65 protein-coding genes (1 of these 65 cut by a window edge) are annotated in these 53,560 nt (G+C 72.4%); 32 read left to right on the forward strand and 33 right to left on the reverse strand.

The genetic code is table 11. The annotated features are described in order from the left end of the window. The 4 genes from AB0946_RS36580 to AB0946_RS36595 form a co-directional block, all read left to right on the forward strand. The coding region (locus AB0946_RS36580) for an SDR family oxidoreductase (protein WP_366765030.1) at positions 1–199 on the forward strand (199 nt) is incomplete at its 5' end. Positions 200–246: 47 nt separating this feature from the next. Then, positions 247–1,107, forward strand: a complete 861-nt coding sequence (locus AB0946_RS36585; RefSeq protein ID WP_366765031.1) for a TIGR03620 family F420-dependent LLM class oxidoreductase — start codon at positions 247–249, stop codon at positions 1,105–1,107. A 126-nt stretch (positions 1,108–1,233) separates the two neighbouring features. Next, on the forward strand, positions 1,234–1,632 hold the full coding sequence (locus AB0946_RS36590) for a helix-turn-helix domain-containing protein (RefSeq protein WP_366765125.1): 399 nt from the start codon (positions 1,234–1,236) through the stop codon (positions 1,630–1,632). A gap of 98 nt (positions 1,633–1,730) precedes the next feature. Next, entirely contained in the window at positions 1,731–2,753 is a 1,023-nt protein-coding gene (locus tag AB0946_RS36595) for an LLM class flavin-dependent oxidoreductase (RefSeq protein ID WP_366765032.1), read from the forward strand. Positions 2,754–2,922: 169 nt separating this feature from the next. Here AB0946_RS36595 and AB0946_RS36600 read toward each other — a convergent pair whose 3' ends face one another. From AB0946_RS36600 to AB0946_RS36610, 3 genes are all read right to left on the reverse strand, one after another. Then, complete coding sequence (locus AB0946_RS36600; RefSeq protein WP_366765033.1) at positions 2,923–3,075, reverse strand: hypothetical protein; 153 nt, start codon at positions 3,073–3,075, stop codon at positions 2,923–2,925. Positions 3,076–3,103: 28 nt separating this feature from the next. Next, positions 3,104–3,937 (reverse strand): PIG-L family deacetylase, encoded by an 834-nt coding sequence (locus tag AB0946_RS36605; protein ID WP_366765034.1) that lies wholly within the window; start codon positions 3,935–3,937, stop codon positions 3,104–3,106. A 258-nt stretch (positions 3,938–4,195) separates the two neighbouring features. After that, positions 4,196–4,411, reverse strand: coding sequence for a hypothetical protein (locus AB0946_RS36610; protein WP_366765036.1), 216 nt, complete (start codon positions 4,409–4,411; stop codon positions 4,196–4,198). A gap of 181 nt (positions 4,412–4,592) precedes the next feature. Here AB0946_RS36610 and AB0946_RS36615 point away from each other — a divergent pair, with 181 nt between their 5' ends. From AB0946_RS36615 to AB0946_RS36630, 4 genes are all read left to right on the forward strand, one after another. After that, a complete protein-coding gene (locus AB0946_RS36615) occupies positions 4,593–4,886 on the forward strand; it encodes a DUF1778 domain-containing protein (protein ID WP_366765037.1) in 294 nt (97 codons plus the stop codon). Beyond that, a complete protein-coding gene (locus tag AB0946_RS36620) occupies positions 4,883–5,266 on the forward strand; it encodes a fic family toxin-antitoxin system, toxin component (RefSeq protein WP_366765038.1) in 384 nt (127 codons plus the stop codon). Before AB0946_RS36615 ends, AB0946_RS36620 begins: the two co-directional genes overlap by 4 nt. Before the next feature lie 559 nt (positions 5,267–5,825). Further along, positions 5,826–7,187, forward strand: coding sequence for a bifunctional o-acetylhomoserine/o-acetylserine sulfhydrylase (locus tag AB0946_RS36625; protein WP_366765039.1), 1,362 nt, complete (start codon positions 5,826–5,828; stop codon positions 7,185–7,187). Further along, on the forward strand, positions 7,184–8,332 hold the full coding sequence (locus tag AB0946_RS36630) for a homoserine O-acetyltransferase (RefSeq protein WP_366765126.1): 1,149 nt from the start codon (positions 7,184–7,186) through the stop codon (positions 8,330–8,332). Before AB0946_RS36625 ends, AB0946_RS36630 begins: the two co-directional genes overlap by 4 nt. A 31-nt stretch (positions 8,333–8,363) precedes the next feature. On the opposite strand, the gene AB0946_RS36635 is transcribed toward AB0946_RS36630, so the two are convergent. Continuing rightward, complete coding sequence (locus AB0946_RS36635; RefSeq protein WP_366765040.1) at positions 8,364–9,086, reverse strand: alpha/beta fold hydrolase; 723 nt, start codon at positions 9,084–9,086, stop codon at positions 8,364–8,366. Positions 9,087–9,237: 151 nt separating this feature from the next. Between AB0946_RS36635 and AB0946_RS36640 the strand changes: the two genes are divergently transcribed. Beyond that, entirely contained in the window at positions 9,238–9,630 is a 393-nt protein-coding gene (locus AB0946_RS36640; RefSeq protein WP_366765041.1) for a helix-turn-helix domain-containing protein, read from the forward strand. 104 nt (positions 9,631–9,734) lie between these two features. Here the strand turns inward: AB0946_RS36640 and egtA are convergent, their stop codons facing one another. Then, positions 9,735–11,018, reverse strand: coding sequence for an ergothioneine biosynthesis glutamate--cysteine ligase EgtA (gene egtA, locus AB0946_RS36645; protein ID WP_366765042.1), 1,284 nt, complete (start codon positions 11,016–11,018; stop codon positions 9,735–9,737). A 188-nt stretch (positions 11,019–11,206) separates the two neighbouring features. After that, positions 11,207–11,749 carry a hypothetical protein gene (locus tag AB0946_RS36650; RefSeq protein WP_366765043.1) on the reverse strand — a complete coding sequence of 181 codons (543 nt, stop codon included), beginning with the start codon at positions 11,747–11,749 and terminating at the stop codon, positions 11,207–11,209. Between the two features lie 419 nt (positions 11,750–12,168). Between AB0946_RS36650 and AB0946_RS36655 the strand changes: the two genes are divergently transcribed. Beyond that, positions 12,169–12,999, forward strand: a complete 831-nt coding sequence (locus AB0946_RS36655) for an alpha/beta hydrolase (protein WP_366765044.1) — start codon at positions 12,169–12,171, stop codon at positions 12,997–12,999. 85 nt (positions 13,000–13,084) lie between these two features. Here AB0946_RS36655 and AB0946_RS36660 read toward each other — a convergent pair whose 3' ends face one another. Continuing rightward, positions 13,085–13,486 (reverse strand): hypothetical protein, encoded by a 402-nt coding sequence (locus AB0946_RS36660; RefSeq protein WP_366765045.1) that lies wholly within the window; start codon positions 13,484–13,486, stop codon positions 13,085–13,087. A 412-nt stretch (positions 13,487–13,898) separates the two neighbouring features. Here AB0946_RS36660 and AB0946_RS36665 point away from each other — a divergent pair, with 412 nt between their 5' ends. The 3 genes from AB0946_RS36665 (at position 13,899) to AB0946_RS36675 (ending at position 16,988) form a co-directional block, all read left to right on the forward strand. Next, positions 13,899–14,618, forward strand: coding sequence for a sigma-70 family RNA polymerase sigma factor (locus AB0946_RS36665; RefSeq protein WP_366765127.1), 720 nt, complete (start codon positions 13,899–13,901; stop codon positions 14,616–14,618). After that, positions 14,615–15,715 (forward strand): CU044_5270 family protein, encoded by a 1,101-nt coding sequence (locus AB0946_RS36670; protein WP_366765046.1) that lies wholly within the window; start codon positions 14,615–14,617, stop codon positions 15,713–15,715. Before AB0946_RS36665 ends, AB0946_RS36670 begins: the two co-directional genes overlap by 4 nt. A gap of 166 nt (positions 15,716–15,881) precedes the next feature. Continuing rightward, entirely contained in the window at positions 15,882–16,988 is a 1,107-nt protein-coding gene (locus AB0946_RS36675) for a YdcF family protein (RefSeq protein WP_366765047.1), read from the forward strand. Between the two features lie 120 nt (positions 16,989–17,108). On the opposite strand, the gene AB0946_RS36680 is transcribed toward AB0946_RS36675, so the two are convergent. After that, positions 17,109–18,071, reverse strand: a complete 963-nt coding sequence (locus tag AB0946_RS36680) for a zinc-dependent alcohol dehydrogenase family protein (protein ID WP_366765049.1) — start codon at positions 18,069–18,071, stop codon at positions 17,109–17,111. A 165-nt stretch (positions 18,072–18,236) separates the two neighbouring features. Between AB0946_RS36680 and AB0946_RS36685 the strand changes: the two genes are divergently transcribed. Further along, positions 18,237–18,881, forward strand: coding sequence for a helix-turn-helix domain-containing protein (locus AB0946_RS36685; protein WP_366765050.1), 645 nt, complete (start codon positions 18,237–18,239; stop codon positions 18,879–18,881). Positions 18,882–19,156: 275 nt separating this feature from the next. On the opposite strand, the gene AB0946_RS36690 is transcribed toward AB0946_RS36685, so the two are convergent. The 6 genes from AB0946_RS36690 to AB0946_RS36715 all read right to left on the reverse strand — a co-directional run bounded on the left by AB0946_RS36690 (position 19,157) and on the right by AB0946_RS36715 (position 24,588). Then, on the reverse strand, positions 19,157–19,570 hold the full coding sequence (locus AB0946_RS36690; RefSeq protein ID WP_366765051.1) for a hypothetical protein: 414 nt from the start codon (positions 19,568–19,570) through the stop codon (positions 19,157–19,159). A 119-nt stretch (positions 19,571–19,689) separates the two neighbouring features. Beyond that, positions 19,690–20,577: a GNAT family N-acetyltransferase gene (locus AB0946_RS36695; RefSeq protein WP_366765052.1), complete on the reverse strand. Its 888-nt coding sequence runs from the start codon at positions 20,575–20,577 to the stop codon at positions 19,690–19,692. A 140-nt stretch (positions 20,578–20,717) separates the two neighbouring features. Next, complete coding sequence (locus AB0946_RS36700; RefSeq protein ID WP_366765053.1) at positions 20,718–21,995, reverse strand: MFS transporter; 1,278 nt, start codon at positions 21,993–21,995, stop codon at positions 20,718–20,720. 144 nt (positions 21,996–22,139) lie between these two features. Further along, positions 22,140–22,349, reverse strand: a complete 210-nt coding sequence (locus tag AB0946_RS36705; RefSeq protein WP_366765054.1) for a hypothetical protein — start codon at positions 22,347–22,349, stop codon at positions 22,140–22,142. Positions 22,350–22,954: 605 nt separating this feature from the next. Further along, positions 22,955–23,218 carry a hypothetical protein gene (locus tag AB0946_RS36710; RefSeq protein ID WP_366765055.1) on the reverse strand — a complete coding sequence of 88 codons (264 nt, stop codon included), beginning with the start codon at positions 23,216–23,218 and terminating at the stop codon, positions 22,955–22,957. Positions 23,219–23,364: 146 nt separating this feature from the next. Continuing rightward, positions 23,365–24,588: a PP2C family protein-serine/threonine phosphatase gene (locus AB0946_RS36715; protein WP_366765057.1), complete on the reverse strand. Its 1,224-nt coding sequence runs from the start codon at positions 24,586–24,588 to the stop codon at positions 23,365–23,367. Positions 24,589–24,972: 384 nt separating this feature from the next. Here AB0946_RS36715 and AB0946_RS36720 point away from each other — a divergent pair, with 384 nt between their 5' ends. From AB0946_RS36720 to fmdA, 4 genes are all read left to right on the forward strand, one after another. Further along, the gene (locus AB0946_RS36720) at positions 24,973–25,302 is read left to right on the forward strand and encodes a hypothetical protein (RefSeq protein WP_366765058.1); all 330 of its coding nucleotides are present in this window, start codon (positions 24,973–24,975) and stop codon (positions 25,300–25,302) included. 454 nt (positions 25,303–25,756) lie between these two features. Beyond that, positions 25,757–26,032 carry an FmdB family zinc ribbon protein gene (locus tag AB0946_RS36725; RefSeq protein ID WP_366765059.1) on the forward strand — a complete coding sequence of 92 codons (276 nt, stop codon included), beginning with the start codon at positions 25,757–25,759 and terminating at the stop codon, positions 26,030–26,032. A 148-nt stretch (positions 26,033–26,180) separates the two neighbouring features. Further along, positions 26,181–26,834, forward strand: coding sequence for an AmiS/UreI family transporter (locus AB0946_RS36730; RefSeq protein WP_366765060.1), 654 nt, complete (start codon positions 26,181–26,183; stop codon positions 26,832–26,834). Between the two features lie 54 nt (positions 26,835–26,888). Continuing rightward, a complete protein-coding gene (gene fmdA, locus AB0946_RS36735) occupies positions 26,889–28,136 on the forward strand; it encodes a formamidase (RefSeq protein WP_366765062.1) in 1,248 nt (415 codons plus the stop codon). A gap of 64 nt (positions 28,137–28,200) precedes the next feature. On the opposite strand, the gene AB0946_RS36740 is transcribed toward fmdA, so the two are convergent. The 8 genes from AB0946_RS36740 to AB0946_RS36775 form a co-directional block, all read right to left on the reverse strand. Continuing rightward, positions 28,201–28,674: a hypothetical protein gene (locus tag AB0946_RS36740; protein WP_366765064.1), complete on the reverse strand. Its 474-nt coding sequence runs from the start codon at positions 28,672–28,674 to the stop codon at positions 28,201–28,203. Between the two features lie 41 nt (positions 28,675–28,715). Continuing rightward, positions 28,716–29,168: a hypothetical protein gene (locus tag AB0946_RS36745; protein ID WP_366765128.1), complete on the reverse strand. Its 453-nt coding sequence runs from the start codon at positions 29,166–29,168 to the stop codon at positions 28,716–28,718. A gap of 86 nt (positions 29,169–29,254) precedes the next feature. Beyond that, positions 29,255–29,638, reverse strand: coding sequence for a hypothetical protein (locus AB0946_RS36750; RefSeq protein ID WP_366765065.1), 384 nt, complete (start codon positions 29,636–29,638; stop codon positions 29,255–29,257). Positions 29,639–29,761: 123 nt separating this feature from the next. Continuing rightward, positions 29,762–30,499 (reverse strand): NIPSNAP family protein, encoded by a 738-nt coding sequence (locus AB0946_RS36755; RefSeq protein WP_366765066.1) that lies wholly within the window; start codon positions 30,497–30,499, stop codon positions 29,762–29,764. 116 nt (positions 30,500–30,615) lie between these two features. Next, positions 30,616–31,044: an Rrf2 family transcriptional regulator gene (locus tag AB0946_RS36760; RefSeq protein WP_366765067.1), complete on the reverse strand. Its 429-nt coding sequence runs from the start codon at positions 31,042–31,044 to the stop codon at positions 30,616–30,618. A 97-nt stretch (positions 31,045–31,141) separates the two neighbouring features. After that, positions 31,142–31,702 (reverse strand): nitroreductase family protein, encoded by a 561-nt coding sequence (locus AB0946_RS36765; RefSeq protein ID WP_366765068.1) that lies wholly within the window; start codon positions 31,700–31,702, stop codon positions 31,142–31,144. Positions 31,703–31,907: 205 nt separating this feature from the next. Further along, positions 31,908–32,366 carry an Rrf2 family transcriptional regulator gene (locus AB0946_RS36770; RefSeq protein ID WP_225812590.1) on the reverse strand — a complete coding sequence of 153 codons (459 nt, stop codon included), beginning with the start codon at positions 32,364–32,366 and terminating at the stop codon, positions 31,908–31,910. 47 nt (positions 32,367–32,413) lie between these two features. After that, the gene (locus AB0946_RS36775; protein ID WP_366765069.1) at positions 32,414–33,634 is read right to left on the reverse strand and encodes an acyl-CoA dehydrogenase family protein; all 1,221 of its coding nucleotides are present in this window, start codon (positions 33,632–33,634) and stop codon (positions 32,414–32,416) included. A gap of 655 nt (positions 33,635–34,289) precedes the next feature. On the opposite strand from AB0946_RS36775, the gene AB0946_RS36780 reads away from it, so the two are divergent. The 4 genes from AB0946_RS36780 (at position 34,290) to AB0946_RS36795 (ending at position 38,737) form a co-directional block, all read left to right on the forward strand. Beyond that, positions 34,290–35,396, forward strand: a complete 1,107-nt coding sequence (locus AB0946_RS36780; RefSeq protein ID WP_366765070.1) for an LLM class flavin-dependent oxidoreductase — start codon at positions 34,290–34,292, stop codon at positions 35,394–35,396. Next, positions 35,393–36,793 (forward strand): NtaA/DmoA family FMN-dependent monooxygenase, encoded by a 1,401-nt coding sequence (locus AB0946_RS36785; protein WP_366765071.1) that lies wholly within the window; start codon positions 35,393–35,395, stop codon positions 36,791–36,793. Before AB0946_RS36780 ends, AB0946_RS36785 begins: the two co-directional genes overlap by 4 nt. Positions 36,794–36,884: 91 nt before the next feature. Then, the gene (locus tag AB0946_RS36790) at positions 36,885–37,808 is read left to right on the forward strand and encodes an LLM class F420-dependent oxidoreductase (protein ID WP_366765072.1); all 924 of its coding nucleotides are present in this window, start codon (positions 36,885–36,887) and stop codon (positions 37,806–37,808) included. Positions 37,809–37,912: 104 nt separating this feature from the next. After that, positions 37,913–38,737 carry a DUF1684 domain-containing protein gene (locus AB0946_RS36795; protein ID WP_366765073.1) on the forward strand — a complete coding sequence of 275 codons (825 nt, stop codon included), beginning with the start codon at positions 37,913–37,915 and terminating at the stop codon, positions 38,735–38,737. 61 nt (positions 38,738–38,798) lie between these two features. Here the strand turns inward: AB0946_RS36795 and tatC are convergent, their stop codons facing one another. The 6 genes from tatC to AB0946_RS36825 form a co-directional block, all read right to left on the reverse strand. Beyond that, positions 38,799–39,614, reverse strand: coding sequence for a twin-arginine translocase subunit TatC (gene tatC / locus AB0946_RS36800; protein ID WP_366765074.1), 816 nt, complete (start codon positions 39,612–39,614; stop codon positions 38,799–38,801). Positions 39,615–39,623: 9 nt separating this feature from the next. Next, positions 39,624–39,818 carry a Sec-independent protein translocase subunit TatA gene (gene tatA, locus AB0946_RS36805; protein WP_366765075.1) on the reverse strand — a complete coding sequence of 65 codons (195 nt, stop codon included), beginning with the start codon at positions 39,816–39,818 and terminating at the stop codon, positions 39,624–39,626. A 215-nt stretch (positions 39,819–40,033) separates the two neighbouring features. After that, a complete protein-coding gene (locus tag AB0946_RS36810; RefSeq protein WP_366765076.1) occupies positions 40,034–40,450 on the reverse strand; it encodes a hypothetical protein in 417 nt (138 codons plus the stop codon). Between the two features lie 2 nt (positions 40,451–40,452). Further along, the gene (locus AB0946_RS36815; RefSeq protein WP_366765077.1) at positions 40,453–40,983 is read right to left on the reverse strand and encodes an ATP-binding protein; all 531 of its coding nucleotides are present in this window, start codon (positions 40,981–40,983) and stop codon (positions 40,453–40,455) included. 617 nt (positions 40,984–41,600) lie between these two features. Then, entirely contained in the window at positions 41,601–42,401 is an 801-nt protein-coding gene (locus tag AB0946_RS36820) for a zf-HC2 domain-containing protein (protein WP_366765078.1), read from the reverse strand. A gap of 25 nt (positions 42,402–42,426) precedes the next feature. After that, complete coding sequence (locus AB0946_RS36825; RefSeq protein ID WP_225812570.1) at positions 42,427–43,026, reverse strand: sigma-70 family RNA polymerase sigma factor; 600 nt, start codon at positions 43,024–43,026, stop codon at positions 42,427–42,429. Positions 43,027–43,840: 814 nt separating this feature from the next. Between AB0946_RS36825 and AB0946_RS36830 the strand changes: the two genes are divergently transcribed. Genes AB0946_RS36830 through AB0946_RS36845 form a run of 4 tightly spaced genes read left to right on the forward strand, consistent with a single transcriptional unit; the run spans position 43,841 to position 45,885 of the window. Further along, complete coding sequence (locus AB0946_RS36830; RefSeq protein WP_366765079.1) at positions 43,841–44,149, forward strand: plastocyanin/azurin family copper-binding protein; 309 nt, start codon at positions 43,841–43,843, stop codon at positions 44,147–44,149. Further along, positions 44,146–45,147, forward strand: coding sequence for a metallophosphoesterase (locus AB0946_RS36835; protein ID WP_366765080.1), 1,002 nt, complete (start codon positions 44,146–44,148; stop codon positions 45,145–45,147). The genes AB0946_RS36830 and AB0946_RS36835 overlap by 4 nt, the downstream gene beginning before the upstream one ends. Next, positions 45,144–45,593, forward strand: a complete 450-nt coding sequence (locus AB0946_RS36840) for a hypothetical protein (RefSeq protein ID WP_366765081.1) — start codon at positions 45,144–45,146, stop codon at positions 45,591–45,593. The genes AB0946_RS36835 and AB0946_RS36840 overlap by 4 nt, the downstream gene beginning before the upstream one ends. A 19-nt stretch (positions 45,594–45,612) precedes the next feature. Further along, on the forward strand, positions 45,613–45,885 hold the full coding sequence (locus AB0946_RS36845) for a hypothetical protein (RefSeq protein WP_366765082.1): 273 nt from the start codon (positions 45,613–45,615) through the stop codon (positions 45,883–45,885). Positions 45,886–46,001: 116 nt separating this feature from the next. Here AB0946_RS36845 and AB0946_RS36850 read toward each other — a convergent pair whose 3' ends face one another. Continuing rightward, a complete protein-coding gene (locus AB0946_RS36850; RefSeq protein ID WP_366765083.1) occupies positions 46,002–46,586 on the reverse strand; it encodes an XRE family transcriptional regulator in 585 nt (194 codons plus the stop codon). Positions 46,587–46,702: 116 nt separating this feature from the next. On the opposite strand from AB0946_RS36850, the gene AB0946_RS36855 reads away from it, so the two are divergent. From AB0946_RS36855 to AB0946_RS36875, 5 genes are all read left to right on the forward strand, one after another. Continuing rightward, positions 46,703–47,539 carry a DMT family transporter gene (locus AB0946_RS36855; protein ID WP_366765084.1) on the forward strand — a complete coding sequence of 279 codons (837 nt, stop codon included), beginning with the start codon at positions 46,703–46,705 and terminating at the stop codon, positions 47,537–47,539. A gap of 31 nt (positions 47,540–47,570) precedes the next feature. Next, the gene (locus AB0946_RS36860; RefSeq protein ID WP_366765085.1) at positions 47,571–48,218 is read left to right on the forward strand and encodes an FMN-binding negative transcriptional regulator; all 648 of its coding nucleotides are present in this window, start codon (positions 47,571–47,573) and stop codon (positions 48,216–48,218) included. 65 nt (positions 48,219–48,283) lie between these two features. Then, complete coding sequence (locus AB0946_RS36865; RefSeq protein ID WP_366765086.1) at positions 48,284–48,991, forward strand: phenylalanine--tRNA ligase beta subunit-related protein; 708 nt, start codon at positions 48,284–48,286, stop codon at positions 48,989–48,991. A gap of 136 nt (positions 48,992–49,127) precedes the next feature. Continuing rightward, positions 49,128–49,316, forward strand: coding sequence for a hypothetical protein (locus AB0946_RS36870; RefSeq protein WP_366765087.1), 189 nt, complete (start codon positions 49,128–49,130; stop codon positions 49,314–49,316). A 95-nt stretch (positions 49,317–49,411) separates the two neighbouring features. Continuing rightward, positions 49,412–49,741: a MazG-like family protein gene (locus AB0946_RS36875; protein ID WP_366765088.1), complete on the forward strand. Its 330-nt coding sequence runs from the start codon at positions 49,412–49,414 to the stop codon at positions 49,739–49,741. A gap of 61 nt (positions 49,742–49,802) precedes the next feature. Here the strand turns inward: AB0946_RS36875 and AB0946_RS36880 are convergent, their stop codons facing one another. Continuing rightward, positions 49,803–50,684, reverse strand: a complete 882-nt coding sequence (locus AB0946_RS36880; RefSeq protein WP_366765089.1) for a LysR family transcriptional regulator — start codon at positions 50,682–50,684, stop codon at positions 49,803–49,805. Between the two features lie 136 nt (positions 50,685–50,820). Between AB0946_RS36880 and AB0946_RS36885 the strand changes: the two genes are divergently transcribed. After that, a complete protein-coding gene (locus tag AB0946_RS36885; protein WP_366765090.1) occupies positions 50,821–52,188 on the forward strand; it encodes an MFS transporter in 1,368 nt (455 codons plus the stop codon). A gap of 135 nt (positions 52,189–52,323) precedes the next feature. Here AB0946_RS36885 and AB0946_RS36890 read toward each other — a convergent pair whose 3' ends face one another. From AB0946_RS36890 to AB0946_RS36900, 3 genes are all read right to left on the reverse strand, one after another. Beyond that, entirely contained in the window at positions 52,324–52,596 is a 273-nt protein-coding gene (locus AB0946_RS36890; RefSeq protein WP_366765091.1) for a hypothetical protein, read from the reverse strand. Positions 52,597–52,731: 135 nt separating this feature from the next. Then, positions 52,732–53,157 carry a MerR family transcriptional regulator gene (locus AB0946_RS36895; RefSeq protein ID WP_366765092.1) on the reverse strand — a complete coding sequence of 142 codons (426 nt, stop codon included), beginning with the start codon at positions 53,155–53,157 and terminating at the stop codon, positions 52,732–52,734. Positions 53,158–53,185: 28 nt separating this feature from the next. Next, a protein-coding gene (locus AB0946_RS36900; RefSeq protein ID WP_366765093.1) for an NADP-dependent oxidoreductase crosses the window boundary here: on the reverse strand, positions 53,186–53,560 show its end. The gene runs 627 nt beyond the window's last position; the window shows 375 of its 1,002 coding nt (coding positions 628–1,002); its start codon lies off the right edge, out of view — the gene reads right to left on this strand; the stop codon is at positions 53,186–53,188.

Below are 53,560 nucleotides of genomic sequence, written 5' to 3' on the forward strand. Positions count from 1 at the left end.
CACCCCCGGCCTCAACGGACTCGCCCCCGACGACGAACAAGCCGCACACCTGCGCGACACCCTCGCCGCCGGCGTCCCCCTCGGCCGCATGGGCCGACCCGAAGAAGTCGCCCACCTCGCCCTCTTCCTCGCCACCGACCAGTCCAGCTTCATCACCGGCACCGAAATCTTCGTCGACGGCGGCGCCAACCAGGTCTGACCACACCACCGCGGACGCACTCACCCCCGTACGGGAGGAACACCGTCATGCACATCGGCACCACAGGCATCTGGAGTCCGGAACTTCGCCTGCACGGCGACGGCGGAGAGATCGCCGACGCCGCGGCCGAGCTCGATTCCCAGGGCTGGGGGGCCCTGTGGATCCCCGGTCTCGGCGGGGGTGACATCCTCGGTGACACCGAGCGGCTTCTGGCCGCCACCGAGAACACCACGGTCGCGACCGGCGTGCTGAGCATCTGGCGCCACCCTGCCGAGGACATGGCCGCCGGGCACGCCCGGCTCCGCAAGGAGTACGGCCACCGCGTCCTCCTCGGCCTCGGCGTCAGCGACGCCGCCGCCGCTCGGCACGCCGGCGGGACGTACCGTCCCCTGACCGCCCTCGGCACCTACCTCGACCGTCTCGACCAGGCTCCCGAGCCGGTACCCGCCGGCGAACGGATCGTGGCCGCCATGGGCCCCAAGCTCACCGCGCTCGCCGCCCTCCGCAGCGCCGGCACACATCCCTTCCTGGTCACCCCCGACTTCACCGCCGGCGCACGCGACGTCCTCGGGTCCGGCCCCCTCCTCGCGCCCTACCAGGCCGTCGTGGTCGATCCCCGTCCGGACAGCGCCAGGGCCACCGCGCGGGGGTTCCTCGCCCCCTTCATCGGTATGGGGCACTACGCGAGGAGTCTGCTGCGCCAGGGGTTCTCGGAGGACGACCTCGCGGGCGGCGGCAGCGACCGCCTCATCGACTCCGTCGTCGCCTGGGGCAGCGTCGAGACCGTCGACGAGCGCATCAAGGCCCACCTCGACGCGGGCGCCACCCACGTCGCCCTCCACGCCATCAGCGCCGGCCCGGGACTGCCGCGGACACAGTGGCGGGAGCTCGCACCTCTGGCCCGCTGACGGACGCCGGAGCAGGGCGCCGAAAAGGTGACTGAAGCGTCAACCTTTTCCTATGCTGGACACATGACTGAAGAACCCCGTTGGCTCTCCCCTGACGAGGGACGGGCATGGCGCGGACTCCTGCGCATGCACGATCTTCTGGTCAACCAGGCCGGCCGGTCCCTGCAGAGCGAGTTCGGGCTGTCCGCGACGGACTACACCGTACTGGCCGAACTCACCCGCACCCCGGGCGACCACCTGCGCGTGATGGAGCTCGCCAAGGTGCTCGGGTGGGAGAAGAGCAGGGTGTCGCACCATCTGTCGCGCATGGTGAAGCGCGGTCTCCTCACGCGTGAGGACTGCGCCGACGACGGGCGGGGAGCCTACGTCACGGTCACCGCGGCCGGCCGCGCGGCCATGGAGGCGGCCGCGCCGCGGCACGTCGAAGACGTCCGCCGCCTGTTCCTCGACCACCTCACGCCCGGCCAGGTCGTCCTGCTGGCGGAGATCACCGACACGGTCATCGAGAAGATCAGCCCGCGATAACGCCGGTGCACGGGGCGTACGAGGCACCGCGCGTGACCTCTTACCCGGTGCTCCGCGCACCCGCGGAATGAACCGGGCCCCTCACCGTTGAAGGAAACATGAAAAAGATCGGGTTCCTGTCCTTCGGGCACTGGACGCCGTCACCGCACTCCCAGACCCGCTCCGCGTCGGACTCCCTGCTCCAGGCGATCGACCTGGCGGTAGCGGCGGAGGAGCTGGGAGCCGACGGCGCCTACTTCCGGGTCCACCACTTCGCGCGGCAGCACGCGTCCCCCTTCCCGCTGCTCGCGGCCATCGGTGCACGCACCACCCGGATCGAGATCGGCACCGGTGTGATCGACATGCGCTACGAGAACCCGTTGTACATGGCCGAGGACGCCGGGGCCGCGGACCTCATCTCCGGAGGCCGCCTGCAACTGGGCATCAGCCGTGGCTCCCCGGAGCAGGCGGTCGACGGCTGGCGGCACTTCGGTTACCGCCCGCCGAAGGACGGCACCGACGCCGACATGGCGCGCGCGCACGCCGAGACCCTGCTCGACGTACTCAAGGGCGAGGGCATAGCGCAGCCCCATCCGAATCCCATGTTCGCCAACCCGCCGGGGCTGCTCCGCGTCGAACCGCACTCGGAGGGCCTGCGGGACCGCATCTGGTGGGGGTCCGGCTCCGACGCGACCGCGGTGTGGGCCGCCAAGCTGGGGATGAACCTGCAGAGCTCGACGCTCAAGGACGACGAGAGCGGCGAACCGCTGCACGTCCAGCAGCGCAAGCAGATCGAGGCGTACCGGGAGGCGTGGCGGGCGGCGGGCCACACCCGCGAGCCGCGGGTGTCGGTCAGCCGCAGCGTCTTCCCGCTCGTCGACGACCGGGACCGCGCCTACTTCGGCCAGGAGCGCGCCTCCAAGGACCAGATCGGCTACATCGACCCCAGCACCCGCAGCGTCTTCGGCCGGTCCTACGCCGCCGAACCCGACGTGCTCGTCGAACAGCTCGCGCGGGACGAGGCCGTCGCGGCCGCCGACACCCTGCTGCTCACCGTGCCCAACCAGCTCGGTGTCGACTACAACGCGCACGTCATCGACAGCGTTCTGACCCATGTGGCGCCGGAACTGGGCTGGCGGTGACGGTCGGGAGACGGGACGGTCGAGAGGGGCGACGGTCGACACCGCGCTCCGTCGGTGGCCGCACACTACTTCTCCGCCGCTGACGACCAGGCTGCCGTCGCGGTCCTCGAGACTCCTGGAGGGCCGCGGCAGGCGGAACTCGACGTGGTCTTCCTCAGGGCAGCTGTTGTCAGAGCCGGAGGACGGCCCGCCGTTCGTGGTCGGCTTGCCGGACACCCTGACCGATGCCCTCGCCACCGCGTCGCAGGACGACCTCGTCCGGTGTGCCACCGGGCTGCCAGTACGGGTCCGTCGGGATCACCGCCAGGTAGTCGTCGCTCATCGCCCGCCCCTTCCGGTCCCCCGCCAGATCAGCGCAGTCCGGCGAAGAGATCGTTCTCGGGTATGGCCGCGCCAGTGGTGTCCTGGACCCGTACGAACGTCTCCATGCCCATCAGCTCACCGAACCTCTCCTTTCCCATCTTGAGGAAGAAGATGTTCTCGCCCTGACTGGCATGCGCGGCCAGCGCGTCGAACTTCTGACCGCTGAACCCGGTCGTGTCCACCCACGTGGTGATCTCGTCGTCGGGCAGGCCGATCTCGGCCGCCGCGGCGGCCTCGGCGGGATCCGGCTCCGGCATGTCCTCGTTGAACTCGCGCATGACCTCGCCGAACCGCCGCATCACCGAGCGAGGCATCGTGGTCCAGTACACCTTCGATGCCGACGAGGTCATCTCCAGCGCCGCCATCGTGATGCGGTGGGCCTGGATGTGGTCGGGGTGGCCGTAGAAGCCGTTCTCGTCGTACGTGACGACCACATCAGGCCGGTAGTGCCGCATGAGTTCCGCGAGCCGGGCCGCGCCTTCCCGCACGGGCGTCTGCCAGAAGGATCCGGGGGCGTCGTTGCTCGGCCAGCCCATCATCCCGGAGTCGGCGTAGTCCAGCGTCTCCAGATCGCTCACCTTCAGAACGGCACAGCTCGCCGCCAGTTCCTGACGGCGCATCAGGGCGACCGCCGCCGGATCGTGCCCGGGCTCGCCCGGCTTCACACCTCCGGGTCCGTCACCGCAACGGCCGTCGGTACAGGTCACGAGAACCGTGCGGATGCCCTCCGCCGCGTACCGCGCGAGGATCCCTCCGGTTCCGCTGGCCTCGTCGTCGGGGTGGGCGTGCACTGCCATGAGCGTCAAGGGCCGGTCAGTCATGAAGCGATCCTCCTGCGGAAGTACGTCTTGGTCCGAGTGTGCGGCGGCTGTACCGCAGTCCTGGGACCCGGATCGTGGTGCCCGGCCAGTCTCTCAGCCGGTACGACCGTGCCGGCCGGAACGGCTGTTCCCGTGCGGCCGTTCCGGCCTTTCCGGCGCCGGTGGGGCCGTCCCCCGGTTGAGCGGACGGCGCGCCGGCGACATCAGCGGTTCTTCACGGCACCGTCAGGCGAACGCGTGTGGAGGCTCCTGCCGTGGTCACGACGCCGTGGCCGTCCTTCCGTGTCCCTGACCGTGTCCCTGAGCGTGCGGGACGGCGTGTGGCAGCCCGGGGCCGAGGGCGTGGTGCGGTACGGGCAGGCGCATCACGCGCGCCAGGTCGTGGTGTATGCGGTCGGCCTCGCCGCGCACCAGGGCGGGGACGTCACCGCGTTCGGCGACGAGGCGGCTGTAGATGGGGGTCTCGTGGAACACGGCGGTGTCTGCTCTTTTCGGCTGGGGGGCAGAGGGCGGGGTGCTTACAGGCGCTTGTCGATCAGTCGCGTCCGGGAACGGGCCCTGTCCGACACCCTAAGGTCAGGCATGCCGGGCGCCGGACCGCGGCCCCGGACCCGGGGGCTGTCCCGACCGTGGTACCGGCGGTACCATCGGTACCATGACCAAGGCCATGAACCTGCGCTTCCCCGATCCGGCCCAGCGCGCCGCGATCGAGGCCGCCGCGAAGCAGGAAGGCGTCAGCCTGCAGGAATACATCCTCTCGGCCGCGTACGCCCGGGCCACCGCGGTGGAGGACCGCTTCCTGGAGGCGTTCAGGGCGTCGATGTCGCACAGCGGTGACGCGTTCGCCGAGGAGGCCGGTACGGCCGGTTCCGATGCGCAGCAGCGCGAGGCGGAGCTTCAGGCGCGGCGTGAACTGGAGGAGCAGCAGGAGCGGGGTCACGCCGCGTGACGCAGAACGAACCGCTCCAGCCGCTGGACGTCGCCTTCCTGCTGCACGCCGCCGAGCTGCTGCCCGGTGATCCCCAGGTGGACGACTACGGGCCGCTGTACGCGGCGGCCGGCCGGGTCAACGCCAGGGCGATGGAACGCGACGTCTACGGCTCGGTGTACCTCAAGGCAGCCGCACTGCTCCAGACACTGGCGAAGCTGCCCTGTCTGGAGCACTCCAACGAGGCGTTCGCGTGGCACTCGACCGAGGCCTACCTGGCCCTGAACGGGCATCGGCTCGACTACCCGCCCAAAGAGGCCGTCGCCCTGGTGCGGGACGCCGCGTCCGGCGCGGCGGGCGTCGGCCTGATCGGCCGCCGACTGCGGTCCTGGAGCGTCTGACCGCTGCGGCCGGGGCGGCGGCGCCGCGGCGCTTCCGCGGGCTTCTCCAGCGGACCGGGGGTGTGCCGGAGAGTTCCGTTCAGAGGACGAGGAGCCCGTAGCCGCCCAAGCGCATCGCGGCTCGTACCCGGCGACGTTCACCCCCGGGGGCGGGCAGCACGGCGTAGCGGTAACCGTCGACCGGAAGCCCCCCGTCTCCAACCGCCGTGCAGGCCATGCCTGTTCGCCATGAGCCGGAACCTCTCCCCAACGGACGCACCCCTACGTGCGCCGCGGTCCGCGCTGCCACGGCGGCGCGCGGCGCAACGCTCTCCTACTGGCGCGCCGTCACCAACTGTGGTTACCTGAGCCCATGACCGGGTTTGTGACTCGCCGCCACGTTGACTACGTGCGTGTCACCACCATGTGTTGTCGCGCCGTGAGCTGACGCCGCGCTCCGGCATCTGAATCCCTCTCTTCACCTCCGCACCGCACTGTCCTCCGCCCTGCCCTCTTCCGGCCCGGGCAGCGGCCGCGCGGTCTCTTCACGCACCCCGAACGCCCCGCACAAGGGAGAACCATGAGCCAGCCGCTCGATTCCGTCACCGCCGGCCACACCCCCGAGGACGCACCAGCGGGTCCCGACACCTCGGCCTGGTCGTTCGAGACCAAGCAGATCCACGCCGGTGCCGCGCCGGATCCGACGACCGGGGCGCGGGCGGTGCCGATCTACCAGACCACCTCGTTCGTCTTCCGCGACACCCAGCACGCCGCCGACCTGTTCTCGCTCGCCGAGCCGGGCAACATCTACACCCGTATCCACAACCCGACCCAGGACGTCTTCGAGCAGCGGATCGCCGCGCTCGAAGGCGGCGTCGCCGCGGTGGCCGTGGCCTCCGGGCAGGCCGCGGAGACCCTCGCCGTCCTGACTCTGGCGAGCGCGGGCGACCACGTCGTCTCCAGCACGTCGCTGTACGGCGGCACGTACAACCTGTTCCGGCACACCCTGCCCAAGTTCGGCATCGAGGTGTCCTTCGTCGACGACCCGGACGACCTCGAGGCCTGGCGCGCGGCGATCCGGCCGAACACGAAGGCCCTGTTCGCCGAGACGCTCGGCAATCCGCGCGGCAACGTCCTCGACGTACGGGCGGTGGCCGACGCCGCCCACGCCGCGGGCGTCCCGCTGATCGTGGACAACACCGTGCCGACCCCGTACCTGCTGCGGCCGATCGAGCACGGCGCCGACATCGTCGTCCACTCCGCGACCAAGTTCCTCGGCGGGCACGGCACCACCATCGCCGGCGTCGTCGTCGACGGCGGTACGTTCGACTTCGGGGCGCACACCGAGCGGTTCCCCGACTTCAGCGAACCGGACCCCAGTTACCACGGCCTGCGGTACTGGCCCGCGCTCGGCCCGGGCGCCTTCGCCGTCAAACTGCGCGTGCAGCTGCTCCGCGACATCGGCCCCGCGCTCTCCCCGCACTCGGCCTTCCTGCTGCTGCAAGGCGTGGAGACGCTCAGCCTGCGTGTCGAACGGCACTCCGCCAACGCGCAGGCCCTGGCCGAATGGCTGGAACAGCGCGACGAGGTCGCCGCCGTCCACTACCCGGGGCTGGAGTCCAACCGCTGGTACGAGGCGGCGCAGCGCTACCTGCCGCGCGGCGCCGGCGCGGTGCTGGCCTTCGAACTGCGGGACGGGGTCGAGGCCGGCAAGCGGTTCGTCGACGCCGTCGAGCTGTTCAGCCACCTCGCCAACATCGGCGACGTGCGCAGTCTCATCATCCATCCGGCGTCCACCACCCACAGCCAGCTGGACGAGGAGCAGCTGGCCGCGACCGGCGCCTCCCCCGGCCTGGTGCGGCTGTCGGTCGGCATCGAGAACCTCGCCGACCTCAAGGCGGACCTGGAGGCGGGCTTCCGCGCGGCGAAGGGCGCGTCCTGAGCACCGTACTGGCGACCTCCGAGGTCCCCCTCCCGCCGCCCTCCGGGGCCTGGCGGGAGGGGGACCCTCCGGGTCGCCGCCAATGGCACGTGCGGGAGAAGCCGCTGCCGCTGGAGGCAGGGGGCGAACTGCCCGGTGTGCGGCTGGCGTTCGAGACCTGGGGGCGCCTGGCACCGGACCGCTCCAACGCCGTCCTGGTGCTCCACGCGCTCACCGGCGACAGTCATGTCGCCGGACCCGCCGGGCCCGGTCACCCCACCCCCGGCTGGTGGGACGGGCTCGTCGGGTCCGGTCTGGCCCTGGACACCGACCGGTGGTTCGTCGTCGCTCCCAATGTGCTGGGCGGCTGCCAGGGCAGTACCGGGCCGTCCTCGACGCGTCCCGGCGGACGGCGCTGGGGCGGCGCCTTCCCCGCGCTGACACAGCGGGACCAGGTCGCAGCGGAAGCCGGCCTGGCCGACGCGCTGGGCATCGACCGCTGGGCCCTGGTGGTCGGCGGCTCCATGGGCGGCATGCGGGCCCTGGAGTGGGCGGTGTCGTATCCGGAGCGCACGAGCGCACTGCTCCTGCTCGCCACCACGGCGGCGGCGAGCGCGGAGCAGATCGCCTGGGCCGGCATCCAGCTCCACGCCATCCGCAGCGACCCGCACTGGCACGGCGGCGACTATCACGACACGGGCCGGGGTCCGCACGCCGGGCTCGGCCTGGCCCGCCGGATCGCCCACGTCACGTACCGCAGCGAGCCGGAGCTGCAGATGCGCTTCGGACGCGCCCCCCAGGGCATGGAGGATCCGTGGTACGGCGGCCGGTACCAGGTCGAGTCGTATCTCGACCACCATGCCGCCAAACTGGTGCGCCGTTTCGACGCCGGCAGTTACGTCGTGCTGGCGGAGGCCATGAACACGCACGACATCGGCCGCGGTCGCGGTGGTACGCGCGCCGCTCTGCGCCGTGTCACGGCGAGGACGCTGGTCGCCGGGGTGCGCTCGGACCGCCTGTATCCCCTCGCCCAGCAGGCGGAGCTGGCCGCCGGCATCCCCACGGCAGACCGCCTCCGGGTGATCGAGTCCCCTTACGGTCACGACGGTTTCCTGATCGAGGTGGACCAGGTCGCCGCGCTCGTACGCGAACTCGTCCCCCGGTAAGGGCCTTCGGTGGCCGGCCGCGGAGGTCTGGTCAGAGCCGGAGCAGCAGTTCGCTCAGCTCCACCGGCATGGTGACCATGCAGTCGTGCCCGGTCGGCAGTTCCCACACCCGTGCCGGAGAACCATTGGGCTGCGTCGCGGGGACGGGCCTGCGGGTTATGCCTTCCGGTTGCACACCGACGCAGTGGATGTGCGCGCGCGGAACGGACCTCATCGCCGGATTGTCCATCCGGACCGGTTGCCGCAGGCAGCGCACCGGATGGTCGGACAGCATCGCGCGCAGCCACGCGACGTCCACCGGGTCGGTGACCCCGAACAGACCGTAGGGCGCGGGCATCTCGGGCAGCGGCGGAACGCGCCAGCCGCCGCCGGACCGCTCGGCCCGGTCGATCAGGTGCCGGGTGATGGGCTGGACGTCGACGGCGGTCTCGCCGTGCTCGGGGACCATCGCGTCCAGATACACCAACTGTGCGATCCGCTCCGGGATTTCGTTGGCCGCGGACGAAATGACGAGCCCCGCGTAGCTGTGGCCCACGAGGACCACGTCGGTCAGGTCCTCCTCGTGGACCAGCTTGACGACGTCCTCCACGTGTGTGTCGAGCCCCACCGCGGGACCGAGCAGGTGTGCCTTGTCGCCGTAGCCGGTCAGCGAGGGTGTGTACACGCGATGTCCGGCCGACTCCAGCAGCGGGACCACCCGTTCCCAGCACCGGCCGCTGTGCCAAGCACCGTGTACCAGCAGGAATGTCGACATGCCAGTCTTCCTCTCCGGGGCGCGGAGGCGCGGGAACGAGCGGTTCCTTTTCGTGCCTCGGTACTCTTTGAGAACCGACATCATCGTGGTGCACCCGCGATGCCCCGAGCAATAAGGCACATTCCCGTGCCCCGGTTCCCTGGAGGTGCCCATGAGCACAGCAGACGGCGCGTCACGGCCGGGCCGGCAGGAGGAACCGTGCCGGACCCGCGAAGTGCTCAACATCGTCGGCGACAAATGGTCGTTGCTGGTCGTGCGCAACCTCAGCCAGGGACCGCGCCGCTTCACCGAACTCAAGCGAGCCATCGACGGAATCAGCCAGCGCATGCTCACCGTCACCCTGCGCGGCCTGGAACGCGACGGAATCCTCACGCGCACCGTCCGCAACGTCATGCCGCCGCACGTCAGCTACGAACTCACCCCGATGGGCAGGACCCTCCGGCAAGCCACCGCCCCTCTGCTGGAGTGGAGCATCGCGCACCTGGCGGACATCGACGCAGCCCGCGCCGCATACGACGCCCGCCCCGGCACACCGCCCGCCTAGGGCCTCTCGTTTGGATCATGCCGGGCTCGCGGGCCCCGGCACCGGAACGGCCGCGGAGCGGACCCGGCATCACGCGCCGGGCGTCGGCGCGTCCGCGCGTTCGGTCATCGGCACAGCGGGCGCGCCACGGCCGCGCTGCCGGTCAGCAGGTCGTCTGCCGGGCTGCGGCCGCGCCGGACGTAGCGGTCGGCGTAGGCCGCGACGGCGTCCATGATCCTGGTGCCCGCCCCCAGCCGGGGCAGGGCGTCCAGGGCCGCGGCGAAACAGGTCACGGCGGCACGCCTCAGGTCCGGGTCGGCAAGCCCGTGGCGCGCCGCGTCCCGCCACAGGGGATTGTGCGGTGCGGGGGCGCCGGCGGCCCGCTCGGCCAGCGGCTCCACGGCCCTGTTCGCGATCGTGGCGGCGCCCGGGTCGTCGAACAGGGCCGTGACCACGGCAAGGGGCACGATCCATCCGTCGTCGCCGGGTTGCGCGTCGATCATGCGCAGTTCCAGGTGTCCCCGTGGCCTGACGGGCGGAAACAGCGTGGTGATGTGGTAGTCGAGGTCCGCCGGGGTCGGGGGGCGCCTGGTGCGCGAGCGGGTCCATTCCCGGAAGCTCAGTCCCTCCGGCACCTCCCAGGGGCCGTCGTCGCGCCGTACGCACATCACGGGGGCGTCGAGGACCCGCCGGACCCAGGCGCGGCGCGGGTCGTGGGCCGGGGAGGGGCCTCCGGCCCGGCCCGGGTCGAGTTCCGTCCACATCAGCTGCCGCGTCGACAGCCAGCCCGTGGACCGGCCCTCGGCCATGGGCGAGTTCGCGAACGCCGCGACCAGGACCGCGCCCAGGTGGTGTGCCAGCCACCAGCGGCGCGCGAATCCCATGACGCCGGGTTCCTCGCGTCCGGCGTCGAGGCACACCTGCACGGAGGCCGAGGTGCACATCAGGGCTCGCCCGGCGGAGCCCGTGCGGTCGAGGCAGGCCTCCATGGCGTCGTAGCGGGGCTCGCGCAGGAACCGGCGCGGCGGGTTCCAGGGGTCCACGCCCATGCCGGCCAGGGTCAGGCCCTGCCCCTGCAGCACGGCGCGCACGGCCTCCAGGTCGGCCGAGACGTCCGAGACGCACTCGGCCAGCGACGGGGCGGGGCGGGAGCTCAGCTCCACCTGACCGCCGGGCTCGACGCTCAGACCGGACGCCAGCGGCAGAGTCCGCAGTACGGCGTGGACCGCTTCCAGCCGTTCCCGGCCCACCAGGCCGTGCGGCGCGCGCTCCTGGTGGACCAGCCATTCCACCTCGACCCCGACGCTGCGCGGCGGGCCGGTCCTGAAACAGACGCCCTCTATCAGCGCCTCCGCCTCGTGTTCGGTGAGGGCGGGGCCATCGACGCCGCACTCCGGTGGAACGAACATCCGGGAGCCTCCTGAGCCGCCTCAGGGCCGTCGGGGATCCGACGTCCGGCACGCGTACCGCCGCGCCTGCTGCAAGAGTCCGCTTCCACACCACGTCCTGACAAGCGCGCTTCCCGGACGAGTGGGGATCCGGTGCCCCGCGGCTAACGCCCCGCACGGTGTCTCGTCCGCCGGCACCTGCCCGGCCGTCACCGGACGGCAGCGGCTCCCGGATCGACCTCACAGTGATCGATCATGTCCACACGCCCCGTGCCGGCGACGGGCACCCGGAAGGTCGTCCTGTCCTTCGCCGGCACCGGCACCTGGTCGCCGGTGTCGATCAGGGTGTGGCCGTACGCGTCCTTGAACGTGACCTTCACGGTGAAGACGCCGTCGCGTCCGTTCGGATTCCTGATCTCGACGGTCGCGTACGGGTCCTCCACGGTCGCGCAGTGCACGAGCACGGCGGTGCCGTCCTTCAGGGGGCCGATGGCACCGCGGGAGGGGGACGCCGTGGGGGCGGGCTGTGAACTGGCGCCGCTGCCACCGGCACTCGTCCCGGAGCCGTGCGCGTCACCGGACGTGTCGTCGGACGAGCCGCCGTGCGGGGCGCTGCCGTGCGAGGCGTCGCCGCCCGGCGTCGAACCGTCGTGGTCCTGGCCGGAGCTGCTGCAACCGCCCCCGGCACCGCTGTCTCCCTGGCCACGGCCCGAAGAGAACCCGGTCAGGGCCAGCACCACCAACGCCGACACCGCTGTGCATCTGAGCCCACGCCCCCGTATGTGCATACCTCCACCCTAGTCAGCAGGCCGTCGGGCGCCGGCGGCGCCCCACGTACGGCCGGGCGGCGACGGCACGGCCTGAGGCCGAGCCGGGCGACGGAGGCAAGGAGGCCGCCGTCCGACTGCTGCCGGCCGGCTCCCGGCGGCGCCTCGTCCGGGCCGTGCGCGCCCGGCCCGGCCGTCCCCGACGAGGTCGTGGACATCATCGTCCAAGCGGTCGAAGCAACCAGATGAAACCGGGCGCGGCGCGGGTGGCGTGACGGGCGGAAGCGGTCCGATCCGAGAAGATTCTCGCGCGCGTGCAGGGTCGGCCGGTGCACCGCGTTCACCCGGACGCGCCTCGACCCGCACGACGCACAACTGAACATCCGACACAGCAGGGGACAGCGATGAGTACAGTCACCACGCCGGACGGCACCGTCATCTTCTACAAGGACTGGGGCCCGCGGGACGCCCAGCCGATCGTCTTCCACCACGGCTGGCCGCTCGCCTCCGAAGACTGGGACGCCCAGTTGCTGTTCTTCCTCTCCAAGGGGTACCGGGTCATCGCCCACGACCGCCGCGGGCACGGGCGGTCCGGCCAGCCCTCGACCGGCCACGACATGGACACCTACGTCGCCGACGTCAACGTGCTGGCCGACGCCCTGGACCTGCGGGGGGCCGTGCACGTCGGGCACTCCACCGGCGGTGGCGAGGTCACGCGCTACGTGGCACAGGCCAAGCCCGGCCGCGTCTCCAAGGCGGTGCTCGTCGCGGCCGTCCCGCCGGTCATGGTGAAGAAGGACAGCAACCCCGAGGGCACCCCGATCGAGGTCTTCGACGGATTCCGCGCGGCCCTCGCCGCCAACCGGGCCCAGTTCTTCATCGATGTCCCCGCCGGGCCTTTCTACGGCTTCAACCGCCCCGGGGCCGAGGTGTCCCAGGGACTGATCGACCGGTGGTGGTGGCAGGGCATGATGGGCGCGGCGAACGCGCACTACGAGTGCATCAAGGCGTTCTCGGAGACCGACTTCACCGAGGACCTCAAGAAGATCGACGTCCCCGTCCTCGTGATGCACGGGACGGACGACCAGATCGTGCCGTACGCCGACTCGGGCCCGAAGTCCGCCGAGCTGCTCAGGAACGGCACGCTCAAGAGCTACGAGGGATACCCCCACGGGATGCTGTCGACGCACCCCGAGGTCCTCAACGCCGACATCCTCGCCTTCGTGGAGAGCTGAGGCCGGACGGGCCCGCGCCAGGGATCGAGCGCCGGCCTCGCGTCCTCCAGGGGTGCGAGGCTGCCGGGTGCCTCTGGTGCGGAGCTCACTTCACCTTGACCGCCACGGTGGGCGAGTAGACCTTCCGGGACCCGCTGACGCCGGCGATCCGCAGATGCTCGGCGCCCTTGGTGTTGAGCTTGGCGATCAGGGCGTACGAGCTGCCCTTCTTGACCTTGGCGGTCGCCCTGAGCGGGATCCACTTGCCGGACTTCTCGTGCTGGAGGACGAGCGGCGAACCGACCTTCAGGCCCTTCGTGCGGCCGGTGAACGTCACCTTGTCCCCGGCCTTCACCTCGGTCTTGTCGGCCTTCACGGTGATCGAGGCCGTCTTGCCGGGGCTCGGGCTCGCGGCCAGGGCTCCGGTCGTCCCGCCGCAGAGCAGCGCCACGGAGAGGGCACCGGCGCCGAGCGTACGAAGGCAGTGGTGACGCAGTACGGAGGTCATGTGTGTCTCCCGTCCTGTCGCTCAGTGGACCCTCCCAGGCTGGCGCCGGGACGTGCCGCTCGCCACTCCGAGCCGCCACGGCCCAGGCACCCACGTCTGTCACTTCAGTCACCTGACCTGCTCTTTCGCCGGGCCGGCCACGCCCCGAAACCCGGCGGCCAGGCCCTGGCGGTCCCAGAACGACGACGAAGTCGAACGGTCGAACGACGACACGGACCGGGCCGGCGGGCGGGCGCGCCGGCGGGTCTGTGCACGGGGTCGGCGCGGCAGCGGTCTTCGGTCCCCTCCTCGGCGGATAGAGTCCTTCGGCCCGTACCAAGGCATCGGCCCCTTCCCCATTCCGTCCCCGATGTGACGCACGTCACGGGAAGCGGAGCCGGGAATCCGACAGGTCCCAGAGGTGAGCATTGACATGCGTGCCCGGCTACGGGCGGGGGAACCAGCCGCGTTCGCCGAGTTGTTCGACAGTTACGCCCGCGGCGTGTACAACCACGCCTTCCGTCTGACCGCCGACTGGTCGACGGCCGAGGACGTCATGGCCACCACCTTCATGGAGGCCTGGCGGCTTCGCCACAGGATCGACTCCGAAGGCGGCTCGCTGCGGCCCTGGTTGCTCGGCATCGCCACCAACACGGCGCGCAACCAGTACCGCAGCAACCGGAGTTACCGGCGAGCGGCCCTGGCCACCGCGGCCGCGGAACTGAACGTGCCGGATCACGCGGAGGAGGTGACCGCGCAGATCGACGACCAGCGTGAGCTGGCCGTCGCCCTCCGGGCGCTCGCCTCCTTGCGCAGACCGGAGCGGGAGGTCATCGCGCTGTGCGTGGGAGAAGGGCTCGACTACGAGGCGGCGGCGAAGGCGCTCGGCATTCCCGTGGGCACGGTCGCCTCCCGGCTGTCCCGGGCCCGCCGGAAGCTGCGCTCCCTCGCGGACGCCGAACTGGCACGACCCTCCGGTGCGCCGGCGGCCGTCACCGGTGACGGGAAGAATCCCGCTCCACGCCCGGCGCGCACCGGACCGGTGGAACGGCGGGAAAAAAGCCGCGGCAGACGGGAAGCCGGGGTGACCGGCCGACAGATACCTGGTGATCGGATCGACACCGTCCGGCCCGCACAGGAAGGAAACCGATGAGCGCGAACACGTCCCGGCCCGGCCCGGGTGAGTGGGAGGAAGCCGCAGGGCTGCTGTCCCGGACCGCGCGCGACCTGCCTACGGGCCGCCACGAGCACCACAAGGAGCGCCTGATGGCACACATCGAGCAGGCACAGCGCACACAGGAGACTTCCCCGCGCCCCGATAAGGCGCGCCGGTCCCGGCTCGCCCGCCCGGCGATCGCACTGCCCGCCCTGGCCGCCGCCGTGGCCGCCGCCGTCATCGCCGGCACGGCGTTGACCGGCGGCGACGGGCACGGGGACGGACCCCGCCGGCTCGCCACCGGACCGGCCCTGACCACGCGGATCGGCGCCGCAAGCCCGAACGGGGTGGGCCGCCTGCTCGACCAGGTCTCCCTCGTGGCGGCCAAGGACGACCACCCCACCCTCAAGGCGGGCCAGTACGTGTACATCGAGTCCAAGGCGGCCGACACGTTCGTGAAGACCGTCGACGGCAGGAGCAGCCTCGCCAGCCACGCCCTGCACAGGCGCCAGGTGTGGTTCTCGCCCGACGGGACCAAGGGGTGGCTGATCGACCCCGCCGTCAACGACAGCCCCGAAGGGGAAACCCTCAGCCTCCCCGACGAACAGGGCAACACCCCCGTCGCCGGCCTGAACCACCCCTCCTACGACTACCTCGCCAAGCTGCCCACCGACCCCGGCACCCTCCTCGCGAAGATCTACAAGGAGACCAGGGGACAGGGCAACTCGCCGGACCAGGAGGCGTTCACCACGATCGGCGACCTGCTCGGCGAGAGCTACCCCCCGGCCGCCCTCTCCAAGGCGCTGTTCAAGGCCGCGGCCCGGATTCCCGGCGTCGTGACCGTGAACGACGCCGTCGACGCGGTCGGCCGGCACGGCGTGGCGGTCGCCCGGCTGGACCAGACGAGCGGCCAGCGCGAGGAATGGATCTTCGACAGGAACACCCACGTCTTCCTGGGCCAGCGATCCGTCCAGGTGAACAGGGCCCGGGGCGACGAGGAACTCATCAAGCCCGGGACCGTGCTCTTCACCAGCGCCGTCCTGCAGCGAGCCGTCGTCGACGACATCAAGCAGGTGCCCGCACGCAGCAGCTGACACCGCGTGGAAGTACGGAGCTGCTTCGTGAGCGACGCTCGGGAGCAGCTCCCCGCTTTCCTCGACGCGCTGTGGTTCACCGGAGGTGGCGGCCGGCCCGCGCCGCCCTCTCCGCCATGCTCGCGGCGACGCCTGCGCAGGCGGAGCGGCAGTACACCGGGCGTCCGTGCGTTTCAACATCGACCGCTACGGCGACAAGCAGCTCTGGGCGACCATCCGACGGCCGTCCCCGACCTTGCCGGTGCCCTCGGGCCCCGGCCCACAGAGGAAGTCCAGGGTGCTGATCGACATATTGGCGGCCGTCGCGCTGCTGCTGTTCGTCATCGGTGTCGTCGCCGACGCGAGACGCTTCGCGAACGCCGTGCTGCTCGGCGTGTTCCTCACACTGATGGCGGTGGCCCACGGGCGGGACCTGCTGGTCTATCAGCGCGCTCTGGACGGCACCTGGCTGGCCAGCCCTGTCCTGGAAGGGCTGGCCGTGCTGCTGCTCTGCTGCCTGCTGATCGGCAACGGGGTGCGGATGGTGCGCAAGGAGGGCAGCAGTCCGGCCAACCTCCTGACGTTCGTCGCGGGTGCCGGGCTCCTGTCGCTCCTGCTGCTGACCGTGGCGGCGTTCGTGACCGAGCTGCACGCGCTGGCCACCGCCGTCGCCATCGCGGCGCTGCTCACCGCCTACTTCGCCTTCCTCTTCGTCTGTTTCACCGTGTACGGCTACGCGTACAGCCGGCAGGCCGTGCCGTCCGGCCTCGACTACATCATCGTCCTCGGGTCCGGTCTGATCGGCGGTGACCGGGTGCCGCCCCTGCTCGCCGGGCGGCTGGACCGTGCGCAAGCGGTCTTCGAGGACCAGGTGGCCGGGGGCGGCGAGCCCGTCCTGATCACATCCGGCGGGCGGGGGCCGGACGAGGCCGTCGCCGAGGCGCAGGCGATGGCCGACTACCTGGCGGCACGCGGCGTACCGGCCGGGAGCCTGCTGCGTGAGGCGGGGTCCGCCACCACCGAGGAGAACCTGCGCAACAGCAAGGCCCTCATGGACGAGCGCGGCAGCGGCTACCGCTGCGTGGTCGTGACCAACGACTTCCATGCCTTCCGGGCCGCGATGATCGCCCGGAAGGTGGGCGTCGACGCCCATGTCCTGGGCTCCCCCACGGCCTCCTACTTCCGGCCCAGCGCGACCATGCGGGAGTTCGCCGCCGTCGTCCTGCACCACCGGTGGATCCACCTCACGGCCTGTGTGCTCCTGGCGGCGGCCTGCTGGCTGGTCCTCATGTGAGGCACGGGCCCCTCCGGGCGCCCGGCCCCACGGGCGGCTGTGGTACCCCCGGCACATCGCGGCCGCCCGTGGTGCGTCCCGCGCCGGCGAACGGGTGACGTCGTTGCCCTTCCGCCCGCTTCAGGGCGTCAGCACGACCCTGCCGAACACCTCCCCCGCGTCCATCGCGCGGTGTGCCCGCACCGCCTGGTCCAGGGGCAGTACCCGGTGCACGACGGTGCGCAGGTTCCCGTGCGCGGCATCGGCGAACTGGGACGACCGTACGGCCTGCCGGTCGGGGCCGGGCACGGTGTCGGAGCTGAAGGTGGCGAACGACAACGACCTGCGGAAGGCGTCCATCAGCCGCATGCCGAAGTCCGCCGGCGGCTGCCCGCCGACGACACCGACGGCCACGTACCGCCCGTTGGGGTTCAACTTGTCCAGAAAACGCGGGAGTTGGGGGCCGCCCACGACATCGATCACCACGTCGAAGCCTGTCGGCGCGTCCGTGCCGCTCTCCCCGGAGCGGTCGAGGACATGCGTCGCGCCCAGGTCCCGCAGGCGGGCGCCGCGCTCCGCCGAGGAGGCGGTGACCGCCACCGCGCTCGCGCCGTTCCTGGCCGCGAGCTGGACCGCGGTGATGCCGATGCCGCCGGCCGCACCGCGCACGAGCACCGTCTCGCCGGGCATGGAACGGGCCCGGTCCAGGGCGAAGTGGGCGACCACCCCGGAGCCGCCGAGGGTGACCGCGTCGGCACCGGTCAGGCCGTCCGGCAGCGCGAGGACGTCCTCGACCGCGGCGACGGCCTGCTCGGCGTACCCACCGGACAGCCCGGTGAACGCCCACACCCGCCGCCCGGTCCACGAGGCGTCCACCCCCTCCCCCACCGCGGTGACCCTTCCCGCGACCTCGCTGCCGAGGAGATGGCCCTCCCGGAAGCCGTAGGCGGCAAGCGTTCCCCGGCGGATCACGGCGTCCACGCCGCCCACCCCGATCGCCTCCGTGGCGATCCGCACCTGCCCCGGGGCGGGAACGGGCTCGGGCACATCGACGACCTCCAGGCCATCGGGGTCTCCGAACGTCCTGATCACGACGGCTCTCATCGCTGCTCCTCGGGTCGGTGAAGTCACGGATCGCCGCTGCCGCGGCCGAGTGCGCCGAGCCGTCCCCCACAGCCGGGGCGCCACCGGTGACGTGCGGGGACGGGGCGGCAGCACGCCATCGGACCGTAACGGACGCCCCCGTCCGCTTGGCTAAAGTGAGAGACCATGACCGTCCATGTGCCTCGGACCGTGCGTTCCGACGCCCGCGACAACCGGATCCGCATCCTGGACGCCGCCCGCGCGGTGTTCGGCGAGGAGGGCCTGGGCGCGCCCATGCGCGAGGTCGCCCGGCACGCGGCCGTCGGCCCCGCCACGCTGTACCGGCACTTCCCGACCAAGCGGGAACTGATCGCGGAGACCTTCGCCGAGCAGCGGCGGGCCTGCCGTGCCGCCGTCCGCGACGCCCTCGCGGACCCGGACCCGTGGCACGGATTCCGGAGCCTGATCGAGCGGATCTGCGAACTCCACGCGCACAGCCGGGGGTTCGCCGAGGCCTTCATGACGGCCTTCCCCGAGGCCATGGACTTCGCCGGCGACCGGGAGCGGACACTGGGCGCGGTCGGCGAACTGGCCCGCCGAGCGCAGCGGACCGGCCGGCTGCGCCCCGGCTTCGTCGTCGACGACCTCGTCCTCATGCTCATGGCCCACCGGGGCCTCCAGGACACCCCGCGCGCCCACCGGCTCACGGCCTCCCGTCGCTTCGCCGCCTACGTGATCGAGGCGTTCCGCGCCGCACCGGAGACGGCAGCGCCCGCGCCGTTGCCGCCGGCACCCCCTCTGCGGCTCACGCACTCGCCCGGCACGCCGTGACCGTGGGACCGGGTGCGTGTCGAGGTGTCCGAGGCACAGGTGTTCGCCGGACCAGCACCCGTGCGCTGCCACGGCTGCTCGGTGAGCCGTGCCGCGTCGCGCCGGAGTGCCCCGGCGAGGAGGACACGCCGCTCTTTGAGGCCGGCTCTCCGGGCGCGGGTGACCTCTTCGGCCATCGTGCGGTCGAGGGCCGGGGCCGGCCCGGCGGCGATGACGAAGACGGTGCGCATGCGAAAGGCCCGGCCGTGGCGGGCCGGGCCTGGGCGGGGTGTGGGTCAGACCTTGCAGAAGCCGAGCCCTTCGAGCGCCTCGTTGATCTGCTTGCCCTGCGCCTCGGTGGTGGTGACGTCCTTGTAGCTGAAGCGCTGGGACGCCGCCCAGTCCATCCGCTGCGCCTTGTGGTTGACGGCGCTGCACTGGTTGCGGGCCGCTTCGATGGCCTTGTCCTCGTACTTGACGATGTCCGGGTTGGCCGCGGCGAGCGCCCGGAGCAGCGCCTCCCGCTCGGCGCCGGTGGGCTTGGGCGGAATGCCGACGGACCTCTCGGCGGCGCTCCAGTCAGGGCTGGGAGTCTTCGACGCCTTCGGGCTCGGGGCGCTCCTGGTGTCGGAGTCACTGCTGGACGAACAGGCGGTCAGCGCGAGCGCGGATGCCGCGACGAGGACGACGGCGGTGATGCGGGTGTTCATGTTCCCCCTGAGACGGTGTGACTGAGGGGACATCATGCCTGACGCGTGGTGTCTGTTTCCGGGCATGCCAGGTCTGCCGCCCCTGGTGGGGCATGATCGGCCGGAACGTCGAGCGCGGTTCAGTTGCCGCGTGGTGCGCCCGGGGAGAACCTGTACCCGGCGAAGTCGGCGATGTGGACGTACCCGAGGCGCTGGTAGAGGGCATTGCTGGTGGGGTTGTCCGGGTCCGTGAACAGGACGACGTCCCTCGCGCCCGCGGCCAGCGCCGCCCGGCTCGTCTCGGCCGTCACGGCGCCCGCGTAGCCGCGGCCCCTCAGGTGGGCCGGGGTGTAGACGGGGTCCACCCGGACCATGCCGCCGACGACCGAGGTCGCGGCCGCCATGGAGACGGGGGTGCCGTCCGGGGCCTCCCAGAACGTGAAGTGCCTGTCGCCGAAACGCGAGTCGTCCCAGGCGCCGGCATCGATCAGGTCGATGGAGGACTGCTCCCCCACGTCGACGCAGAACTCCCGGCACCAGCGCACGACGTGCTCACGGTCCCGCTCGCCCGTGCTGCGGCCCCGTCCCTCCGGGCGCGGCTGCGGTGGGGTGAGCGTGCCGAGGCGGTAGAGATGTGTCCGCCAGAAAGGTACCGGTACCGCGCCCGTGTGCCGCTGCCATGCCCCGGCGAAAGCGCCCGCGGTGTCGTGGTCGGCGACGACGTTGGCGGGCGGGCGGCCGAGGCCGGCCAGCTGGGCGGCGAGGGCGTCTGCCTGCCCGGCGGAGAGGGGGGTGAGACCCAGACGGCCCTGCGGGGTGACGTAGAAGACCGCGTGGACTTCGCCTCCTGACTCGAGCCGGCCGAAGACGGGGGTGTCGGCGTCGTGTCCGGCCGCGCGGCGCTTCCGCAGCTTCTCGATGTCCGTCAGTGGCGTGTTGTGCAGGGCGGGGCGCGAGCGCAGGAAGTCCCCGGCTCGGGCGAGGAACTCGTCGACGTCCTGGGTGAGGTGCCAGTGATGCGGGCTCATGCCTCATGATCCCGGACGTCCCGGCGTGAAGTCCCCGGAATGAGCGAAAGCGTTGCGGCACCGCGGGGGCCGGCAGCCAGGTGGCGCGGGGCGGACGCGCCGGGCGCCACGGTACGAGCCGGGTGCCGGTGCCGTACCCACTACGCCTGCTCCACCGCGCGCTGACCGTCCGCGGCCTGCGGCTGGTCCTCCGGGGCCAGGCGGTTGATGCGGTACACGTCCGGGACGCAGAGGTTGAGGACGGTCGCCACAGCGATCATCCCCGCGCAGGTCAGCAGCACGGCCTGGCCGCTCCACGAGTGGGCCGCAAGGGCCGTGACGAGGTAACCGACGGGGATGGCGAGGCGCTCCCCGACACCGTTGTAGGCGCTCATGCGGCCCTGTTCCGCCTGGGGCACGCGCTGTTGGAACGCGGTGGTCCAGGCGACGATCGCGATGTCGAGCCCGACGCCCGCCAGTGCGGTGGTCGGCAGGACGAGGGGCAGCGGCAGCGTGCAGGCCATGGCTGCCAGGGGGAACGCGAGCGCACCACCCGCGCAGACCGCCACCGTGAGCAGCCGGTACGGCTTCCAGCGCAGGCAGACGAGAGTACCTGCCAGCAGGCCGCACGTGAACGCCGCCTGGATCAGGCCCCAGTCGCGTGCTCCCGCGTACTGCCGCGCGGCCACGAGCGGACCGAGGAGCTGGAAGCCCGCCAGCCAGGCCGCGACGAGGACGGAGCCGGCGACCGTGTACGTCCACAACCAGGTCCGCGCCCAGAAGCCCGCCCAGCCCGCCCGCAGGTCGCTCAGGACGCCGCCCGGTGTGGCGAGCGGAGCGTCCAGACGCAGTCCGAGAAGCAGGACGGCCGCGGCGGCGAACGTGACCGCGTCCCAAGCCAGTGCCCATGCCGCGCCGCTGGCAGCGACGACGACACCGCCGACGACCGGACCCAGCACCTTGACCGCGTTGCCCGGCAGCCTGAGCAACGCGTTCGCCTGCTGCAGCTGCTGGTGCGGAACGATCTGCGCGACGGCGCCCTGCGCGGCCGGCACGATGAACGACGCCGCCGTCCCCGAGACGAAACCGCATGCCGCGATCGACACCGTCGTCGCGTGTCCGGTGGCCACGGTGACGGCCAGCGCACCCTGCGCGCCCGCCGCCAGCAGGTTCCCCACGAAGAGAAGCCGGCTGCGGGACAGGCGGTCCGCGAACAGACCGCCGGCGAGCAGGAACACGATCGTGGGGATGGTGTTCGTGGCGAGCACCAGGCCGAGGGACCCGGCTCCTCCGCCCTGCTCGATGACGGAGTAGGCCAGGGCCAGAGGGGCCATCGCGGACCCGGTCGCCGAGATGAGGTTGGCCGACACGAACCGCCGGAAAGCCGCGACCCTGAACGGACTGCTGTTCGGTGTCGGTGACGCGTCGGCGGTTTCCATGGTCCCCCTCGGACTCGGCGCAGCGAGCACCCTAGTGCAGGAGGACGCCGTGCCGGACGCCGGCGGGGAGCGCCCGGTCACGGTTCGCGAGGTTCCCTGTGAGGATCTCCGTCCGAGCGGCTTGCGTGAACCGGTGACGGCGCGTCACCGGCGACGGGCCCGGGTCGTAGCGATGCCGGCTCCGACCACGAGCAGCACAGGCAGCGGTGCCAGCCACGCCTGCCTGACCGACGCACCGGTCACGGTCATCACGACGCCGATCAGCAGGTAGACGGCGAGGAACGCCGCGATCAAGCCGCCCCGATGACCGCGCGTACCGCCCTCGACGTTCTCGATTCCGCGGCCGATCCCCATACTGACCTCCTGGTGATACGCGAGCCCTGACAGCTCTCTGGTCGGGTCACCGCTGCGCAGCCGGCGCCTACCGCCTACCCTGCGGCGAGGCCGGCAGACGCGGGCTCCCGCGGTCCCGCGGTTCAAGAGGCCCGGTCGCCGGCAGGGCTCCCGTGGGACTCGGTCGCCGCCCAGCCGGCGAGGAGCCTGAGCCGGTCCCCGTCGGGGCTGCCCGGTTCGGCCGTGTAGATCGTCGGCGAGTGGACCTCGCGTGGCGAGACGGGCAGGTCCATCGGCTGGTGGACGAAGCTCGCCGATCAGTTCGCGCAGTGCCTTGTCGTGCGGGTAACGGCCCGCCTCGGCGCACAGCAGGGCGACGGGGCGTACGGCTGGAGTGCTGGGCTGCCCGGGCCAGGTCGGTCGAGGCGGTCGGCACCCAGGAGGCGTTCGTGCAGATCGCCGGCGCCACCCGCGGCGGCGGGCACCTCGGCTACGTGGGCGTCACCTACGACGTCGCCATCCCGGGCATCGAGCTGTTCTTCGCCGGCATCCACACTCTGGGCGGGCCCGCCCTGGTGTCCCCGGTGGTCGACGGGCGCCGGTGCGGTCCCGCCCCGGCCCCCCCGCTACAAGCCGATGACGTCCTCTTCGAACGGGGTGCCGGCCGGGTCGGCGTTCACGGTCCGCCAGGCCACGTACTCCACCGCCCACGGCTCCCCGTCCCCCCAGGCGGACCGCAGCTCGTCATCGAACTCCCAGCTGACGACCTCCTCGTCGCCGGGGTGCTCTGCACCGAGATCCTGGAGCAACGCGTTGATCTTCATGCTGGTGGGCGGCGTGCACTGGGCGGCCCGCGCGCCGTGGTCGTCGGGGTTCGTGTGACAGCTCATACCGGTTCAACGACGCCGCGGGCGGCACGGAACGGTTGACGCGGCACACGGCCGTCGACGGCACCCGGTCGGAGATCCGTTCGAGTCCGGTGTGCCGAGCCGGCTGGAGCCGGGCCTGGCCCGCCCCTGTTCCTCACGCGCCGCCCTCAGGACCCCGGTCTCCATTCGAAGAGCAGGATGGTCGCGTCGTCGCGCAGCTGGTTGCGCTGGTAGTCGAAGATGGCGTGGATGAGCAGCCGCAGCACCTCGGCCGGGCGCTGGCCGGCGATGTTGGAGTGGATGATGAATTCGGTGAACCGGTCGAGGCCGAACTCGGCGCCGTCGCTGTCCCGGGCCTCCACGACACCGTCGGTGTAGAGCAGGACGCAGTCGTCCGGTTCCAGTTTCGTCTCGTGGATCTGCCGGGCCGCCGGCGCGAGCGGGCCGGCGAGGCCGAGCGGCGGCTGCGGGGAACTGTCGAGCGCCCCGGCGAGCACCCGCTCGCCGCGGATCAGCAGTGGTGGCGGATGACCGCAGTTGACCCAGCGCAGCAGCCCGCTCTTGGCGTCGAGTCGGCACAGCACACCGGTGCAGAAGTGGTCGGGCAGCCACTGGGCGAGCGCCCGGTCGACGGAGCCGACGATGTCGGCCAGGTCACCACCGCCGCGTCGGGTGTTGCGGGCCGCCGCCATGGCGACCGACGTGGTCAGGCCGGCGATCAGATCGTGCCCCATCCCGTCGAGGATCATCGTGTGCAGCGTGTTCTTGACCACCGAGTGGTCGAAGGCGTCGCCGGCGATGCCGTACGCCGGTTCCAGGACCGCGGTCGAGACGCATCTGCTGCTGCCGATGGTGCGAGGTGGCAGGAAGGCTCGCACCATCTCGGCGGGCAGCCCCATGCGTGCGGTGCGGGTGCGGGCGGCGAGCCAGTCGCTGTAGGCGCGCTTGGAGGAAATGATCATGGCGAACAGACGGGCCAGCATCCGGCCGCGGCGCATCAGAACGCCGTCGAGCGAGGCGACGTGCACCGCGAGCACGCCGAGCCGCTCGGCACCGTCGACCATGGGCAACCAAACGATCAAGCCGTCGTCGGCGTCGACCACCCGCGGGGAGATCGTGCGGTAGGCCCAGCCGGCCGACGAGCCGTCCACCAGGAGCGGTTCCAGGGCTTCGTCGAGGGGGATGAGCAGCCGTTGCTGCAGGTCGACGAGGTAGATCAGCGCGGTGCCCAGGCCGAGTGCCGCGGCGCATCGGTCGGCCAGGCCGGGCAGTTCGACCGGCAGGGCCGTTTGCGCCTCGCTGATCAGCTGTTCCCACCGGTTCTCCTCTTCGGTGGGGCCGGGACCGGAGGGCGCGTGTGGTGGGTCCGGCACGGGGATCACCCCTTCCATGCCCAGTCTCACACCGATCCCGTCGTCTCACGCCTCCAGCGGGAGCCGATGCCCGACGAGAACGCACCAGTAAAAGCGGATCACCTCTTGTGATTCAGTTCACCAGTTTTTGGCTGGATTATTACGTAACGTGCGCTTTAGCCTCTTCAGAAGTATGCAAGCCTCATAGGTGATCTCCTCTCGCAGCAGCCGCACAGGCGACGGGAGGAGGCCGGACGGAACTCGGGTATTAGCCGCTGTTTCCCGTCACTTCAGAGGCGATTTCGAGCTCGGAAGGCGGAAGAAGTGAGCGAAGACGCCGTGTGGGTCCGAGGCGTGACCGGCATCCAACTGCATCACGTCACCAATATCCAGGATGCTCGGCGGTTTCTGGGCAATGCCGTCATGGCACTGAGCGCTGCCCATGTGAGAACCGGCGACGCCAGGTTCTCCGGTCTCGCCGACCAGCTCAAGGGCATGGTCGCCGCTGCGCGTGACCTGGAGGGCGAGGCGCAGGAGAGGATGCGGGAGCTGCACTCCGCGGACCCCGAGCGGTTCGTGCGCTGCCGGGAGGGCGAGGAGCCCTGGCCGGACGAGCTCCAGGCGGGCTTCGTGCCGCGTCACACATGCCGCGACGAGTGCCTCTACCACGACCACGGGGTGCTGGACGGCATCATGCAGTGCACCTGCGGCCGGCCGCCGTGCCGTGCTTGCGCGATCGTCGGCGCGCCCTGACGCGCAGCCGCGAGGGCCGGGCTCCCGCCCATGACGAGGCAGCCCTGATCGCGGGAGCGACACCTGTGCCGCCACTTGGACGTCGGCCCCGCCCAGTGCCGCTTTCGCCGTCTTCTTCCGGAGAATAGCGCGGGCTCATCTCTTTCCACGGTATTCGATACGTTGTCCCGGCGGACAGGCCCGGTCGTGCGTGCACGGCCGGGCCTGTCTTTTTCAGGGCGGGCGATGCCCTGCTTCTCCATCTCAAACGACGTGCCGCGCCAGTGTCCGGCCGAACCCCGCTCCCACCTCTTTTCCAGCGCCCGTGGCGGGCCCCCGCGGGGCACCCCCGACTCGCCTTGACACGCTGCCGTCCCGGGGGTTGCCTTGAATAAGGACGCTGCATCTGAGGCGTCCCATCGGCTCCGGCTCGGTGCACGTCCCGGGGCCGCAGGCGCGGCGGGCGGAGCACTTTATGGCGACGTATGAATATTCCTGCAGCCGCTGCGGATCGTTCGATGTGAAGCTGCCGATGGGCACCGCGCCGGCGCAGTGGAAGTGCTCGCGGTGCGACGACGCCGCGCGGCGTGTGTACTCCTCTCCGGCGTTCGCCTCGACACCGCCCGCGGTGGCCGCCCTGCGCGAGCGTTCGGAGAAGTCGCGGGAGAACCCCGAGGTGGTCACGCGCGTTGCCGGCGAGGCGACGCCAAGTCCCGCTCATCCGGCGCTCGCCCGGCTCCCCCGGCCCTGACGGGCGAGCCGGGCCGGCGCGTGTGCGTGCGTCTTCCCGGCGGCCACGAGTGCTTGCCGGCCTGGATGCTCGCGGGCATGACTGCTTGCCGGCACGAGGGCTCGCGGGCGTGTCACCGACGGAGCGAAACAGCGGGAGGTGTGTCCTCTTGGCCAACGTCGGACTTCTCTTCGTGGGTGCTGTGCTGTTCATGAACGGGTTGATGCTGCTGGGAAAGGTGGACAGCCGGGCAGCAGCCGTATTCAACCTCTTCGTGGGCGGACTACAGGTCCTCACACCCACCTATCTCATCATCGCCGCGAACGATGATCCCAAGCGCATCATGCTGGCGTCGGGCATTTTCCTGTTCGGCTTCACGTACCTCTACGTAGGAATCGGACTGCTCATCGGGTTGGACACGACGGGCGTGGGATATTACTCGCTCTTCGTGGCCATCGTGGCCCTCGGCTATTCCTTCGTCAGTTTCCGGCTCGTGAAAGATCAGCCTTTCGGCGTGATATGGCTCTATTGGGCGTTCCTCTGGTTCCTCTTCTTCCTCCTGCTGGGGCTGAAAATCGAGACGCTGACGACCTATGTGGGCTGGGTGACCGCGATAGAGGGCTGGGTGACGGGTGTCATCCCGGCATACCTGCTGCTGACCGGTTACTGGGTCCCGGCGAACTTCTCCGAGACGGCGATCGCGTTGGGCGCCTTCGGCGTACTGACCTTCGCCGGGCTGTGGTTCGTACTCCGCCGCAGGTCTCCCCACAAGCCCGCGCAGGACTACGGCACCTCGGGATATCCGGCCGGAAGCCACGGCTGACCCTTCCGGGGCGCCATGCCACTTGGATCATCGGGAGCAACACGAGGAGTTGACATGCCTGAAGTGATCTTCAGCGTCGATCAGTCCCGGTCGATGCGTGACCAGGATGTGCCCGGACACAACAGGTGGCATCCGGACATACCGACTGTTGCCATGGTCCGCCCGGGGGACGAGTTCCGCGTCGAATGCCGTGAGTGGACCGACGCGCAGATCGGCAACAACGACTCCGCCAACGACGTGCGTGACGTCGACCTCAAGCGGGCCCACATGCTCAGCGGGCCGATCGGTGTCGAAGGCGCGGAGCCGGGTGACCTGCTGATCGTGGACGTCCTCGACCTCGGACCGGTGCCGCAGCAGGTCGGGGACGCCCCTGGCCAGGGCTGGGGGTACACGGGCGTCTTCGCCAAGGCCAACGGCGGGGGGTTCCTGACCGACTACTTCCCGGACGCCTACAAGGCGATATGGGAGTTCCACGGGCAGGTGGCGACCTCCCGGCACCTCCCCGGCGTCCGCTTCACCGGTATCACGCACCCCGGTCTCTTCGGCACGGCGCCGTCCGCCGAGCTGCTGGAACGCTGGAACAGGCGGGAGCAGGCCCTGATCGACACCGACCCGGAGCGCATCCCGCCCCTGGGGCTCGCGCCCGACCAGGACCAGGCCCTGTGTGGTCAGGCGACAGGGTCGGACGCCGAGCGCATGGCCCAGGAAGGCGCGCGCACGGTTCCCGCGCGGGAGAACGGAGGCAACCACGACATCAAGAACTTCACCCGCGGGTCGCGTGTCTTCTACCCCGTCCACGTCAAGGACGCCAAGCTGTCGGGCGGCGATCTGCACTTCAGCCAGGGAGACGGTGAGATCACCTTCTGCGGCGCCATCGAGATGGGCGGTTACATCGACTTCCACGTCGATCTCATCAAGGGCGGCATGGAGAAGTACGGCATCAGCACCAACCCCGTCTTCATGCCGGGCAACGTCGAGCCGCGGTACACGGAGTTCATGTCCTTCATCGGGATCTCCGTGGACCACGACACCGACACCAACTACTACCTGGACGCGACGGTCGCCTACCGCCGTGCCTGCCTCAACGCCGTCGAGTACCTGAAGAGGTTCGGCTACACCGGAGAGCAGGCCTACCTGCTGCTCGGCGCGGCCCCCATCGAGGGGCGCATCAGCGGAATCGTCGACATCCCGAACGCCTGCTGCTCCCTGTACCTGCCGACCGGGATCTTCGACTTCGACGTCCGCCCCACCGCGGAGGGACCGAAGACCGCGGACCGCGGGCAGTGCGCGGTGTCCAGCTGAACGGAGGAGGACCGACGCGGCCCCCGCCCGGCGGCTCACCGGGCGGGGGCCGCGCCCTGCGGGTTCAGCGTGGTCCGACACGCATGGTGAAACCGACTTCGGTGGAGCCGAGTGTCTCGGTCACTCTCCAGCAGCCGGCCTCGGGGAAGGCGATGACCGTCGGCCACCACTGCCGGTGACCGTCGGCCGTGGCGAGTCCGCCGGTGCCCCCGCTCACGGAGCCGGGCCCGTCCAGTCGTTCGGCGCCGACGCGCGGGGCGCCCTTCCGGTCCGTCACCCGTCCCCGGGCGTCGAGGGTGACCGAGGCGTACTTCGCACGGTAGCCGTCCCGGCGATCGCCCGTGCGATCCAGGCCGGCCGGCTTGGCCACCCACAGGTCGTCGGCACCGTACCAACGCATCGCCTCGTCGAAGTCGTGCACGGCGGCCGGTACGGACGCGGAGGCGACCGACGCGGTTTCCCGGCACGCCGCGGCCGACCCCGCCTGACGCGGCGCCGAGGACGAACAGCCGACGGCCAGCATCACCAACGGGCACACGAGTAACGCAGCTCCTCGTACCGTCCGCCTGCGCATGGGCGTCAGTCTTCCATGCCGCGAGCCGGGCGTTCCGACGCCGCCTCGGCCTTCTGGTCCTTCGGCACATCGTCCTTTTGACTCATCGAGGTGACGAGGGTGGAGGAGATGTGCGCCAGGGCGGGGTCTGCAGCGATGAAGAACGTTTCCAGTCCGGCCAGTTCGTGGTTCATGCGGGCCATCGGCATCTCGTGGTCGAGGTCGCGAACGCCGCGGACTCCGCGGACGACGACGTCGATTCCGACTTGGCGGCAGTAGTCGACCAGCAGGCCGCCGGTGTGGGAGTCGACCGTGATGTTGCTCAAGCCCGTTGCTGCCTCGCGGAGCCGGGCCAGCCGTTCCGCGATGGGGAAGCGGCCGGTCTTGTTCGAGTCCCGGACGCCGAACAGCTGGCCACGACATTGACGAGCCGTCTCTCCACTGGACCGCTGGCCACTGTCATCGCGTTCGCCGAACAGCTGTCATGAGCGCTCTACCGACTGGATCGTCACCTACACCCGCGCAGCCATCGTGGCCGCCGGCCGTACCGGCCGACGCACAGCGGTCAGCCGAAGACGAGTTCGACGTCCTTGTCCACGCAGAACCGAAGGACGGTGATCAATTGCCTGACATCTTCGATGCGCCGTTGAAGGACTGAGGCGCTGTCGTCAGGCTGAGCTTGGTCGAGAATCGCTTCCAGCCGGGGCAGCATGGCCGCGCACTGTGCGGGTGCGAGGTCGGGTCCATCGTCGTCTGGATGGTTGAGCAGCGGCGCCAGCGTGGTGGAGACGCTGCACCACTCGCGTTCTCCGCCGAAGCCGTCCATCTCGGTGAGGGTGAACCCCTCGGCCTGGGCCAACCACTTCCTGAACATGCTGAAGCCGGTGTAGGACCAGGAGATGTCCGGGCTCGTCACGTCGTCGACGCCCGGAAACAGCATCAGTCCCACCTCGTCCCCCTTGGTTGCTCGGAGATCAGGATCGTCGCGGGGAACGGAGTCGGTAACTGTGTGTCGAAGGCCGCGGCCGGACGCGTCACTGGTTGACCCGAAGGAAAGGGCGCGCGTCGGCGTTCACCGCAGTGCCGACCGTTCGGTGGGTGCCAGCCGTAGCCGCTGTGGGGGTCTGGCTAGCCGTGACGAGAGGGTCGGCAGCAGCTCCTCGCGCCAGTGTTCCGAGAGCCGTACGCGGTTCAGGTGCTGTTCCAGGTGGGCTTCGTCGGCGAAGCGCGCGAACCATACGAAGACCTCCTCGCTCGTGCGCACCGGCAGCGCCGGGAAGGTGTTCGGGGCGTGTTCCGACCGCAGGTACGCCAGTGGCTCGGCGCCGGTCCCGGTCAGTACGGGGCGCACGCGCTGCTCGAAGAACTCGACGAACTCCGTGCCGAACGGGCCGTGTCCGTACCAGATCGTGGCGAGGACGAGCGACGGCGGCGTAGGCGCCGGCTCGCCGGGGGCCGGCCGGGTGCCGCGCGGCACGGGGAACCCACCGCCCGTCGAAGCCGGCCGCAGCAGCAGCACGTCGTCGGAGTCGATCATCGTCGCGTTCGCCTCGTCGCGGTGTGCCCGCCAGACCGGGCCGCCGTAGAAGCTCTCCAGGGCCCCGGCTCGGCGCGGCATGTCCTCGAAGCCACGGAGCCAGACGAACCGGTCAGGGTCGTCCAGGTCACGGAACTGCCCCAGGACGGTCGCACCCACCGCCTCCTGCGACTCGACGAATTCCCGGTCGAACAGATCGATCAGGACGTCTCGCTGTCCTGGGTGCAGCGTGTACTGGCGCAGTTCGACGACTGGGCACCGTGGGGCTTCCACCAGTCCTCCTCCTGTTCGGTTGTCGCGTTGTTGGAACAGAATTTGTTACAGCAAGCGGCAGGGGGCTGCCCGGCTATGGGCCCTCCGGGCTCGGGGCTCCGGCTCCGGGCTTCCGGCTAGTTCACCAGCGTCTCCCGGAGTACGTCGGCGATCGACGTGGCCGCCAGTTCCTGGCGCATGACCCGCTCGACCCGGTCGTAGACCCCGCTCAGGACGGGCCGGATGCCCCGGCCGACCGGGCACTCCAGGTTGGGCTCGGTGCGGTGCAGGCCGAACGGTGGCCGTGCGTCCACGGCGTCGTACACCTCAAGGAGGGTGATCCCCTCGGGCTCACGGGCCAGGCTCCAGCCCGCACCGGCGCCGTGGCGCACCTCCACCAGGCCGGCTCGTCGCAGGTCACCGAGGCTGCGCCGGATGATCACGGGGTTGGTGTTGACGCTGGCCGCGACCTGTTCCGAAGTGAGCACCTCCTGGCCGCGGCGGTGCGCCAGGGCCAGCCAGGCGAGCGCGTGCGTCGCGATGGTCAAACGACTGTTCGCCGCCATCACCCCTCCTCGTTCGGTGCAACAGCTTCTGTTACACCCGACCCCGCGGTCAAGCACCACCATCCGACGGCGCCGCTGCGTGAGCAGGTGTCGGCCGTCACTGCTCCGGTGACCAGGGTGCGGAGCGCAGGTCCGCGACGCTGCGCCGGTCGCGGCTCTCCGGGGGGCCGCCGGCCGCCTTGCCCACCGCGACCATGGAGACGATCGCCCAACCCGGGTTCGGGTCCAGCTCCTTGGTGAGCCCTTCGATGTCGAAGGCCCGGAACTGGTGCGCCGCCAGCCCCATGGCCTGTGCCTGAACGGTCATGTGGGCGACGGCCTGGCCGAGGTCGTAGTCCGCGAACTCGGAGTAGAGCAGCCGCGTGTCGTCGACGTGGCGGCGCGTCAGCGTGACGATGAGCAGGCCCGCGTCCGTCGCCCAGCGGGCCGAGCTGGGCGCGAGGTGGGGGAGCACCCGGTCGTGATCCGGCTCGCCCGGCCTGCCGGTGAAGAAGCCCCACGGCTGGGAGTTCCCCGCCGACGGTGCCCACCGCGCGGCCTCCAGCAGCAGCCCGAGGGCGTGGTCGTCGACGGCCCCCGACGGATCGAACCGATAGGGGCTGAAGCGCCCGGCGAGCAGCGGGTGCAGGCCGCGGGGCGGCTCCTGAGGATGGCGCATGCTCCGCTCCAACCGGCGCTCTCCGGCGCGTATTCCGGCCGGTGCGAGGTGGATCGTGCGCCACACCGAACCGGCGTGAGGTCCGTTCGCTGAGCGCGGGAGAGCCGTGGGACCCGCTGACGGGAGCAGGTGGGTTCGGTGGGCCACCACGGCGCCGCTGACCGTTCACTCGCCGGCAGGGAACGCCGGGAGCACCGGACGCGGGTCAGGGATTCGTCCAGGCCTTGGGGTCCTCCGCGAGGCTCAGGACCTCGTCGGGCAGTTCGGCCGCGGCCACGTGGGCCAGGGTGACCTCGTCGAGGATCTTCCGGACGTTGGCGCGCACGGCGATCCAGAGCGGCAGCAGCGTCTCCGCGGGGCCGCAGTAGGCGAGTTCGGGTGGACGCACTCCCCGCACCGACACCAGGGGGCCGTCCGCCACGCGGATGACGTCCGCGATGGCGATCGAGTCCGCCGGACGGGCGAGGCGGTAGCCGCCCTTGCCGCCCCGCTGGCTGATCACCAGCCCGCCCCGGCGCAGGTCCCCCAGGATGCCCTCCAGGAACTTGTGCGGGATGCCCTGTGCCGCGGCGATCGCCTCGGCCTTGAGCGAGGCCTCGTCCCCTGCCGCGGCCAGCTCCAGTGCCGCCCGCACCGCATAGTCCGCCCGCGCCGAGATCCGCATGCCCCGATTATCCATCACCGCCGTGTCCGCCCGTCACCGCTGCGCCGTCAGGCGGGCAGGGTGAAGGGCGGGTGCGCTCCGTTCAGGAAGTAGTCGCCGACCTCGCGCAGCCGGTGGGTGGAAGGCTCGCGCAGGGTGTGGGTGCGGGCGTTGCGCCAGAAGCGGTCGAAGCCGTGACGGGAAGAGGCGGCGCCGGCGCCGATGACGTCCAGGGCACGGGTGGTGACCTCCTGCGCGGCCCGGGCGGCGGCGGTCTCGGCCACGCTCGCGAGGACGGCGATCTCCGCGCCCTCCTCGTCGTCGAGGTCCTCGCCCCGCGCGAGGCCGCGCATCAGGGCGTCCACCGCCTGGTCGGCGAGGGCGGACGCGGCCCGCGCGACGACGGTGAGCTCGCCGTACACGGTGAGGGCGTACGGATCCTGCGCCGGGCCGTCCGGCCAGGGGTGGGGCGAGAGCGGTTGCCAGGGGGACCGCATGCCCCTTCCGGACTCGCGGATCTCGGCCAGCAGTCCCTCGGCCACGCCGAGGAGGAACTGCACGGAGACCAGGCGCGAGGTCGGCGCGGCAAGAGAGGTGAAGGGCGACAGGACGTCGTCGTCCGGCGAGAGCGAGCCGAGCACGTCGTCGGCCGTGACCGGTACGGAGTCGAACTCGACGCCGCCACCGGCCGCCAGTCGCTGGCCGAAGGTGTCCCCGCCGCCGCTCACGACGCCCGGACGGGCGGGGTCGACCAGGACGGCCACCGGCTCGCCGGTGCCGTACTCGGCGGCTCGCACCACCAGCCGGTCGGCGACCCCGACACCGGTGGTGTACCTCTGATAGCCGCTCAGCAGGTACCCGTCCGACGCGGGGGTCAGGACGAGGGGGGGTTCGTGCGAGCCGATGCCTCCTCCCCAGCACCACTGCCCCGCCGCCGACTCCCGCTCGATGCGGGCGGCACGGGCGGGGCCGGCGAGGAACCGGGCGCTGGAGGACAGGAAGTAGTGGCTGCCCAGCAGGTGACCGATGGCCCCGTCGGCCGCGGCGACGGTCCGGACAGCCGCGCAGGCGGTGCGCCAGTCGGCGCCGCCCCCGCCGCAGGCGACCGGCGCCAGCAGCGTGAGCAGTCCCGACTCGCGCAACCGCGCCACCTCGTCGAGTGGTGCCTTGCCCGCCTGTTCGCGCTCGACCGCGTCCGTGGCCAGGTCGTCCGCCATCTCACGGGCTATGTGCAGCCAGTCGACCTGCCCGGCCCCCGTGTCGGTCACCTCGTCCGCCGTCACGGTCATGTCCGGGCCCGCTTCCCGCGACTGCGGCTGTCACTGGAGCTCAGTGCTGTGGTCATGGCGCCTTCCTCCAGGGGACCGGGGACGACGCGGTGCCCGGCGAGGCGGCGTGGGAGTGCAGCGGTGCGCGGTGACGCGTCGGCTTCGTCATCCTCACCCTCCTCTTCGACCACCGTCAATATTTCCCTAGTAATTCGATAGGGAAACTAGGGAAACCGGCTCGCTCCGGCCGATTCGCGCTGCTCGGTGGCGCGTTCGCGCGCTGCGGGACCGCGAGGTGGGCGGCGGCGTCCCGCCGCGGGGAGGGCAGCAGGGCCGCACCGGGCAGACCCGCGCGGACGCGGCAGGCCGGCGCGTACCCGGCCCGGTCCCGGCTGCCTCCCGCGACGCCCGCCCGCCCTTGACACCCGCAGGGGCCGTCGACGTACGTTGAACGGGAAAGTTCCTGACGGGTGGAGGCTTCGATGCGCGTACGGGGCGCGGCGCCGCGCGGTGCGTGCACCGGTGCGCGGCTCGTCATCCGACGGCATGTCGACTACTGCCGTACCTCCTCCGCCGTCTGTCCTTCCGTACACAGCTGACCCCTGCCGGCCGTCCCGCCGGCCGTCTCGTCGCGGCGCCGTGCCGCGAGTCGTCGTGTTCCCCGGAAGGAACCCCATTGTCCGGCCCTGCCCTGCACCTCGCCGTCGAGCTCGACGGCGACGGCGCCCACCCCGCGGCCTGGCGCCGCGCCGCCCACTCCCCCGACCAGCTGCTCACCCCGCGCCGCGTGGCCCGGGTCGCCGCCGTCGCCGAGAACGCCGGGTTCACCCTGATCACCCTGGACGACGGCGTGCTGCCGCCCGGTGTCTCACCCGATCCGGTGGGCCGCATCGGCGCGGTGGAGCGCGCGGCGTTCGTCGCGGCGTCCACGAGCACCATCGGGATAGCGCCCGCCGTCCCGCTCACCTACGCCGAACCCTTCCACGTCTCCAGCCAGCTGGCGTCCCTGGACCACATCTCCGCCGGCCGCGCCGGATGGGTGGTGACGGAGGAGGAACGTCCCGAGGCGGCCCGCGCCTGGGGGCGCCCCCTGGTCGCCGACGCCGACGCACGGGCCCGGGAGTCCGGTGACGGGGTCGAGGTGGCCCGCGCCCTGTGGGACTCGTGGGAGGACGACGCGGTCATCCGGTCGGTGGCCACCAGCCGCTACCTCGACCGCGAACGGCTCCACTACATCGACTTCACCGGTGAGACGTACACCGTCAAGGGCCCGGCGATCGTCCCGCGCCCGCCCCAGGGGCAGCTCGTCGTGCTGGGCCGCCCGGACCGGGTTCCCGGAGCACGGCTCGACGTCGCCCTCGTCGAGGGCCGCGACGTCGCGTCGGCCGCCACGGCCGCCGCTGCCGCCGGTACGCCCCGCGTCTTCGCCGAGGTCGAGGTGGCACTGGACACGCCGGAGGCCACGGCCGACGAGCGGGTCGCCGACCTGGAACGGCACGCGGCGTGGAGCGACCGGGGACGGCTGCGGCACATCGGTTCCGCGGAGCGGCTGGTCGGCCTCCTGGCCGAGCTGAGCCGTCACGTCGACGGCGTACGGCTGCATCCGCTGGTGCTGGACGAGGACCTGCCCGTGCTCTCCCGCCTCGTCCTGCCCGCCCTGTCCGGGCGGCGGCTCGTCGCCCGTCCGCTGCCCGGTACGTCCCTGCGCTCGACCCTGGGTCTGGAGCGCCCCGCCAACCGCTTCGCCGCCGCGGCCCCGGCCGCCCAGGAGGCCGCCCGATGACCCGCACCGATCCCTTCGACGTCCCCCGGCCGCAGGCCCAGCTGCACTTCGGTGTGTTCTTCCAGGGCGTCAACCACTGGACCGTCTGGTCCGCCCCCGACAGCGGCTCGCAGATCGATCCCGCCTCCTTCCGCCGTGTCGCCCAGACCGCCGAACGCGGTCTGTTCGACGCGTTCTTCCTCGGTGAGGGACTCCGGCTGCGCGAGGTCGACGGCAGGATCCACGACCTGGACGTGGCCGGACGCCCCGACGCCATCACCCAGCTCTCCGCGCTGGCCGCCGTCACCCGCCGCATCGGCCTGGTCTCGACCTCCAACTCCACCTTCAACGAGCCCGCCGACCTCGCCCGCCGCCTGTCCGGCCTGGACCTCCTCTCCGAAGGCCGGGCCGGGTGGAACGTGGTGACCACGGACAACGCCTGGACGGGCGCCAACTTCCGCCGCGGCGGCTACCTCGACCACGCCGACCGCTACCGGCGCGCCGAGGAGTTCCTCACCGTGGCCCGCGCCCTGTGGGACGGCTGGGAGGACGGCGCCGTCGCCGGCTCCGCGGGGGCGCCCGCCTGGTCGGCGCCCGGCGCCGTACACCAAGTGCGCCACAAGGGGCCGCAGTTCGACGTCGACCTCGCTCCGACCTTGCCGCGCAGCGCCCAGGGCCACCCCGTGATCTTCCAGGCCGGCGACTCCGGCGAGGGACGCGACTTCGCCGCCCGCAACGCCGACGTCATCTTCTCCGCGCACGGCACCGACTTCGACGACGCGCTGGCCTTCGCCGACGACATCCGGCGCCGGCTGCGGGCGGGCGGGCGCCCCGAGGACGACCTGCGGATCCTGCCCGGCACCGAGATCATCATCGGCGCCACCGAGGAGGAGGCGCAGGAGAAGAAGCGCTGGGTCCGGCTCCAGCAGGTCACTCCCGCGACGGCTTTGGGGATCGCCGGGCTGCTGTGGGGCATCGACCTGTCCGACCGTGACGCCGACGGGCCACTGCCCGAGGAGGATCCGGTCGTCGGCGAGAACGACGGCTCCTTCGGCGCCCGGCGCGTCGCCGACCCGCGCGCGGTGGTGGCCGAGTGGCGTGCGCGGGCGGAGGCGAACGGGTGGTCACTGCGGGAGACCGTCATCGCGCTCGGCCCGCAGCGCGGGCACGTGGGCACTCCGTCCGGCCTGGCCGACAAGTTCGCCCACTTCGTGCGGCACGGCGCGGTCGACGGCTTCAACGTCACGCCCTACCTGATCCCCGACGGCCTCGACGACATCGTCGACCTGCTCGTCCCGGAACTGCAGGAACGCGGGGTCTACCGCACCGAGTACACCGGCACCACGCTCCGCGAGCACCTCGGCCTGCGCGCACCGCTCACCCACCGGTCCGCGCCGGACCGGCGGCTGGCGGGCTGAGCCGGGACGGGGCCCCCGTACACATGACTGACAAGAAGCTGTCACACCCGGACCGGAATGCGGGTCCGGCCGGCGCCCGTTCTGGACTGACATGACTGTGGGAGTAGCGCTCAACGCGTCCGACGCGCCGAACCAGATCGACGCGACCGTCCAACTGGCCCGGGAGGCAGCGGAGTCGGGGCTCACGTCGGCCTGGTTCGGCCAGACCTTCGGCGCGGACTCGCCCCAGCTCGCGGCGATCGTCGGGCGCGAGGTGCCCGGACTGCACGTCGGCACCTCCGCGATCCCCGTCTTCGGCCGCCACCCCCTGCTGGTGTCCAGCCAGGCCCAGACCGCCCAGGCCGCCACACACGGCCGCTACCACCTCGGTCTGGCCCTGGGCACCAAACTCCTGACGGAGGCGGGCTTCGGCCTGCCCTTCGAGCGCCCCATCGCCCGGCTGCGTGAATTCCTCACCGCCCTGCGCCAGTTGACCGAGACCGGCACGGCCGACTTCCACGGTGAGCTGCTCACCGCGGCCACCCCGGTCCCGGCGCGGGTGCCGGGCGCCGAGAACGGCGTCCCCCTGCTGGTCGCCGCGATGGGGCCGCAGGCGCTGCGGGTCAGCGGTGAACTGGCGGACGGGATCCTGCCCTACCTGGCGGGACCGCGCGCCCTGGCCGACCACATCGTCCCCGCCGTGACCGCCGCCGCCGAGGCCGCCGGCCGCCCCTCGCCCCGGATCGTGGCCCTCGTGCCCGGTGTGGTCACCGACGACGTCGACGCGGTACGGGCCAGGGCCACCGAGGCCCTCGCGTTCTACGAACAGATCCCCTCCTACGCCCGGGTCATCGAACTCTCCGGCGGCCGGCGCGCCGGCGACCTGGCCGTGATCGGCGACGAGAGGACCGTCGAAGCCGAGGTGCGCCGTTACCGCGACGCCGGCGCCACCGAGGTCGTGTTCTCGGCCACCGAGATCGCCGGAGAGGCCGACCGCCGGCGCACCTGGCGGCTCCTGGGCGCACTGGCCCGCTGAGCGGGCCGGTCGCACCGGCGGTCCACCCCGCGTCCCCGTACCAGCACCCCGGTCGCCCCGACGGTCCGACCGGCCCCCCGCACCCCCGTCACGAAGGAGAACCCATGACCACCGAGGCCGCCGCGACGGACCGCGATGCCTTCACCGAGAACTGGCGGGACTGGCACCGCGCCCAGGAGGCCCGGCTCGCCGCCCCGCACGGGTTCCTGGCGATCACCGGCCTGCACTGGCTCGACGACCGGCCGCAGCGCTTCCCCGACGCGCCCGGTGCGTGGCACACCGGCCCCGAGGGCGTCGTCGTGGACCTCGACGACGGCGAGGAACTGGTCGTCGACGGTACGCCGGTGCGCGGTGAACACCACTTCGGTGTGCTTCCCGAGCGCGGCGGCGTCGACGCCGTCTGGGGGGACGCCCTCATCGAGGTCGCCAGGCGCGGTGGACACGACATCGTGCGCCCCCGGCACCCGGACGCCCCGCTGCGCACCGCCTTCACGGGGACGCCCGCCTACTCCCCCGACCCGCGCTGGGCGGTGAAGGGCCGCTACGTCCCCTTCGACACGCCACGGCCGACCACCGTGGGCGCCGCGGTCGAGGGCCTCGAGCACGTGTACGACGCCCCGGGCAGGATCGAGTTCGAGTTGGACGGGCGCCCGCTGTCGCTGACCGCGTTCCCCGGCCACGGCCCGGGCCGGCTGATGGTGCTGTTCACCGACGCGACCTCCGGGGTCACCACCTACGCCGCCAACCGGTCCCTGGCCCTGGAGCCGCCCGCCGCCGACGGTACGGTCGTCCTGGACTTCAACCGTGCCGCGAACCTGCCGTGCGCCTACACCGACCTGGCCACCTGCCCGCTGCCCCCGGCCGAGAACCGGCTCCCGGTGGCGATCGAGGCCGGCCACAAGATCCCCCGCGAGCGCGGCGGCTCCTGAGCCGGAGCGGCCCGGGCCCCGGTACCGGCGGGGCCCCGTCGGGCCACATGAGCCGACGCCCCTAGACCGGACGCTCTCTCAGCGCCTTGCGCCGGTCGCCGAGCAGCGAGAAGGCCACGGCCGCGAAGTAGAGCGCCCAGATCGGCGCGGCCAGCGCCAGCATGGTCAGCGGGTCCGTGCTCGGCGTCGCCACAGCGGAGAAGACCGTGATGCCGACGACCATGGCGCGCCACCGGCCGAGCATCCGCCGCCCGGACAGCACTCCGGTGAGGTTCAGCATCACCAGCAGCAGCGGCATCTCGAAGGCGAGACCGAAGACGACCACCATGCGCGTGACGAGGTCGAGGAGGTCGTCCAGCGGCAGCAGGCTGTTCACCCCGTGCGGTGTGAGGCCGATCAGCACCCTCGCGGTCCTGGGCAGCACCTTGTAGGCGAAGAAGGCGCCGGCGAGGAACAGCGGCACGCCCGTGCCGACGAACGCGTAGGCGTGTTTCCGCTCGCGTTCGTGCAGGCCGGGGGCGACGAACGCCCACAGCTGGTACAGCCATACGGGAGAGGCCAGCACCACGCCGGCCACCAGTGAGACCTTCAGCGCCAGGGTGAAGGGCGCGAGCAGACCGTTGATCGTGATGTGCGCGCAGGTGGTGTGCGGGGGCCGCCCGGCCAGATCGGCGAAGGAGGTCGGGCAGCCGACCGATGCCAGTACCGGCCTGGTGAGGACGTTGATGATCTCCTTGTAGGAGAAGGCCGCCACGACCGTGACGACCAGGATGGCGAGGACGGCCTTGGCGAGCCGGTTGCGGAGTTCACGAAGGTGCTCCCCGAGCGGCATCCGTCCACCGGGGTCCTTCTTCCTGGTGCGGACCGGCTGGGACATGCCATGTCCTCATCTCGTGCGGTGCTCGGGGCGTTCCCCGTCCGGGGCGTCGTCGTCCCGCAACGCCCTGGTCTCGCTCTTGAGGATCCGCAGGGACTTGCCCAGCGCGCGGGCGGTGTCGGGCAGTTTCTTCGAGCCGAAGATCATGATCACCACCGCGACCAGGACCAGCAGGTGCCAGGGCTCCAGTGCGTTGCGGAACATCGTCACACCGCCCTTTCGAAGGCGTCGGCGCCCGTACCGTGTGACCGTTCCCGCTGCCGGCCGGCGCGTTCCCGCACGGCTGTCGGGCGGAGCGGGCTAGGGTCTTTCGAGGCCCTAGGTGAGTGGGGCCGGGCGGCCGGCGCGCAGGCGTGCCGGGTGTCGCTGTCGTCGCTGGTCATGTTTCCTTCTTCCGGTCGGGGCGGCTCGGGGTCGGTTCAGGTGCCGGGGCGCCCGGCAGCCGTCCACGCGGCGTACTCCTGCCGGACGTAGAGACGGCCGCTGCGGGCGGGCGTGATGGCGTCGGGAGGGTGCGGACCGGCCACGAGGCCGGGGTGACGGCGGTCGTGCCGGACGAGTTGTTCGGCGGTCTCCGCGGCGGCCGCGACCGGGCCGGGACCGGGGGCGGCGGTGGCCAGCCGGTCCATCAGGGCGGCCCGGCGCAGCAGCCGGGCGCGTTCGGCGGCCGTCGCGTCGGCCGGAGGGCCGGTGCCGGGCCCGGCCCGGCGCCCGTCGCGTTCGGCCTCGAGCGCGAGCACCTGGTGCATCTCGCGGCGCAGGTCCGGCGCGTCGGCGTACGCCTCCTGCACAGGGGGGACGTCGATGCCCTCGCCGGTGTCCGGGGTGGTGTCCACGGTCAGTCCTCCTCGTCGTGACGGGCACTCAGGCAGGCGCGGACCTCGTGGCCACTGCCTGTCTGGTGGGCCTCGGTCGACTGGGCGAGGTACTGGACGATGCCGGTGCCGCGGCCGTGTTCGTCGGGGGCGATGTCGGGGCGGTGGCGCTCCACCGCCCTGCCGGAGTCGGTGACCACGATGTGCAGCGTGCCGTCGTCGAGGTTGAGCCGCACGGTCATGCACTCGCGGCCGTACTGGGCGGCGTTGGCGGCGAGTTCGTCGACGATGAGGATGGCGGAGTCGCGCTCGCTCGCGGGTACCTGCCAGGCTTCCAGCAGATCCGCCGTGAAGTGGCGGACGGCGCAGACGTGCGCCTCCTGCGCGGGCAGGGTGAGCAGCGCCTCGTGGTGGCAGGGCCGGCCGGGCTGTGGACTGGTGCGGGGGGTGTCGGTCACGAACATGGTCTTCTGGCTCTTCTGTGAGTGTGCGGAGACCGGGAGGGTGGACCACCAGCGGCAGCCTCTCGGGGTGTCGGCGGGCTGGTCCTGCATGGCGCGCTCATGTGGTTCCACGGGTGGCGCATGCCGAACGGTTCGGGCGTTCGGCCCCTTTTGCTCGACTTCTTGCGGCTTACATCCGGGAGCGGGCACCGACCGGGCCGGGCCCCCTGTGGCCCGGGAGGAACGCCCCTGCCGGACCGTCGTCCCGAGCCGGGGAGGACCCCGCCCCGCGTACCGGGCGGGGCCACGGCGGCCGGTCTCTCGCCGCGGAGATACCGGTGCCGGCTCCCGAGGCCGCCGCGCCGATCCGCAGGCTGCCGTGGCCGGACGGCCCCCACCACCGCCGGAGCCGTGCCGCGAGGCGGAACCGGCCGGCGACGGTGGCCACGCACGTGCCGAGGAGGCCGGTGCCGTGAGCACCGGCCTCCTCGAAGGCCGTAGGCCGGAGGTCCTGTACGCGCTCCCTCGGGCCGATCCACCGGCCACCCACGGCCCACCTCACGCCGGCCGCCCGGAGCCCTCCCAGCCCCTCGCCCCGCCGCGCGCTCCGTCCCGGCGGCCACCGTCAGGCTGATCCACCAGCCGCACGCGAATCCCCCACACCGGCCGCCCAGACCCCTCCCCACCCCCCGCCCGCCGCGCAACCGCAGCCGGCGGCCGTCGTCGGGTCAGGCTCGGATCGTGACCAGCTTCTGGCCGTTGTCCGCGATGATCTCGAAGTGCTGGATGGCCTCGGGGGCCATGGCGACCGTTCCGGGGATCGTGGTGCCGGACGGGTACTTGCCGGCCCACCAGGTGGCGCCGTCCGCCCTGACCCCGCCGGGCCCGACCGCCTGTAGCCGGCAGGTGGTTCCGGCGGGCGCCCCCCTGGCCGAGACCTGGAGGACGCTGCCCCAGACGGAGGGAGAGACCTTCACGGAGGCGGAGACGCCGGTGGCGGGATCGCTTCCGGAGAAGGTGCGCGTGAACGTGGGCGCGCTCGGTCCGGGCGGCGAGGCAACGCTACCCACGGTGCCGACGGTGGCCAGCCACGTGCCGCCGGCCGCTGCCGCGACGAGTATCGCCGAGGCGGCCGCGCCGGCCAGTTGCAGGCGCCGGGTCCTGCGGCGCCGGGTCGCGGCGGCCTGCTGGAGCAGCCTCTCCAGGACACCTTTCTCCGGCGTCCGCGGTGTCACGGGCACGGCGGGCTCCGCGGGCCCTTCCGGTGAGGGGCCGCGCACGGTTTCGCCCGCCCGTGCCACGAGCCGGTCGGCCAGGGCCCCGTCGGCCGCGGGCGCCGTACCCCCCGAAGCCTCCGCCAGGGTCACCGTCGCCAGCAGCGCGGGCAGTCCCGCCAGCCGGGCGTGTTCCGCCTGGCACTCCGCGCACTGCGCGAGGTGGGCACTCACCAGCTCCGCTTCCTCCGGAGACAGGGTGCCCAGGACGTACGCTCCGAGCGCCAGCCGGAGATCGTCGTGCTCCGCGCTCACGGTCGCCACCTCCCGCGCCCCGCTGTCACGGCTCGATCCCGCGTTCCTGCAACGCCAGCCGCAGGGCGTGCAGGGCGTAGTACGTCCGCGACTTCACCGTGCCGAGCGGGATGCCCAGCACACGTGCCGCCTCCGCCATGGTCCGGCCCTGGTAGTAGGTCTCCAGCAGGACGGCGCGGTGGTCCGGCGACAGCGACCGGACGGCGTCGGCGACCGCCCAGCTCTGCAGTGCCTGGTCGATCTCGTCCTCGCCAGGGTTCTGCTCGGCGGCCCGCTCCAGCGCCTCGCCGCCGGTCTCGGCCGGCCTCGCCTGCCGGGCCCGGTGGGCGTCGATGACCAGGTGCCGGGCGACCGTGCACAGCCACGCCCGGGCCGGGCCGCGTTCGGGGTCGAACGCGGCGGGGTGCTGCCATGCCCGGAGCAGTGTCTCCTGGACCACGTCCTCCGCCCATTGCCGGTCTCCCGAGGTCAGCCGCAGTACGTAGTGGAACAGAGGGCCCGCGTGCTCGGCGTACAGAGTGCGCAGCAGTTCCTCGTCCGCGGTCGAAAGTGTCCCTTCACCAGAGACACGGTCCGCGGAGCGATCCGGACGGGTCCGCGGGCCACGTTTTTGGTTCCAGGGCATGAGTCGATCGTCGCGCACATGTACGGCTTTGTCCTGTAATGCCCGGACGATCCGGGTGACGTTCGGCGCGTCTCGTGGACGCGGCGTGCCCGCCGGACCGCGCGGCACTGCCGGCGCCCGGCGTGCGTGAGGTCCGGGACCGTGCCCGACCTGCGCCGATACCGAGCGGCCCCGGAACGGCGCGCATTCCGTCCCGGGAAGGCGCACATCTGTCGAACCGTGTGGCCCCCCTCGTCCGTGAAGCCCGACAAGAGCCGACTCCGGCGCGATTCCTCACCGTTTCCCCGCACGGCGAAGGAGGGGACAGAGGCCGCCGGAACACGCCGCTCGACACGAGCGCTCCGGCGCCGTCCGCCCCGTCCCGCCCGCACCGTCGCGGCGCGCAGGGGCGGAAGCGCGCGGGGCACGTCGGGGCGAGCTGTGCGCACGGGGCCGTACCCCTGCCCCTCCGCCGGCCGGCCGGCGAGGGCCACGCGCCCGCGGACGGCATCCACCACACCTGCACGCGGGGGCGCGCGCCCAGCCGGCGCGGTCCACACCTCCGCCTGATCAACGAGGAACGCACACCATGTACCAGAAACTTCGCGCGCCGGGCCGCCGGTCACGCGCTGCGGCGGGAATGGCCGCCGTCATCGTCACCACCGGCGGCGCCCTGGGGCTCCTCAGCGCGTGCGGCCAGTCGTCGCACTCCCCGGCAACCGGAGCCGCTGCCCTCACACCTGGCCCGGGTCAGCACCGGATGGCGGGGATGTCCGGCGCCACGGGGCGGGGCGGCGCGGCGGGCTCCGCTCCCGGCGCCTCACCGATGCCGAGCATGAGCATGCCCATGAGCCCCTCGGCCAAGGCCGCGCAGACCGCGCCGGTCACCGGCGACGCGGTGGCGATCAGGAACTTCGCGTTCGCCCCGGCCACGCTGAAGATCAAGGTGGGCACGACGGTGACGTGGACCAATCAGGACACCGACGCCCACACCGTCACCAGCACCGGATCGGGCGGCCCGCTGCGTTCGGCCGCCCTGGCCACCCACGCCACCTACCGGCACACGTTCACCAAGCCCGGCACCTACTCCTACCTCTGCACCATCCATCCGTTCATGACCGCCACCGTGGAGGTGACCCGATGACCGATCACTGGAACAGCCACGACGGAGCACCGGCCGACGACACCGGCCGGACCGACGGCGAGCACGGTATGACCCGCCGTCAACTCATGCGGCACACCGCGTGGTTCGGCGGGGCCGTGGTGCTGACCGTGGCCGGCGGGCAGGTGGTCAGCCAGATCGCCGACGCCCGGGAAGGCACCTCCGGGGGCACCGCCGGGGCCGCCGCCGCGCAGAGCGGGGCGCTGCGGTTCGTGCAGGTCTCCGACAGTCACATCGGGTTCCAGGGCCCGGCCAACACGGATGTGGCCGGCTCGTTCTCCGAGGCGATCCACCAGGTCAACACGCTCGGCTTCCGGCCCGACTTCGTGATGCACAGCGGCGACCTGACCCACCTGTCCACGGCCGGGCAGTTCGACCAGGTCAAACAGATGATGAGCGGTATGCGGACGGACCGCGTCTTCACCGTGCCGGGCGAGCACGACTCCATCGGCGACGCGGGCCGCGCCTACCGGCGGACCTTCGGCGCGGGCACGCTCGGCGACGGCTGGTACAGCTTCGACACCCACGGCGTGCACTTCATCGCCCTGGTCAACACCCTGAGCCTGGAGAAGCTCGGCCACCTCGGCAACGCCCAGATCGACTTCGTCCGCAAGGACCTCGCCGGAGTGCCGTCGGACACCCCCGTCGTGGTCTTCAGCCACATCCCGCTGTTCGCCATGTACCCGCGGTGGGGCTGGAGCACGGACGACGCCCTGAAGGTCATCGCCCTCCTGCGCCGCTTCTCCTCCGTCACCTGCCTCAACGGGCACGTCCACCAGCTCTTCACCAAGACGGAGGGCAACATCACCTTCCACTCCGCCACCACCACCGCCTACCCCCTGCCCCGTCCGGGCCGCGCTCCCGCCCCCACCCCGCAGGTCGTCCCCGCCCGGCAGCTCAAAGAGGCACTCGGTATCCGCACCGTCGGCTACCGCCGGGGCGAGCGCGAACTGGCCATCACCGACCAGAGGCTCACATGAACACCCGACGGCTCCTCGCCCCCGCCCTGCGGACGGCGACCGCCGCGAGCCTCGCCGCCGGCGGATACCTCCACGCCCGGCTGTACCTCGACGGCTACCGCTTCGTCCCCGTCATCGGCCCCCTGTTCCTGCTCCAGGCCGGCGCCTCCCTGGCCCTCGCCGTCCTGCTGCTGATCGGAACACCGCCGCTGCTGCTGAGGATCGCCGCGGCAGGCGTCGCGCTCGGCGCTCTGGCGGGCTTCGCCGCTTCGCGCACCGTCGGGGTGTTCGGGTTCACCGAGCACGGTCTGCGGCCCGCGCCACAAGCCGTCCTGAGCCTCCTCGCCGAGACCGGCACGCTGCTGCTCCTCGCCGTCTGGCAGATGACCCTGGCCGGACGTCCTCGCGCCGCCCGGCCGCCCGGCGGGACGGCCGCCTGGGCCACCACGCGCACCCCACCCGGCTGAACCACCCGAGGGACACCCCATGTACCTGCAACCACGCCCGGGGATCGCCTGGCCGAGCCCGCGCCTGCGTGAACTGAACAACGCCGTACGGGCCCTGCTCGACCTGGACGAGGACACGGCCGTCGTCATCCGTCAGCTCAGCCGTGGCACGGCGGGCCACCGCCGGCTGGAGACCGTCGTCGCGGTGCTGCCCATGGACGGCGAACCCCACCGCTGGGTGCTCCACCGCCCCGCCGAGCAGATCACCGAGCACGAACTGCGGGCCACCCTGCTCGGCCACGCGCCGCGCTGACCGGCCCCCGACTGCCGCGGAGAGCGCGGGCAACCGCGCGGTTCCGCCTTCACGCCGGTGCACCCGTGTGCACCGGCGTGCGGCACGACCGCCGGGCGCGCGGAGCCGCGCAGCGGTCAGCTCGCCGAGCCGGGGCCCGGCGGGATGTGCACGGTCATGATCAGGTGGCAGGTGCCGGTGCCCGCGCCGCGGTAGGTGTGGGGGGCGTCGCCGTCGAAGGCGGCCGTCTGCCCGGCCTCGACGGCATGCTCGGTGCCGTCGACGACGAGCACCATCTCGCCCGCGGTGACACTGACCGTCTCCACGACGCCCGCCTGGTGCGGATGGCTGGGGTACTCCTCACCCGGTTCCAGTTTCCAGCGCCAGACCTCGACGGGGGCCGGTCCCGAGGTGGTGAGCATGAGGCGCGCCTCGCCGCCCTTCGCCCCGCTCCACAAGGGCATGACGGCATCGGCGGACACGACCCGGACACGGCCTTCGGCAGGGCCTTCCATCAGCGCGGACACCGAGACGCCGAGGGTGTCGGCGAGGCGGACCAGGGTGGCGAAGTTGGGATTGCCCTGGGCCTTCTCCAGGGCGACCAGGGCGCCCTTGCTGACCTTGGCGCGCCGGCCGAGTTCGTCCAGGGACAGCCCGGCGCGGGTACGGGCCGCACGGACGTTGTGTGCGAGCGTCCGCAGCGCCGCCTCAGTCTCGGCCATCACCATCACCCTTCAGACAGTGGATCAGTGCACTGCACCGCGCGGTCGTTCTGTTGACGAGGTCCGGTCGGTGCACTGTACGGTGTAGTCGTTCCATTGATAGTAAGGGATGTACCGTGATCGCTCTGCTGCTGGCCCTGGGCAGCTCCCTCGCCTACGGGTGCGCCGACTTCCTCGGCGGGCTCGGCGCACGCAAGGCCCACGTCCTGCGCACCGTGCTGATCGCCGCCCCGGCCTCGCTCACCGTGGAGCTCCTGCTGTGGCCCTTCCTGGGCGCCTCCTTCTCCCCCGCCACCCTCGCCTGGGGCGCGGCGTCCGGCGTCGCTTCGGCGGCCGCGTTCGCCCTGCTCTACCGCACGCTGGCGATCGGCCCGATGAACGTCCTGTCCCCGGTCACCGCGCTGGTCTCGGCGATGCTGCCGGTCGGCGTCGGGCTGCTGGAGGGCGAGCACCTGGGGCCGGCCGGGCTGATCGGCCTGCCGCTGGCGCTTGCGGCCGTGGTGCTGGTCAGCGCCGGACACGGTGCCGGCGGCACCCGCCCCTCGCGCACCGCGCTGCTGCTGGCCTTCGGCGCCGGGGCCGCCATCGCCCTGCAGCTGGTCTTCCTGCACCAGACCCCCTCCGGCAGCGGCGTCGGCCCGCTGATCACCGGCCGCGCCGTGTCCTCCGCCGTCACCCTGGCCGCGGCCGGGCTGATGTTCCGGCGGCTGGGGCCGCGGAAGCCGGCGTACGCGATGTCAGCGGCGGCCGGCGTGCTCGACTCGGTCGCCAACCTGCTGTTCCTGCTCGCCGCCCGCAGTGGTGACCTCGCCGTCGTCGCCGTGATCACCGCCCTGTACCCGGCCGGTACCGTCCTGCTCGCCCGCGGCGTCCTCGCCGAGCGGATCCACCGCGGCCAGCTGATCGGCCTGGGCACCGCCGCCGTCGCCGTCGGCCTCCTCGCCCTCACCTGACCTCCCGCACCGAGCCCCGGAAGGACCGCGCATGTTCATCCAGCCCTGGGACGCCGCCCTGGACGACGCCGAGTGGCGGACCTGGATCGCCGACGGCCACGACTTCGGCATCCTCAGCGTCAACGGCCTGCCCGGTCGGGCCCCCGTCGTCGTACCCACCCACTTCGCCGTCGACGGCAGCGCCCTGCTGGTCCACCTGGCCCGGCCCAACCCGGTCTGGACGGCGATCGAGGCGGGCCCGGACGTCACCTTCACCGTCACCGGCGACTACGCCTTCATCCCCGGCCCCTGGCGTGCCCGGCCCGGCGTCCCGCCCACCGACGGCGTGCCGACCAGCTACTACGCGGCCGTCCAGTTCACCTGCCGGGCCACGATCGTCGACGATCCCGAGGCCAAGGCCGAGCTGCTGCGGCGGCAGATGGCCCACTTCCAGCCCGACGGGGACCACGCCCCCGTCGTTCCCGACCGGCCGCCGTACGGGCGGATGCTGCCCGGCATCCGCGGCCTGCGCCTGGACGTCACCGAGGTCCGCGCGAAGTTCAAGTACGACGACCACAAGCCCGTCGAGCAGCGCACCGGCACCGCCCGCCGGCTCACCGAGCGCGGCACCGGCCTGGACGCGCCCACCGCGGCCCAGCAGATCCGCCGCCTGGACCGCATCGGCACCTGGAAAGCCTGACCGGCGCCCTTCGCCTCTATCGGCCCCTCCGGCCCCTCCGGCCCCTCAGAAACGGACCCCTCACGATGACCGCCTTCCGCCTCGGCCCCGCCGTCGCCGACGCCTTCCCCGACACCCTCATCGCCGTCGTCACCGCCACCGGGCTGCGCGGCCACGAACCCTGGCCCGCGACCACCGCCGCCCTGGAGGAGCTGGAGCGGCAGCTCGCCGACGGCGTCTGGCAGCCCGCCGACGAGAGCGACCCGCGCATCGAGGCGTGGCACACCGCCTACCGCTCCTTCGGCACCAACCCCCGCCGCATCCGGCCCAGCGTCGACGCCCTCGGACGCCGGTTCGCCAAGAAGGGCACGCTGCCCCGGATCAACCCGGCCGTCGACTCCTACAACGCCGTCTCCGTCCGCCACGGACTGCCCGCCGGCGCCTTCGACCTCGACCACGTCACCGGGGACGTCGACATCCGCCACACGGACGGCGGCGAGACCTTCACCCCGCTCGGCGAACCCGGCACCATCGAGCACCCCGGGCCCGGCGAGGTCGTCTACACCGACGCCACCGACGTACTGACCCGCCACTGGAACCACCGCGACGCCCACCGCACCCGCGTCACCGAGGACTCCACCCACGTCGCCTTCGTCCTCGAAACCCTCCACGCCGCCCGCGACGGCCACCTCCTCAAGGCCGCCGCGGACGAACTGCGGGACCTGCTGGCCCCGCACACGGACCGCACGCAGGTGCACCACCTGTCCCGGGAACAGCCCCAGGTCACGGTCTGAACCTCCGTTCGGGCGTCAGGACGTCACTGGGCGGCGGAGCCACGTGGCACTCTCGTCGGCCGCGTCGGTCGGCGGCACCTGGATGCCGGCCTCGTGCCCGGTGCCGTGTCAGTGCCGGGTGACATGCTTCGCCACCATGGACAGACAGCGGTTCTGGCGGCTCATCGCCACACACCCGGCCGAGGAGATCGTCGCCGCTCACCAGGTGTTGTGGGACCTGATGGCCGACTCCCGCACGACTCCGCTGTGGGCCGCCGCCTACGTCTTCGAGCGCGTGGTCGCTGATCCCGCATCTCATGGCGACCGGCGAGCGGCTTCCGGGTGACGCGTTCACCATCCGGTACCCGGAGCCGCGGCGCGACACGAGCACGCGCGCGAAACCGCCCGCGGCCGGCCCACGACACGAGAGGAGACCCGTACATGACCCCGGAGCAGTGGGAGACCATCGGCCGTCTGGTCGACTGGCTCGACAGGGAGAACGGCCGTGACGAGCACGAGCGGGCGATGCGCCTGATCAAGCTCACCGAGGAGGTCGGCGAGGTCGGGCAGGCGTACGTCGGTCTGACCGGGCAGAACCCCCGCAAGGGCGTCACGCACACGCCGGCCGACGTCGCCGACGAGCTGTGCGACGTGATCGTCACCGCCGCCGTGGCACTGCACGGCTTCAGCCCCGATCCGGCCGCCACGTTGGCCGCGAAGCTGGACGCGATCGCCGTCCGCGCCTTCGGCCCGCCGCCCGCCACGCAGTGACCCCTCCCACGGGGCCCCGGCCCGGCCGTCCCGCCGACCGTGCTCCGACCGCTCGTGTCGTTCAGGGGCGGGCGGCCGCGTAGAGGACGTCGCGCAGCTCGGGCCGGGTCTCGCGGTCCTTGCGCCACACGAGGCGCAGGCTGAGGGCGGGCGCGGGAAGGGGCAGTTGGACGAGGGTGCCGGCACGGAGGCTGTCGGTCACGGCGAAGCGGGGCAGCAGGGTGACGCCGAGGCCGTGTTCGGCCCAAGCGCGCATGACGGGGACGCCGCCGGCCCTGACGCGTCGGGGGGCGGTGCCGAGGAGGTGCTGTCCGGCCAGCCAGAAGGAGCACTCCGGGACGTTGACCAGGAGCCGTTCGCCGTCGAGGTCGGCGGGGGTCAGCGTGGGGCGGGCCGCCAGGGGGTGGTCCGGGGCGGCGACCAGGGCGAGGGGTACGGGGTCGAGGTCGAGGAAGGCGAGGGGTTCGGCGGGGGCGGGGAAGCCGAGCCCGCCGAGGGTTTCCCCGGCGTCCAGGAGGAGGGCCGCGTCGAGGCGTCCCTCGGCGACGTCGGTGAGCAGCCCTTGGCGGGTGCGGTCGGTGTGGACGTCGACCGTGATGTCGGGGCGGCGTTCGGCCAGCCGGGCGAGGACGAGGGGGACGTGGGAGCCCGCGAGGGTCTCCAGGGCGCCGAGCCGTAGCCGGAAGCGCTCACCGCGGACGTCCTGGACGGCTCGTTCGGCGGTGTCGAGCAGCGTGCGGGCCCAGCCGCGCAGCCGCTCCCCGGCAGGGGTCGGCTCCATGCCCCTGGGACCGCGCGTGAACAGGCGGACACCGAGGCCGGCTTCCAGGGTGCGGATCTGCTGCGACACGGAGGAGGGGGCGAGACCGAGGGCGACGGCGGCGTCCGTGACCGTCCGGTGCCGGACCACGGCCTCGAAGGTGGCGAGTTGGCGTAGTTCCACGTACGCGCCCAACACCGCCCTCGCGTACGGAATTTCCGAACGCGGCGTGCGGCCGCGCCGGTGGAGCGCCCCGCCCGGCCGGACCGATGGTGGTCGGCGTCACCGATCTGGCCGCTCACCGGAGGCTTCCTCTTCCATGACTGTCGTGAACCCTGACGCGCCCACCGCGCCCCCGGCGTCCCGGGCCAGGCGCGCGGGCGCGCTGACCGGCGTGTCGCTGGGCTACTTCATGGTGCTGCTCGACACCACCGTGCTGTCCGTCGCCGAGCCCGACCTGGCCGCGTCGCTGCATACGCCGATGGCCGGCCTGCAGTGGGCCACCACCGGGTACACCGTGGTGTTCGCGGCGCTGCTGCTGTCGGCGGGGGCCGCGGCCGACCGGTTCGGCGCCGACCGGGTCTTCCGTGCCGGCACGGCGGTGTTCGCGCTCGCGTCCCTGCTCAGCTCCCTGGCCCCGGACCTGGGTGTGCTGCTGGTCCTGCGGGCGGTGTCCGGGGCGGCCGCGGCCGCCTGTGTACCGGCTTCGATGGCGCTGATCGCCCGTCTCTGTCCGCTGCCTGCGGCGCGGGCCCGCGCGATCTCGGTGTGGGCCGCGGTCAGCGGGGCGGCCGTCGCGGCCGGGCCCATCGCCGGCGGCGCCCTGGTGGAGGCGTCCGGATGGCGGGCGGTGTTCCTGCTCAACGTGCCCCTCGGACTGCTGGTACTGGCCCTGACCCGGGGACGGGCGGTGCGCTGCCCGCGCGGCGCCGACCGTGTCGACTGGCCGGCCCAGGCCGCGGCCGTCGTGGTGCTGGCGCTGCTCACGGACGTCCTGATCGCCGCCGGCGCGGGCGCGTGGGCCCACACCGCGTGGTCGGCGGGCGGGCTCGGCATCGCGGTGACGGTGTTCACCCGGCTCGAACGACGCAGCCAGGCCCCGGTCGTGAACCGGACGCTGCTGCGGTCGGCACCGGTACGGGCCGGACTGCTGGCGGGCGCGGTGACCAACTTCGCGCTGTCCGGCGCCCTGTTCGTGCTCCCTCTGCTGCTCCAGCGGGAACGTCACCTCAGTGCCCTGGAAACGGGCCTGGCGTTCCTGCCGCTGACCGTCCCCTTCGCCGCGAATCCGCCCCTGACCGGCAGGATCGTCGCCCGCACCGGCCCACGGCCCCCGATCGTCGCCGGCCTGGCGCTGCTGACCGCCGGAAGCACGCTCCTGGCCGCCGCGGTCTTCGCCGACGGCGCCTACGTGTGGCTCGCGGTGGGTCTGCTGCTCACCGGCCTCGGCATCTCGTTCGTCCTGCCGGCCCTGGCCGCGGCCGTCCTCGGCGTCGCCCCGCCCGGCACGGCCGGCTCGGCCGGTGGTCTGCTCAACGCCGTCCGGCAGACCGGCGCCACCCTCGGGGTCGCCCTGACGGGCGCCGCCGCGACCGCGGACACGGGTTGGTCACTGCTGCTGCCGGCCGGTCTCGGCGCCCTCGCCTGGCTGGTGTTCGCGCGGACACCCGGGGGTACGGCCCGGTAGGAGGAGCGCCGGAAGCAGGGGAACGTCCGGGCAGTGACCGGGGTGACGGGGTGAGCACGGCACCAGGGCGCGGGTCCCGTCCGCGAGGCACGGTCCCGGAGCGGGCGGTCGCAGGACTGGTCCCGCGCGGGACGGTCAGGGAGTGTCGCCGGCCCAGTCGAGGCGGGAGGGGTCACCGGGGCGCGGATCGTACATCGCCCGGCCACCCGTGCCGAACCGCCCCAGCTCGGTGGCCAGCGCGACGCCGGCGCCGGCTTCGTCGCGCGTCCAGCCGGTGATGTCGAGCAGCAGGCCGTCCAGCGGTCCACCGACCAGTTCGGCGTAGCGCCGGCCGGGCCGCGGGCCCGGCTGGTCGGGGTCGGCGCCGTAGACCCGGCGGCGTAGCAGCTGCTCCTCGTAACGGTCCATCCGTTCAGCCTCGCATCCGCCACTGACAGCGCGGGTCGCCGGCGTCGGCCGCGGCAGAGGGACGGCCGGGAGCCGTCGTCCTTCTGCTCGCGCCCGGCCGGGTGCGGCTCCGGTGCCGGCCCGGTCGGCCGGGGTTCAGCACACGGGCTCGGACGTGCCGGTGCCGTCGTGGGGGTGGGTCGGCGGGGCCGGGGCGTCCCGTGCGCCGCCTGCGGCCGCCGCGAGGCTCTGCCGTAGGTGTGTGAGACGGGCGATCTCCGCGTCCAGGGCGGCGAGGCGATCGGCCACGACGTCGCTGAGCCCCCCGGAGCCGCAGCTGCGGGATGGGGGCGGGTCCTGGACGAGGTGGTCCAGGCGGTGGGCGCGGCGGCGGAGGTCGCCGAGGGTGAGGCCCAGGGCCAGCAGGTCGCGGATGACGCGGATGCGGGCCACTTCGGCGGGCCCGTACTCGCGTTGGCCGGACCGGGTTCGTGGCGGGGGCGGGAGGAGGCCGCGGGCCTCGTACAGGCGCAGAGCGCGTGGTGTGGTGCCGGCCGCCGCCGCTGCCTCACCGATCCGCATGTGCCCCCCTGTCCGTGTACACCCCTGGCTACAGCTCCACGACGGTCGCCCCGAAGGAGCGGCCGGCGATCAGCCCGGGCAGCGCCTGTGGGGCGCGCTCGATGCCGTGGACCGTGGTGTACGGGAATCGTATGTCGCCCGCCCGCAGCCAGTCGCCGAAGCGGGCCTCCCACTCCGTCTCGACGTCCGGGTGGTCCACGCCGCTGTAGCCGGCGATCGTGATGCCCCGGGTCAGCAACCGGTACGTGTCGAGCACGGCCGGCGCGCTCCCGCCCGCCCGGTTCGCGGACAGCTGACCGTCCAGTGCGCCCACCAAGGCGAACCGGGCACCCGGGTTCGCGGCGTGGACGGCGGCCGTCAGCTGTTCTCCGCCCACGGTGTCCAGGACGACGTCGATGCCGGC

The sequence above is a fragment of the Streptomyces sp. NPDC046870 genome, assembly GCF_040704595.1.
Taxonomy (GTDB): domain Bacteria; phylum Actinomycetota; class Actinomycetes; order Streptomycetales; family Streptomycetaceae; genus Streptomyces; species Streptomyces argyrophylli.

Coding starts and splice junctions, on each gene's coding strand:
- AB0946_RS36585 (WP_366765031.1), top strand. CDS start 247: ATGCACATCGGCACCACAGGCATCTGGAGTCCGGAACTTCGCCTGCAC.
- AB0946_RS36590 (WP_366765125.1), top strand. CDS start 1,234: ATGCACGATCTTCTGGTCAACCAGGCCGGCCGGTCCCTGCAGAGCGAG.
- AB0946_RS36595 (WP_366765032.1), top strand. CDS start 1,731: ATGAAAAAGATCGGGTTCCTGTCCTTCGGGCACTGGACGCCGTCACCG.
- AB0946_RS36600 (WP_366765033.1), bottom strand. CDS start 3,075: ATGAGCGACGACTACCTGGCGGTGATCCCGACGGACCCGTACTGGCAG.
- AB0946_RS36605 (WP_366765034.1), bottom strand. CDS start 3,937: ATGACTGACCGGCCCTTGACGCTCATGGCAGTGCACGCCCACCCCGAC.
- AB0946_RS36615 (WP_366765037.1), top strand. CDS start 4,593: ATGACCAAGGCCATGAACCTGCGCTTCCCCGATCCGGCCCAGCGCGCC.
- AB0946_RS36625 (WP_366765039.1), top strand. CDS start 5,826: ATGAGCCAGCCGCTCGATTCCGTCACCGCCGGCCACACCCCCGAGGAC.
- AB0946_RS36635 (WP_366765040.1), bottom strand. CDS start 9,086: ATGTCGACATTCCTGCTGGTACACGGTGCTTGGCACAGCGGCCGGTGC.
- AB0946_RS36640 (WP_366765041.1), top strand. CDS start 9,238: ATGAGCACAGCAGACGGCGCGTCACGGCCGGGCCGGCAGGAGGAACCG.
- egtA (WP_366765042.1), bottom strand. CDS start 11,018: ATGTTCGTTCCACCGGAGTGCGGCGTCGATGGCCCCGCCCTCACCGAA.
- AB0946_RS36655 (WP_366765044.1), top strand. CDS start 12,169: ATGAGTACAGTCACCACGCCGGACGGCACCGTCATCTTCTACAAGGAC.
- AB0946_RS36660 (WP_366765045.1), bottom strand. CDS start 13,486: ATGACCTCCGTACTGCGTCACCACTGCCTTCGTACGCTCGGCGCCGGT.
- AB0946_RS36665 (WP_366765127.1), top strand. CDS start 13,899: ATGCGTGCCCGGCTACGGGCGGGGGAACCAGCCGCGTTCGCCGAGTTG.
- AB0946_RS36670 (WP_366765046.1), top strand. CDS start 14,615: ATGAGCGCGAACACGTCCCGGCCCGGCCCGGGTGAGTGGGAGGAAGCC.
- AB0946_RS36680 (WP_366765049.1), bottom strand. CDS start 18,071: ATGAGAGCCGTCGTGATCAGGACGTTCGGAGACCCCGATGGCCTGGAG.
- AB0946_RS36685 (WP_366765050.1), top strand. CDS start 18,237: ATGACCGTCCATGTGCCTCGGACCGTGCGTTCCGACGCCCGCGACAAC.
- AB0946_RS36690 (WP_366765051.1), bottom strand. CDS start 19,570: ATGAACACCCGCATCACCGCCGTCGTCCTCGTCGCGGCATCCGCGCTC.
- AB0946_RS36695 (WP_366765052.1), bottom strand. CDS start 20,577: ATGAGCCCGCATCACTGGCACCTCACCCAGGACGTCGACGAGTTCCTC.
- AB0946_RS36700 (WP_366765053.1), bottom strand. CDS start 21,995: ATGGAAACCGCCGACGCGTCACCGACACCGAACAGCAGTCCGTTCAGG.
- AB0946_RS36705 (WP_366765054.1), bottom strand. CDS start 22,349: ATGGGGATCGGCCGCGGAATCGAGAACGTCGAGGGCGGTACGCGCGGT.
- AB0946_RS36710 (WP_366765055.1), bottom strand. CDS start 23,218: ATGAGCTGTCACACGAACCCCGACGACCACGGCGCGCGGGCCGCCCAG.
- AB0946_RS36715 (WP_366765057.1), bottom strand. CDS start 24,588: ATGGAAGGGGTGATCCCCGTGCCGGACCCACCACACGCGCCCTCCGGT.
- AB0946_RS36720 (WP_366765058.1), top strand. CDS start 24,973: ATGGCACTGAGCGCTGCCCATGTGAGAACCGGCGACGCCAGGTTCTCC.
- AB0946_RS36725 (WP_366765059.1), top strand. CDS start 25,757: ATGGCGACGTATGAATATTCCTGCAGCCGCTGCGGATCGTTCGATGTG.
- fmdA (WP_366765062.1), top strand. CDS start 26,889: ATGCCTGAAGTGATCTTCAGCGTCGATCAGTCCCGGTCGATGCGTGAC.
- AB0946_RS36760 (WP_366765067.1), bottom strand. CDS start 31,044: ATGGCGGCGAACAGTCGTTTGACCATCGCGACGCACGCGCTCGCCTGG.
- AB0946_RS36765 (WP_366765068.1), bottom strand. CDS start 31,702: ATGCGCCATCCTCAGGAGCCGCCCCGCGGCCTGCACCCGCTGCTCGCC.
- AB0946_RS36770 (WP_225812590.1), bottom strand. CDS start 32,366: ATGCGGATCTCGGCGCGGGCGGACTATGCGGTGCGGGCGGCACTGGAG.
- AB0946_RS36775 (WP_366765069.1), bottom strand. CDS start 33,634: ATGACCGTGACGGCGGACGAGGTGACCGACACGGGGGCCGGGCAGGTC.
- AB0946_RS36785 (WP_366765071.1), top strand. CDS start 35,393: ATGACCCGCACCGATCCCTTCGACGTCCCCCGGCCGCAGGCCCAGCTG.
- AB0946_RS36790 (WP_366765072.1), top strand. CDS start 36,885: ATGACTGTGGGAGTAGCGCTCAACGCGTCCGACGCGCCGAACCAGATC.
- AB0946_RS36795 (WP_366765073.1), top strand. CDS start 37,913: ATGACCACCGAGGCCGCCGCGACGGACCGCGATGCCTTCACCGAGAAC.
- tatC (WP_366765074.1), bottom strand. CDS start 39,614: ATGTCCCAGCCGGTCCGCACCAGGAAGAAGGACCCCGGTGGACGGATG.
- tatA (WP_366765075.1), bottom strand. CDS start 39,818: ATGTTCCGCAACGCACTGGAGCCCTGGCACCTGCTGGTCCTGGTCGCG.
- AB0946_RS36815 (WP_366765077.1), bottom strand. CDS start 40,983: ATGCAGGACCAGCCCGCCGACACCCCGAGAGGCTGCCGCTGGTGGTCC.
- AB0946_RS36825 (WP_225812570.1), bottom strand. CDS start 43,026: ATGCCCTGGAACCAAAAACGTGGCCCGCGGACCCGTCCGGATCGCTCC.
- AB0946_RS36830 (WP_366765079.1), top strand. CDS start 43,841: ATGAGCATGCCCATGAGCCCCTCGGCCAAGGCCGCGCAGACCGCGCCG.
- AB0946_RS36835 (WP_366765080.1), top strand. CDS start 44,146: ATGACCGATCACTGGAACAGCCACGACGGAGCACCGGCCGACGACACC.
- AB0946_RS36840 (WP_366765081.1), top strand. CDS start 45,144: ATGAACACCCGACGGCTCCTCGCCCCCGCCCTGCGGACGGCGACCGCC.
- AB0946_RS36845 (WP_366765082.1), top strand. CDS start 45,613: ATGTACCTGCAACCACGCCCGGGGATCGCCTGGCCGAGCCCGCGCCTG.
- AB0946_RS36850 (WP_366765083.1), bottom strand. CDS start 46,586: ATGGCCGAGACTGAGGCGGCGCTGCGGACGCTCGCACACAACGTCCGT.
- AB0946_RS36860 (WP_366765085.1), top strand. CDS start 47,571: ATGTTCATCCAGCCCTGGGACGCCGCCCTGGACGACGCCGAGTGGCGG.
- AB0946_RS36865 (WP_366765086.1), top strand. CDS start 48,284: ATGACCGCCTTCCGCCTCGGCCCCGCCGTCGCCGACGCCTTCCCCGAC.
- AB0946_RS36870 (WP_366765087.1), top strand. CDS start 49,128: ATGGACAGACAGCGGTTCTGGCGGCTCATCGCCACACACCCGGCCGAG.
- AB0946_RS36875 (WP_366765088.1), top strand. CDS start 49,412: ATGACCCCGGAGCAGTGGGAGACCATCGGCCGTCTGGTCGACTGGCTC.
- AB0946_RS36885 (WP_366765090.1), top strand. CDS start 50,821: ATGACTGTCGTGAACCCTGACGCGCCCACCGCGCCCCCGGCGTCCCGG.
- AB0946_RS36890 (WP_366765091.1), bottom strand. CDS start 52,596: ATGGACCGTTACGAGGAGCAGCTGCTACGCCGCCGGGTCTACGGCGCC.
- AB0946_RS36895 (WP_366765092.1), bottom strand. CDS start 53,157: ATGCGGATCGGTGAGGCAGCGGCGGCGGCCGGCACCACACCACGCGCT.